We start from the raw sequence: 57,671 nt of genomic DNA on the forward strand, positions 1-57,671 counted from the left end.
CAAAACCTTGAGCCTGAAGTATATTTTAAACTTGTAAAAGAATATGAAGACTTAAGAGGTTAGTTTTTCAACATGCTTTCTAATGAAATCTTTATCGTAGTCTTTTGAGCCATTGTTAATTTCAGCATCAATTAAACTGCTAATTTTAGAATAACATTCTTCTAGATTGTCATTAATAATTACGTAATCATAATTAATCCAATGCAAAACATCTCTACTAAATTCTTTCATGCGTTCTTCTACTATTAGTTTATCTTTCATGTCTCTATTTGACAGTCTTTCAAAGAGTATCTCTTTACTAGGAGGTAAAATAAAAAAAGTAATTAATTTATAATTTAATTTTTTATTCTTGATTTGATCAGCTCCTTGCCAATCAATATCAAATATTACATTTTCACTTTTTTCTAATTTTTCAATAACTGGTGTTCTAGTTGTTCCATAAAGATGATTAAATACTTTTGCATACTCTAAAAATTCTTCATTTTTTATTAAATTTTCGAATTTATCATGATCAACAAAGTAGTAATCCTTGTCTGCAATTTCGTTTAGTCTAGGTTTTCTTGTGGTATGAGAAACTGAAATATGAAAATTTTTATTTTTAGAGAGGAGTTTTACTAAGGTTGTTTTACCTGCCCCAGATGGGGATGATAAAATTACCATTATCCCATCTTTTTTTATGGACATTTAATTTCTAGTTTGCTTTTCCTGCTATAAAGTTAACAGCGTCACCTACAGTAAGAATTTTTTCAGCTTCACTATCTGAAATTTCTGAACCAAATTCCTCTTCAAAAGCCATTACTAACTCAACTGTATCTAAACTATCTGCTCCAAGGTCATCTATGAAGCTTGAATCGTCCAACACTTTAGCTTCATCAATACCTAAGTGATCTGCTACAATTTTTTTAACTTTGCTTGAAATATCTTCTGACATAATGTTCCTTTTTGTTATATTTCGTTAATAGTTCAAAAAGTAGTTTTGTCAACCCAAATACATACCACCATTAACATGTAATGTTTCTCCATTAATATAGTCTGACTGATCTGAACTTAAGAAATTAACAGCATTAGCAATATCTTCGGGTTTACCTAGTCTATTAGATGGAATTTTAGCAATTATTGTTTCTTTAAATTTTTCATCTATTTGGTCTGTCATAGCAGTACTAATAAAGCCTGGGGATATGCAATTAACATTAATATTTTTTTTTGCATATTCAATTGCTAAGCTTTTTGACATTGCAACTATACCTGCTTTAGATGCAGTATAGTTTGCTTGTCCAACATTACCAGTATGCCCAACAACAGAGGTTATATTGATAATTTTTCCAGATTTATTTTTAAGCATTTTTTTAATCGAATATTTACACATTAGAAATGTAGAAGTTAAATTAATATTTATAACTTTTGACCACTCTTCTAAGCTCATTCTAATAGTTAAATTATCTTTTGTAATGCCTGCATTATTAACAATGCAATCTAAAGATCCACCTAGTTCTTTGGTAGCATTTTCTATAAATTCCTCGATTTTATCATGTTGAGAAATATCAAATTTAAGAATTTTTATATTATTAAATTTTTCTTTTAACTCTTCTAGTTTTTCAATTCTTGTACCCGTAGCTAAAATATTTGCACCATTTTGGTTTAGCTTCTCAACTATTGAATTACCAATTCCACCTGAAGCACCTGTGACTATAATATTTTTATCTTTTAAACTACTCATTGATATTAATTAACTTTATATCCTCTTCTGTATTTATTGCACTAACTTTAACATTTTTGTCAATTCTCTTTATTAATCCAGATAAAACTTTGCCTGGTCCTATTTCAATAAACTCTGTAACGCCCTTCTCAATCATTAATAAAACACTCTCACGCCAACGAACACTACTTTCAATTTGCTTAACTAGTAATTCTTTTAGTTCATTTGAATTAGATATTTCTTTTCCTGTTACATTTGAAATAAGGATGTTTTTAGGTTCATTAAAATTTAATTTTTCTATTTCTTCTTTCATCACAAGTGTTGCATTATTCATCAATTTACAATGAAACGGAGCACTAACTGGTAATTTAATATTTTTAATATTTGAAGCTTTCAAATCAACCATAATTTTCTCCAGGTCTTCAATTTTTCCACTCAAAACGATCTGACCTACAGAATTGTCATTTGCAATAAAGCATTCGTATTTATCTTTATTCTCATCAATAATTTTTTTTATTAGTTCAATTTCAGAACCCAAAACTGCAACCATTCCACCCACTCCTTTTGGAACAGAGTTTTGCATCGCACTACCTCTAATTTTTAATATCTTTAAAGTATCTGAAAATGACAATGACCCAGCTGCGGTCAATGCAGAGTACTCTCCTAAAGAATGTCCTGCATAAAATTTTGCTTTATCTAAATCTATTTTAAACTCTTCTTTGATTAACTTAAATATTGAATAACTGAGCAAAAATATTGCTGGTTGTGTATTTTCAGTTAAGTCTAATTCTTCCTTGGGACCATTTAAGATAAGGCTTGATAGTGAGAAACCAAGAGTATCATCTGCTTCCTTGAATAGATCTTGAACTAAGCTATATTTAGCATGTAGGTCTTTACCCATTCCTACTAATTGTGAGCCTTGACCTGGAAAAATAACAGAAAACATTTAAATATCTAAAGTTTATTATGGTTTTAAGTGTTGTAATTCAATAATTATAATAGTATATCCTCACTTTTTATTAAAGAACAATTATGAATTTATACGAACACACAATAGTTGCTAGACAAGATACTAGCCCAGCGCAAGTTAAGCAATTAACTGAAAAATATTCTAAAATAGTTGAAAAAAATGAAGGAGAAATAGTACAAACTGAAGATTGGGGTTTGTTAAATTTAGCTTACATTATTAAAAAGAATAAAAAAGGCATCTATATGCACTTTAAGATTAAAGGTCCTGGAAAAATTATTGATGAATTAGAAAAAAATGAAGCAATTGATAAAAATCTTCTAAGATATATGACGGTTAAAGTTAAAAAATTTAATTTAGAGGCTAAATATTTTTCAAAGAAAGATGAATACGAAAAAAAAGAATATAAAAAAGAATATAATAGAGACTAATTATGCCATCAAAAAAAAGAGCAGGAAATAAAAAAAAAGGTAGTCAAAGTAACTTTGCAAAACTAAGTATTTTTCAACCTAATAAATACAAATTTAAGAAAACTTGTCCTTTATCTGCTAAGGGTGCTCCAGAAGTTGATTATAAAAACATAAGATTGTTAAAAAAATATATGTCTGAAAATGGTAAAATTTTACCATCAAGAATTACGAATGTTTCACAAAAAAAACAAAGAGAGCTTTCTCTGTCTATTAAGAGAGCTAGAAATTTAGCGTTAATTTAAATGAAAGTTATACTTTTAGAAAACTTAAGAAGAATTGGATCTATTGGAGAAATCATAGATGTTAAAAGAGGGTTTGCTAGAAACTTCTTAATATCAAATAAAAAAGCTCTTTATGCTTCAAAAGAAAATATTGCAGAAGTTGAAAAGATTAAATCTGAGCTAAGTAAAAAAGATACTGAAAAGAAAAAAGAAGCTCAAAAAATCTCTGAACAAATTAACAATAAAGAGTACGAAATTAAAAAATTAAGTACTGAAAATAAAGAATTATATGGATCAGTTAAACCAACTGAAATTTCAAAACTGATATTAGAAAATGACAAACTAGATATTAAACCTTCAATGATACAACCAATAACTGAAATTAAATCAATTGGTAAATTTAAGGTTAAAATTATTCTACACTCTGAAGTAGATTCTGAAATTACTATCAACGTAGTTACAGCTGATACTATTCAATAATTATACAATTTTTTCCCCAGCATATATTTTTTATTTTTTTAAATCTTAATTAAGATAAGATTTCTTCATGGAGAATAACCTCAGTATAGTTAAAGATACTTTTAAAGAACTTCCAAACAATATTGAAGCAGAGCAGGCTGTAATTGGATCAATATTAGTTCAAAATGAAACGTTTGATGAAATAAATACTATTATTTCTAGTGTTAACTTTTATGACCCGATGCATCAAAGTATTTTTTCAGCAATTGAAAGCCTAATTTACAAAGGGATGCTTGCAAACCCCATAACTTTAAAAAATTATTTTGAAAATGAAAAGGACGAGTTAAATGTTCCTGAGTATTTAGTAAAAGTTACAAAATTTTCTACTCCTCCAAGACAAGCAATAGAATATTCAAGAATTATTTATGATATGTTCGTCAGACGAGAATTAATTAAAATATCTGAAAATACTATTGATGCTGCAAAACTAAATGCCCTTGATGTTAATGGGCAAAATATAATTGAAAATTCAGAAAGATTATTATTTGATCTTGCTGAAAAAGGTTCTTTCAATTCATCACTTATTAAATTTGATGAAGCGATGAAGCAAACTATTGAGATGGCTTCAGCTGCTTATCGAAATGATGAAGGGATCGTTGGTGTTCCTACTGGTCTAAGAGATTTAGATGATAGACTGGGTGGGCTTCATAATTCAGATTTAATTATTATTGCAGGTAGACCTTCAATGGGTAAAACTGCTTTAGCAACAAACATAGCTTTTAATGCTGCTCAAAAACTACAAGAAAGTGGAAAAAAATCTGCAGTAGCTTTCTTCTCACTAGAGATGTCTTCTGAGCAATTATCAACTAGAATTTTAGCAGAACAATCTAGAATTAAATCAAACGATATAAGACGTGGAAGAATTTCTGATGAGCAATTTGATAAATTTATTGAGACTTCAAAAAATATTTCTGAACTTCCTTTGTATATAGATGAAACGCCAGCTATCAGTATCGCTGCTATGAGCAACAGAGCAAGACGTATTAAAAGATTATTTGGTTTAGATTTGATTGTTGTAGATTACATTCAATTGATGAGAGGATCTGGAAATAATAGAGATGGTAGAGTTCAAGAAATTTCTGAAATTACACAAGGCCTTAAGGCAATGGCAAAAGAACTTAAACTTCCAGTGATAGCTCTATCACAGCTATCAAGAGCTGTAGAACAAAGAGATGATCATAAACCTCAGTTATCAGATTTAAGAGAATCTGGATCAATTGAACAAGATGCTGATGTTGTAATGTTTGTATATAGAGAGGCCTATTACTTAGAAAGAAAAGAACCTAGACCTGCAACTGTTGAGCACGCTGAATGGCAAGCAAAAATGAATGAAGTGTCAAATCTAGCAGAGCTTATTATTGGAAAACAAAGACACGGTCCAACGGGTAATGTTATGGTAGAATTTGAAGCAATGTTTACCAAATTTAAAGATACTCAAATTAACTAATATCCAATATATTAGCTGTGAATGCTGTCTCTATTTTATCAAAATATTGTTTTAAAGAATCCTAAATCAATTTTTATATTACTGTTAATTACTCTCTTAAGTTTTGGGTATTTTTCTAAAGATTTTAGACTAGATGCCTCATCTGATACTCTGTTAATCGAAGGGGATCCTGATCTTGAATATTTAAAAGAAGTCACTGAAAGATATGGCTCTAAAGAGTTTTTAATCTTAACTTATTCCCCCAATGAGGGAATGGTTACTGAATCTTCTATTAATAATCTTTTAAGTTTAAAATATAAAATCCAAAGTCTAGATTGGGTTCATAGCGTTATTACACTACTTGATATCCCTTTATTAAATAATTCAGAAGCGCCTCTTCAAGAAAGACTAGAAAGTTTTAAAACTTTAAAAGATGAAGGTGTCGATACTGAAAGAGGATTTAAAGAAATATTAAATAGTCCAGTTTTTAGAAATTTTGTAATAAGTGAAGATGGTAAAACAAGCGGCATAATTGTTTATATAAAAAAAGATGAACTAAAAGATATTGAAAATAAATCATCTCAAGAAATTGAAGAATATAAAGATACTTTAAAAAAGAAAAATCATGAAAATATCACCCAAATAAGAGAGGTTATTAAGTCCTATGGAGATGTTGGAAAAATATACTTAGGAGGTATTCCAATGATCACTGATGACATGATGTCATTTATTAAAAGTGATATTATTGTTTTTGGTCTAGGAGTTCTTTTATTTATTATTGCTACTCTGTGGTTTATATTTAGAAAACTAATTTGGATTATTGTTCCAATTAGTAGCTGCTTTTTTTCAGTTTTAATTATGACAGGTCTACTTGGTCTTTTAGGCTGGAAGGTTACTGTTATATCCTCAAACTTTATTGCTTTAATGTTAATTCTAACTATGGCAATGAATATTCATATGAGCACCCGGTTTCTACAATTAAGAGAAGATTTTCCGAATTTAGATAATTTAAAAATTATTATAATGACAACTAGCAAGATGTTTTGGCCTATTATTTATACAGTTCTTACAACTATATGTGCTTTTCTATCTTTAGTATTTAGTGGCATAAAACCTATTATTGATTTTGGGTGGATGATGACTTTAGGATTAATAACCTCTTTTATAATCACATTTACTTTACTCCCTACTCTACTGAGCTTTATGTCTAGCAATAAAGTAAAGATTAAAGAAGATACAGATTCTAAAATTACTTCTTTTTTTGGTAAAATTTCTATTAACAATAAAAGTATAATTTTTTTAGTAACAGGTTTGGTTATCGCCTTAAGTGTTGTTGGAATAAGTAAGCTTGAAGTTGAAAATAGTTTTATAAATTATTTTAATAAAAATACTGAGATTTATAAAGGTATGAAACTTATTGATGAAAAACTAGGTGGCACGACACCTTTAGAAGTTATATTAAAATTTCCTGAAAATATCATAGTAGAGACTAGCGAAGATGAAGAATTTGAAAGCTGGGATGATGAAGGCAGTAAAGATGATGAAAAATACTGGTTTACAAAAGACAAAATTGAAAAAATTCAAAATGTTCATAATTATTTAGATAATCTTCCTGCAGTTGGAAAGGTTTTATCATTTAGTTCAATTATTGAAGTTGCTACACAGTTAAACAATAACAAGCCCCTTGGAACATTAGAAATGGGTGTGCTTTATTCAAAAATTCCAGAAACTATAAAAAAAGATATTATAGATCCTTATATATCCATAAAAGATAATGAGGCTAGGATAAGCCTTAGAATTATTGATTCACAGGATGGTTTAAGAAGAAATGATTTAATAAACCAAATAAATTATGACCTTGAAAATGAATTAAAGCTTAGCAAAGAAGAGTTTAAACTAGCTGGTGTTTTAATTTTGTTTAATAATTTACTCCAAAGCCTTTTTAAATCTCAAATACTCACATTAGGTTTAGTAATGATTGGAATTTTTGCAATGTTTATGATTTTATTTAGAAATTTTAAACTATCTCTTATTGGTGTTGTTCCTAATTTTATTGCAGCTTTCTTTATTTTAGGAATTATTGGCCTGCTTGGAATACCCCTTGATATGATGACTATTACTATTGCTGCAATCACAATAGGGATCGCAGTAGATAATAGTATTCACTACATTTATAGGTTTAAAGAAGAGTTTTTAAAAATTAAAGACTATAATAAAACACTAAAAGTTTGTCATTCAACAGTGGGTGTTGCAATCCTTAATACTTCAATAACCATTGTCTTTGGTTTTTCAATTTTGGTTTTCTCTAAATTTATACCCACGATTTATTTTGGTGTATTTACTGGTTTAGCAATGTTACTTGCAATGATTTCAGTATTAACTTTACTGCCCTCTCTTATTTTAATAAGTAAACCATTCGGAAAATAATATTATTATGCTTGATGCTTTAAAAGATTTTTATCAAGCGGTGTCTTTAATAGATCTAATATTTCTAATCATTACAATTTTTTCAGTTATCAAGTGTTATAGTAAAGGTTTTGTTTTAAGTTTATTATCAGCTTCAAAATGGGTATTGGCTTATGTTGTAACTTTACTTCTTTTTCCAAAAGCTAAGCCTTATTTTAAAAATATAATTGATAGTGAATATGTTTTAGATATTGCGCTCGGCATAACTATCTTTATTTTAGTGATCTTTGTTATTCTTATTACAAATAAAGCCATTAGTAAGACGGTAAAATTTGTTGGTCTAGGAAGACTCGATTCCTTATTTGGGTTATTTTTTGGATTTATCCGAAGTTATGTAATCTGTATTTGTTTATTTTCAGCTGTAGATATTGTGTATAATTATAGTAAATGGCCAATTAATACTGATAAATCATACGCCTTCCCATATATTGAAAAAGGTAGTAATTATTTATTGAAAGAGTTTCCAAATGAAAAAAACTATCAAGATTCCAAAGAAAAAATTCAAGATTTATAATCCCAAATTAAAAGAAGAATGTGGTGTCTTTGGCGTAAGTAACAATAAAGATTCAGCTGCACTAACCGCTTTAGGATTGCATGCTCTACAACATAGAGGTCAAGAAGGTTGTGGAATAGTTACATTTGATGGAAAAAAATATTACTCTGAAAAAAGATTTGGTTTAGTTGGAGATAATTTTAATAAAGAGAAAGTGTTAAATAGTTTGCCTGGTAATTATGCTATAGGTCATAACAGATATAGTACAACTGGTGAAAACACTTTAAGAAATATACAGCCTTTTTTTGCAGATACAAATGCTGGAGGTATCGGTGTAGCTCATAATGGAAATTTAACTAATTCAATAACTCTTCGAAATAGATTGGTTCAAGATGGTGCAATATTTCATACTACATCTGACACAGAAACAATTGTTCAATTAATTGCTAAATCAAAAAGAAACAAAACAATTGATAAAGTTATAGATGCCATATTCCAAATACAAGGTGGTTACGCGCTTGTCATGCTAACACAAAATACTTTAATTGGTGTAAGAGATCCTCATGGCATCAGACCATTAGTGATTGGGAAAATCAAAGATAGCTATGTCTTTGCTTCTGAAACATGTGCGCTAGATATAATTGGTGCAAAATATATTAGAGATGTAGAAAATGGTGAGGTTGTTTATATAGAAAATAATGAACTAAAAAGCATTAAACCCTTCCCTGCTAGAGAAGTTCGTCCGTGTGTTTTTGAGTATATTTATTTTGCAAGACCAGACAGTTTACTAAATGGTAAATCTGCTTATGAACATAGAAAGCAATTTGGAATTGAACTTGCAAAAGAAAACAAAATCAAAGCAGATATTGTAGTTCCTGTACCAGACTCTGGTAATGCAGCAGCCCTTGGTTTTGCTCAACATTTAGGAATTAACTTTGAATTAGGTTTGATTAGAAATCATTATGTTGGTCGAACTTTTATTGAACCCAGTCAAAAAATTAGAAGTCTTGGTGTGAAATTAAAATTAAATGCAAATCAATCTACTATTAAAGATAAAATAATTATTTTAATAGATGACTCGCTTGTAAGAGGGACAACTTCTCATAAAATTGTAAAAATGTTATATGATGCAGGAGCCAAAGAAGTTCATGTAAAAATTGCCTGTCCAGAAATTAGGTTTCCTGATTTTTATGGTGTGGATACTCCTACTAAAAAAGAGTTACTTGCTGCAAATAAAACTAATGACGAAATTTGTGAATATATTGGTGCTAAATCATTAGATTTTTTATCTTTAGAAGGTGTTTATAGAGCAATGGGTTTTAACAAAAGAGATAATAATTATCCTCAATTAACAGATCATTATTTTACAGGTGAATATCCTGTTAAACCTATAGATGAATTAGGGGATGATAAAATTACTCAATTATCATTACTAAGCACCGCTTCGAACAACTAAAGCAATCAATACAAAACTTTCAAACAGAAGCATTAAACATAAAGACTTTAAAATAAACTTTAAATCCTTATATATAAATCAATGATCACTCATAAAGAACATATAATCAAATATTTTGAGTCTGGAATTAAAGATGTTAAAAATTTTAAAATTGGCATTGAGCATGAAAAATTTTTATTTGATGAAAAAACAAACAAAAGAGTAGATTACCCTACTATCCTAAAAATGTTTTTACTTCTAGGTGAATTTGGCTGGAAGCCAATAATGGAAAAAGAAAATATTATTGGATTACAAAAACAAGGAAAAAGTATTACTCTTGAGCCTGGAAATCAAATTGAGTTATCAGGTGATAAACTAAATAATATCCATGAAGCTTGCGCTGAATCTCATGATTATTTATTTGAGTTACAGCAAGTAACAAAAAAATTAAATTTAAAAATTGTTAGTGCTGGTTTTGATCCGATTTCATCCCTTAATGAAGTTCCTAATAATCCAAAACAAAGATATCAAGTAATGACTAAGGATATGCCTAATGGTGGTTCTTTAAGCTTAGATATGATGTATAGAACTTGTGGTACGCAACTTAACTTGGATTACGATTCTGAAAAAGATTTTATTAAGAAGTTTAAAATAATTAATTCTATAGTGCCAATATCTATCGCACTATTTGCAAATTCTTCAATAGTTGAAAAAAAAAATAGTGGTTTCAGTTCTTATCGTTCTAAAGTTTGGCAAGAAACATCGAGAGGAGGTTTACCTGAAGTTTTTTTTGATAATATGGATTTTGAAAAATATGCAGATTTTTCAATAAACTTTCCTTTATTATTTATTCAAAACGAAAAAGAATATTTATCAGGAAGCAATTATTCATTTTCAGATTTCATGAATGGAAAAATTAGAGAAATTAACAACCGACTTCCAACTGAAGATGATTTAACCACTCACCTAAGTACAATTTTTACAGAAAATAGACTTAAGAAATATATAGAGTTAAGATCAATGGACACTTGTGGTTGGGACTGTTTGTGTTCTGGACCTGCTTTTAATGCTGGAATATTATATGGAAATTTAGATGAGGCTTACGAATTGGTTTCTAAGTGGGATAAAAATAAAATAATTAATGCCTACCTAGAAGCACCTAAAAAAGGGTTTAACACTGAGTTAATGGGAAAAGACCTATTACATTGGGCGTCATTGCTGCTTGGGATTTCTAGAAAAGGATTATTAAACAGAGACATTTTGAGTAAATCTAATGATAATGAGGCTAAGTTTTTAAATCACTTAGATAAACTGATTGATAATAAGACAACAAACGCAGATCATATGATAGATAAATTTTCTAAGAATGAAAATTTAAACGATTTATATGACAAATAAGATAGTTGCAATTCAAGGTGATCATCCTTCAAAACTAAAGCCTCTAACGGATACTAGTATATTTCTTGCCATTGAAGCACAAAGGTTAAAATACAAAATTTTTTATTATGAACCTAAAGAGCTCTCAATTATTAACGATAAGGTCGTAGCGAATGGATTTTACGTAGAGTTTAATTATTCAAATAAACGTTTTTTTAAAATATTAAATCAACAAAAACTAGAGCTTACACAATGTAAGTATATTTTGATACGGCAAGATCCTCCTTTTAATTTAGAATATATTTCAACAACTTACATTTTAGATAAGATAAAAAATAAAGTTAAAATTATTAATAATCCAACCTCTATTAGAAATATCTCTGAAAAACTATATTCAACATCTTTTCAAAAATATATGCCAGATACAATTTTCACAAAAGATATAAAAGAAATTAATAAGTTTTTTTCTAAAAATAAAAAAATGATTATAAAACCTATTCATAGTTTTAGTGGCAATGATATTCACTTATTTCAAAATAAAATAAATACAAAATTGATTACAAATTTCATAAAAAAACATGGGCATATTATGTGTCAAAAGTTTTTACCTAAAATTAAGTTTGGAGATAAAAGAGTTTTTATAATTAATGGTAAAGTTTGCGGTGCGATCTCTAGAGTTCCAAAAAAAGGATCTTTTTTAAGCAACATGAGTAAAGGAGCCATACCTATCTCGGTTAAATTAACAAAATTAGAAAATAAAATTTCAAATATAATTGGTAAAGATCTTAAAAAAAATGACATCTATTTTTCTGGTATTGATTTTATCGACCAAAAACTAAATGGAGATATTAATGTAACTTCTCCTACAGGATTAAAATCTTTTTATGATCTTACAAGCATTAATCTTGCAAAAACATTTTGGAAAGGATTAAAAGCTTGAACAAATTATCCGACCAGCAAAAAGGATCTTTACTCGCATTTGTTGCAGTAATGTTTATTACTCCTGATAGTTTATTTATTAGACTTTCTAATGTTGATACTTGGGGGCTTGTTTTTTATCGAGGCCTTATTCCTTTCATTACTGTATTTTTAGGAATGTTATTAATTTATAAATTAAATTTCTTTAAAATGCTTTTTTCAAGTGGCTATCATGGCTTACTTTATATTGGTACTTTCTCTATAACCAATATTACCTTTGTTGTTTCAATACAAAATACCAATGTTGCAAACACATTAGTTATGATTGCAATGGCTCCTATGTTATCTGCAGTGCTTGGTGCAATATTTTTAAAAGAATTACCTGATAGAAAAACATGGATTACAATATTTGTAACTTTTACTGCTGCTATTTATATATTCTACGATTCAATACAATTAGGTAACTTTTTTGGAGATATATTAGGCTTAATAACTGCTTTAGGTTTAGCTGTTGGAGCGGTTACTATTAGATCCGCAAAGGATAAAAACTTAATTCCAGCTGCTGTTGTTGGAAAATTAATTGTAGCGATGTTTGCACTTCTGTTCATTGAAAGTTTTGCACTAGTTGATAGTGATCTAATTATTGTTCCTCTAATGTGTGTTATGTGTGTTGCTATACCTTTTGTGCTAGTGACTATAGCTCCAAGGTTCATACCAGCAGCTGAAGTGAACCTATTCTTCTTACTGGAGACTATAATTGGTCCTATTTGGGTATGGTTAATTATTAAGGAGCAACCTAGCCTTGAGACTATCCAAGGTGGTGCCGTTATCATTACAGCAATTGCCATTCACTCTTTTATTAAACTAAAGAATTCATAATTTAATCATAATAAAGACTTGATTTACATCTAGATCGCAAATAAGTACGGTCAGTTTTATGAATAAAGTTTTAAAGAACTCTTGGGCGCTATTTACTGGAATGGGTTTCATTATGATGGCTTATGGGTTCCAAGGTTCATTGCTTGGTGTAAGAGCTGTAGCAGAAGATTTTAGTTTAATATCTACAGGTTTTATGATGTCCGGTTATTTTGCTGGATATTTTATTGGTGCAAAATCTATTCCACATATTATTTCTAGAGTTGGACATATTAGAGTGTTTGCTGCATTTGCTTCAATTGCATCGCTTATTGTTTTGCTCCATTCCATTTTTATTCATCCATTTGTTTGGTTTTTATTAAGAGTTCTTACAGGAATAAGTATGGTCTCGATTTATACGGTAGCTGAAAGTTGGTTAAACGACAGAGCTAGTAATAAAAATAGAGGAAGTATTCTATCAATATACATGGTCATCTTATATGGTGCCATGGGCATTGGAATGTTTCTTTTAAACTTTAGTGACCCAATAAAATTTGAACCATTTATTTTGATTTCAGTACTTACTTCAGCAGCCTTGGTGCCAATTTTACTTACTAAAAAAAAACCACCTAATTTTAAAAAAGTTAAAGCTATGTCTTTAAAGGAAGTTTATAAAGCTTCTCCTTTTGGAATGGTGAGTTCATTTTTTTATGGAACCATACAGTCTGCTTTATTTACGTTACTTGCTGTTTATGCTGCATCAATGAATTTTTCAATTTTTGAAATTTCACTTGTAACTTTTTTATTAGCTATATCGGGTGCTATATCACAATGGCCCATAGGAAAAATTTCAGATTCTTTTGATAGAAGAAAAGTAATTATCTATTCAACTTTTGGAGCAGCTTTTTTTGCTTTTTGTGCAATAATTTCATCTGGACAAATGTATTTACCAGGTGATTTAGCAACTAACAGAACTTGGTTTTATATATCCTTAATATTATTTTCAGTATGTAGTCTTCCTATGTTTTCTCTAATTCTTGCTCACACAAATGACTTTATACCTAAGGAACAATTCGTTGCAGCTGGTGCTAGTTTACAATTTACGTTTGGTATGGGTGCAATGGGAGGACCTTTTTTGTGTTCTATCTTTATGAATATAGTTGGATTAAATGGGTTTTTTGTTTTTTTAATATTCTTTCACATGTTAATTGGAGCATTTGGTATCTATAGAAATTCTATAAGAGAAGTTGTTGATAATCCTGACTCGCAATTCGTTGCAATGCCCTCCTCTATCACACCTGTTGGAATTGAGTTAAGTCCAACAGTAGAACCTATTGATGAACCTCAAAAAACTGAAGACACTCAAACAACAACTAGCCTTTAAGCATACTGGCCAGCAACATATCCAGAAGACCAAGCCCATTGAAAATTATAACCACCTAAATGACCAGTAACATCTACTACTTCTCCAATAAAAAATAATCCAGGATGATTATTACACATCATTGTTTTAGAAGAAATTTCTTCAGTATCAATACCTCCTAAGGTAACCTCTGCAGTTCTATAACCCTCTGTTCCTGTTGGGTTTATCGCCCAAGCATTTATAGAATTACTCAAACTGGTTAATATTTTCTTTGATAGTTCACATATATTTCCATTAACTTTATTTTCATTGCAGATTATATGAGCTAATCGTTTAGGAAGAATTTCTGAAACTATAATGCTTATATCTTGTTTAGGGTTGGAGATTTTTCTATCATTTAGAAATTTATCTACATCTAGTTTTGGTGATAAGTTAACCTTGATATCATCTCCCAATTTCCAATAAGAAGAAATTTGTAATATAGATGGTCCACTTAAACCTCTATGGGTAAATAACATTCCTTCCTCAAAAAAAGTCTTTTTAAATGAAACAACTGCTTCAACAGATAACCCAGTAAGCTCCTTGCATATTGCTAGTATCTTTTCACTAAAAGTTAAAGGAACTAATGCAGGCAATGTTTCAATAACTTTTAAATTAAATTTTTGAGCAATATCATAACCAAATTTACTTGCTCCAATTTTTGGAATAGATAAACCACCTGTTGCAATAATTAATGACTGACAGAAGTATTTATCACTTCCAACAACTATAAAATATTTATCATCTTGTTTGTCTATATCATCAATAATTGTATCTTTTTTTAAAACTACTTTTGCCATCTCACACTCTAAAAGTAACATATCTATAATTTGTTGGGCGCTTTCATCACAAAAGAGCTGTCCTAATTTTTTTTCATGAAATTTAATATTATGTTTCTTTATTAAATCTATGAAATTATTTTGCGTGTATTGTTTTAAAGCTGATATTACAAATTTAGGATTGTTTGAAATAAACTTACTAGGATGAGTATGTATGTTGGTAAAATTACATCGTCCACCACCTGATATTCTAATTTTTTCTCCTATTTTTTTTGCATGATCGACTAAAAGTACTTTTCGTCCCCGTTTACCAGCTTCTATGGCACTCATCATGCCAGCGGCACCTGCACCTACTACAATAACATCAAATTGTTCTGTCATGGATTAATAATAAAGTTTAATAATGTGGGGGTTTTTTATCAATCATAACCATACCCGCTTCATCACTGCTCTCTAATTCGTTAATTCTTTTTTCAAGATTTGAAACTTGTTTTTTTAAAACTGATACTTCTTTTTGTTGAGAATACAATTCATCACTCATTTGCGATATTTCATTTTGAAGAAAGCTGATCTGTTCTTCTAATTTTTTGACTAAATCTTCCATATAATTACAACTTAAAAGAGTTTCAAAATAAATCAAATAGTCAATTATGAAAATTTTTGTTAAGGTCAATTCATTATATAATAAAAAATTATGCCTTCATTTGATGTAATCAGTAAAGTTAGTTACCCAGAGTTTGATAACGCTCTTGCAAACTGCCTTAGAGAAATTGGTAATCGATTTGACTTTAAAGGACTTCATATCTCAATTGAAAGAAAAGATAAGATTATCACCACCTTAGCTCCCGATGAGCTAAAATTGAAACAAGTTAATGAATTATTACAGGTTCATCTTATACGACGAAAAGTGGATCCAAGAGTAATATCAATTAAAAACTCAGAAAATGCTGCAGGTTCATCGATTAGACAGGTTAGTGAACTACAAGAAGGTATTAGCCAAGAAAATGCAAAAAAAATTATTGCTGAAATAAAAAAACTAAAGCTTAAAATTCAGATTAAAATTCAAGGAGAAGAGTTACGCGCTGAAGGAAAAAAAAGAGATGACCTTCAAGAAGCAATGTCAGCAATAAGTGCTATTGATATTGGTCTTCCTGTAGAATTTGTAAACTTTAGAGACTAAAAATCATAAAATAGCAATCATAGGTTGAACTCATTTTAGACAGTATTTAAAAAAAAATATAAATCTTATTGAGTATTCATGATTTATTTGATCAAATAATTTTTTTAAAAGAATGCCTTTAAGAAATAAAAAAAAAAGAAAATTAAATCTTCAAAAAATAAGTCTAGCTTAATAAAGTTAGCTTCTATTACCACCAATACTTTAAGTAATGCATATTCAAAATATAGAAAAAACTTAGAAAAGAAAAAAATCAAAGAAATTAAGCTAAAAAAACTTGAAGAAAAAAATGAGATTTTAAAAGAACAAAAAGAATTAAAAATTTTGAAAGAAAAACTTGAAAAAGAAAATAATAAATTAAATTTAAAAGATAAAGAATTAAAAATTAAAGAAGAGTCTATTAAAATAGAAAATAAAAGACTAATTAAAAAAGATGAAGATTTGGGTCAAATTGACAAAGATCTCAGAGTAAAAGAAAAAGAGCTTAAGCTTAAAGAAGAAGAGCAAAATAGAAAAGAATTAGATTTAAAAGTTAGAGAAGAAGAACAAAAAAACAAAGAATTAAAGGAAAGAAGAAAAAAAGAAAAATTTTTAAAAGAATTAAGAGAGCAAGAGGAATTAAAGAAAAAAATTGAAAATATTAAATTGAAAGAATGGGAAGAAAAGTTTGACCAAGAACAAAAATTAAAATTACAAGAAGAATTAATAAAAGAACAGAAGTTTAAAGAAAGAGAATTTGCAAAAAAAGAGATAGATAACAACCAAGACTCAGAGGTAACTACTTCAGCTTTAGAAAATTTTAAAATTGACAAAACCTCTCAAAACTAAACTTGGATAAAGAAAACGCAAGTAAACTCTGGAAAATGATACAGGAAGCTGGCGATTATTTACTAGGTCAGTTACCAAGCCATCCAAATCATCCTAAAGGAAGAAACCCCTACGCTCATGTTGCTCTATGTGTCAAAGAGAAGTTTGAGAACTCTTATAAAGATATACCTGACGAACAATTTGATGAAGTTGTTAAATATATTGAATTTTTAAAACAAAATCCTAGTTAGATTTTTTTAAGATCTCCAATAATTGATCCACATCACTCTCTTGAGTATTCCAGGCAGCAACTAATCTAACTGCTTGTCCATCAAGCTCATCTTCATTCATCTTGTAACCTTCAGAATTTAAATGCTCAATCATATTTCTTGGAAATTTTGCAAAAACTTCATTCGCTTCTGTTGGGTATGCTAGTTTAATACTATTATGTTTTGCTAATCCTTCACTTAATTTTTTTCCCATCTTATTTGCATGTCTTGCATTCCTTAACCAGATATCATTTGAAATATACGCATCAAGCTGAGCAGATACAAAACGCATCTTAGACAATAAATGTCCTGCTCTTTTCATTAAAAAAGCAATATTGCCAACTAGATCTTTATTAAAAAAAATAATTGCTTCAGCTGCAAGACAACCATTTTTGGTTGCTCCAAATGATAAAACATCAATGCCTGATTTCCAGGTCATTTCAGCAGGAGTACAATTTAATGCAGTTAAAGCATTTGCAAATCTTGCTCCATCCATATGCATATTTAAATTATGCTTATGCGTAATTTCAGAAATCTTTTTAATCTCATCTAATTGGTATACTTCTCCTGTTTCACAAACTTGAGTAATGCTTACTGAGGCAGGTTGAGTATGATGCACAATGCCTTTACCAGTAATAGACTGATCTAATTCTTCAGGTGTTATTTTTCCATTTATTCCATTTAAAGTAACTAATTTTCCTCCCCCTGTATAAAACTCAGGTGCCCCACATTCATCTGTATTAATATGAGAAAGTTTATGACAATAAATATTACCATATGATGGTGTCATTGTTGCTAAAGCTAATGCATTAGCAGCTGTTCCTGATGCAGTTGGAAAAACAATTACATCTTTTTCAAATAGTTCTGAAAACTTCTTTTGTAAATCAGCTGATATTTGGTCATTACCGTATGGAGTACTATCACCATCATTAGCTTTCAATACCGCATCTAACACCTCAGGACAAGCACCCGCTACATTATCAGAAGCAAATTTTATTCGCTCTCTTTTTGTTTTAACTGTTGCCATATTTATTGTTTTGGAAAATAATCTTTTAATTCACCTTCACGGTAAACATCTGCTGTACAACAATGAAGACCTCCACCAAATGCATATGCGTCTCTTAATTCAACAGGGATTACTTCCATTCCTAATTTATCTAATTGTTCTGCCTGATATACTTCACTTTTTTCAACACAAACAGTTTTTGGATCTAATACTAGAACGTTCATTGATAACCAAGTTGAAGAATAACATAATGGTGGTGGCTCATTATGTGCGGGTTGTGCGCTATCAATAATTTCCCATCCATTATTTTCAAATAATTTTCTTTGTTCTTTTGGCAATCTTCTTTGAGGATTATTAATGATTAATCCTTCTTTAATAGGAGTAAAGGTTGCATCGATATGAATTGGATAAGGATCACCTGGAAAATTAACAGCATGAACTCTATGATCTTTAAAATGTCTTTTAAGCCAATCAATTCCTTTAAGATTAGTAGTAAATCCATGCTGAACCACTAAATCTTTTCCAAATCTTAAAACATCTGCTGCATCAAATAATGGTTCTTCTTCAGTTGTTACAAAAAATTTATCTTCAGTCCACTCTAATCTTTTTTGAATACCAATTTTATCTGATAAATAATCTTTCCTATAATCTGCATCAGTTAACCTTGGTTTTGGTGCAGACTCGTGTCTCATATTAGGGTCATCATTATAATATTTCTGTAATAATGGTCGGTAACAAAGGTACTCGAACCATCTACATCTATAACTCATTGTCGCCTCTAAAATTTCACTACCCACAGTTAACAACACATCTCGTGGTGGCATGCAGCCAAACATTGTTTCCGCTTCCCAGTCAGGTGTAGATGTTTTTTGGCTAAAATCTATTGGGTCTGGTCTATCGACCTTGATACCTCTTTTTTCAAGCATGTTTGAAAAATTGTCTAAAAGTTCATTTGCCTTATCAACTGTATCTTTTGTTCTTGGTCCAAACTGGCCTCGCATATCACTGTCCTCTGGAACTTTTGCATCTAAAGCTGGCTCTGGTGCTGGAATACAAGTACCATCAGCTTTGCCAACAATTACATGTTTTAAAGGATCCCATTCATTCCAACTATTTACTACAGTTTTTTCACTCATAATTTATGATTTGATAATATTATGTTCTGGACCAAAAGGAAACTTAGTAATGTTTTCAGCATTATCTTTTCCTATAACCAAAATATCATGCTCTCTATATCCACCAGCACCTGGTTTACCCTCTGGTATCATGATCATTGGTTCCATAGAAACCACCATGTTTTCCTCTAATACGGTATCTATATCTTCACGTAATTCTAATCCTGCTTCTCTTCCATAAAAATGAGATAAGACACCAAATGAATGACCATAACCAAATGTTCGATAATGAAGATAACCAAGCTCAGCAAATAGTTCATTCAACTCATGACAAATATCAGAACATTTTACACCTGGTTTAATTAGCTCTAATCCTCTTTTATGAACTTTAACATTTGCTTCCCAAGCTTTTAAGGATGCATCATCAATTTTATCTAAAAAAAGAGTTCTCTCTAAAGCTGTGTAGTACCCTGAGATCATAGGGAAAGTATTTAAAGAAAGAATATCTCCTGATTTTAATTTTCTGTTGGTTTTTGGGTTATGAGCACCATCCGTATTAAGTCCCGACTGAAACCAAACCCAGGTATCCATATATTCAGCATCTGGATACGTTTTTGCAATTTCACGCTCCATTCTATCTCTACCGGCTATTGCAATTTCAAGCTCGCTTTCTCCAACCTTAATATTTTTGACAATCTCTTCGCCCCCAAGATCAGCAATTCTTGCACCATTTTTAATAATTTCTATTTCTTCGGCAGATTTAATCATTCTAAGTTGCATTAAATCTTTTGAAACATCACTGAAAACTGAAAAAGTAAAAATAGACGTAAGCTTTTCTTTAACATCTAAGGTTACATGATCATTTTCAATACCAATATTCTTAGGGGGTTCATCTCTTCCAATAATTGAAACAATTGCTTTTAAAAAATTATCTCTTTTCCAATCAGTATAAATAACATTATCACTATGAGATCTACGCCAAGGTTGACTAGCATCAATGTTTGCTGAAATTGTTGAAATTTTATTAGCCGTTACTACACAGCCATAAGGTCTACCAAAAGAACAATAAATAAATCCTGTATAGTAAGCAATGTTGTGCATTGAGGTTAAAATAATCATATCAAGATTATTTTTACTCATTGTGGTTCTTAATTTAGTTAATCGACTTTGATATTCTTGATCTGTAAAAGGTAGTTTAGCCTTTTCACCATTCTTTAGAGTAAAAAAATTTGGTCTTTCCATTTTTGATTAGTTTAGAGCAATAAATCGTCTATTAGTTTTAATTGTAAGACTATAATAAATGATAGACATAAAAAGAAAGAAGCCACCTATTATCGTATTAGTCGATGGGATCTCATTAATTCCTAAAATTGGAACCCATACCCAAAATATTCCACCTATAACTTCAGTTAGTGATAATAAAGTAAGTTCTGCAGCGGGGATTGCTTTTGATCCAATAGAATATAAAATTAAACCCATACAAACTAACGTTCCATGTATGGAAAATAATGCTCCGTTATAACTTGAAGACAAGAAAACCATATCATTAGATAAAATAACTATTGCAGCAACTACAAAGCAAAAAAGACCTGCAAAGGCTACTGTTGTAAATTTTGGTGTTTCTTTTTTCCATCTCAAAGTCACTGAAAAAACAGAAAACCCAATAGAAGAAGTCATTCCAAAAATAAGCCCTAATAAAGAATTTTTTTCAGTATTACCAATGGCTATGATTATTATTCCAACGGTTGCAATAAATATAGCTATCCAAACATTAAGTGAAATTTTTTCTTTTAAAAATAAGAAACCTAATAAAGCTGTAAAAAATGGCATTGCAGCTAAACAAAGTAAAGTAACAGCCGCACTAGTATTTGTTATTGAATAAATAAAGGTAATCATTGCAATACCTAATCCAGTTCCACCAATAACACCTGAAATTCCAATTTTTAAATAATTCTTATAAAAATCTTTTCCTTCTTCAAAAAAAAGATAAAGATTTAAAATCAAAAAAATTGTAAGACCCCGTGCAAAAATATATTGCCATGGAACTAAATTAGGTTGATCCATGTATCTTACAACCAAAGGTCCAAAGGACCATATAAGACCTGCTAATAAAACTACTGGAATTGCAATTTTTTCATTTTTTAGCTCAATCATAATTCGATACTTAATGCTTATTAATTGGCACTACAATAAAAATGAGATCTATTTAAAAATATTAATATTTGAACCAATTAGAGAATAGCAATCAATAAGTTCGTTCTTTTTAAAATTTGACTGACCATGTTTAAATAGGCCCCAAATATTAGACTCTACAAAAGATTTTATTCTATAAGATTCCTGACCTTTAAGTACCTTGATTTCTAAATTTCCATTATGAGTTGTAGTAAGCCTTGCTTTTATAAATCTAGTAAAATTTTTTTTCTTAAAGAAAGAATTTTTTAACTTAGCTTTAAAAGGTTTTTCCTCCTTAACTCCAAGAATGTTTAAAATATAGGGATATACAAAAAATCTAAAGCAGGCAGAAGAAGAAATAGGATTACCTGGAAGCCCAAAAAAAGCCTTTTCATTTCCTTTAAATTTAGCAAATAAAATTGGTTTACCCGGTCTAATGGCCACCCCTTTGAAAAAATTTGATAAATTAAATTTTTTTACTACAGAGGGGATAAAATCATGTTTACCTGCTGAAACAGCACCTGAGGTAATTATGATATCTATTTTTGATCTAAGATTTTTATCAATTTGTTTTTTAAAAAACTGTTCATCTTTATCTCTCAAAATTCCACCTTCTATATAATTAAACAAAAAATTATTAGATAAAGATTTTATATAATGACTATTTGAATTTCTAACCTTCCAATCAGCAATATCTACGTTATTTGAAATTTCATTTCCTGTGGAAAAAAATAAAATATTAAGCTTCTTTTTAACTTTAATACTTTTAATACCCAATGTTTTAAAGGCTAAGATATGTGATGGCTGAATAATGGTTCCTTTATTAATAACTAATTCCTTTTTTTTATAATCAGATCCCGCATGTCTTATATGTTGATTAGTTTTAATCTTTTCATTTATTACGATAGACTTTTTATTGTTAGTAAACACAATTTTTTCTATGGGAATAATGGTGTCAAAATATTTAGGAATTAGAGCACCCGTCATCACTTCAACAGCTTGAAATTTTTTTACTTTATTTAATTTAGGATTATCGCCTGCTGATATTGATTTTAAAATTTTAAATTCTTTAGGACTTTTTTTATTAATCGTAGATGTATCTTTAGAATTTATGGCAAACCCGTCAAATGCAGCATTAGTTCCTGCAGGATAATTCACAGGACAATAAATATCTTGAACATTAATTCTATTTAATGATTTTGATGTGTTTATAACTTCATCTTTAATGTTTATTTTTGATTTTATTAAAATATTTTTTGCTTTTTTGTAATCAATCATTTTTATCAAGATTTAAAATAGTTTGAGCAACTTCAAGGTCTTCTTTGGTATTTATATTAAAAAAAGGATCATAATTTTTTATTTTAATATCAATTGTACTCACACCAACTTTATTAGCCCATTCCTCAACTTTTCGATAATTATTTATTATTAAATCTTCTTCTAATTGTTCCATTAAATCAATTGACCATAAACCAAAAATATTATGTCTTTTTTCGTTAGATTTAATAAAATATAAACTGCTTTTACTTTGTTCAATTCTTGCTTTGTATTCTTCAATAATAATTGGATCAAAAAATGGAGTATCAGATGGAAAAGTTGCAATCCATTTGTATGATTTTTTATTTTCTTTTACCCACTTCATGGAACTTAGCACTCCTGCTAAAGGTCCTAGATCATTAAAACAATCTGGAATTACTGTGGTATTTTTTGCTTCTTCTATCTTCAATGGATTACTTGAGACAATCAATATTTCTTCAAATTTATTGCTAATTTTGAACAAAACATGCTCTAGCAATGTTTTGGATCCAAGTTTTACGCAATTTTTATCTTGCCCAAATCTTTTTGATTTTCCACCTGCTAGTACAACAGCTAAAATATTGTTATCATTCATAAATCAAAATATAAAACATTAATCTCTTAATTAAAGAATTATAATGGACCTAAGAATTCTCGAAATTGCATCTAACACAGCAAATCACAAAATTGTTAAAAATCATACCCATCACTCAAAAAATAAAAACCCCTTGTGTGGTGACGAAATGGAAATCAGATTAATTGTGAAAAATGATAAAATTAAGGATATGGGTTACCAGTGCCGTTCATGTGTATATTGTCAGGCATCAGTTAGTATGCTGTCTCAAAAGATTATTGATCAAAATATAAGTGATATTAAGTCTCTTATTATTTCAATTGAAGGTTTGTTTAATGAAACAGATATTAAAATTGAAAAAAAATGGAATGATTTCAAAGAAATTATGAATAAAGATAATATCTCAAGAAAAGAATGTCTTTTATTACCGTTTAAAACAATATCGAAGGCATTGAAGTTTTAATCATGATTAACATTACTAAAGAAAAACTTTTAAAAGCATCTATCGCAGGAGTTTTATCAACTATTACTATTGGGTTTCTTACGCTGCTCACATATAAAACTACAATGGGGTTATTTTTAGCGGCCTCTTTTGGTTCTTCAATGGTATTACTATACGGATTTCCTGAAAGCCCATTCGCTCAACCTAAAAATATATTCTTTGGTCATTTCATAACTGCACTAATAGGAATTTTGTTTGTAAACTATGTTGATCTACCAATATTTATAAATATTGCCTTAGCAGTTGGGTTCGGTATTTTTTTTATGATTGTGTTAGATGTTGTTCATCCACCAGCAGGTGGAAACCCTATTATGGTCATCATTGGAGGAGTTTCATTTGAATATTTAATAAATCCTATAATTTTTGGTTGTCTAATAATTTTAATTTTTGGAATAATCTTAAATAAATTTATTTTAAAAAAGAACTACCCCTTAAGTTAATCCAATGAACTCAAAATATAAAATACAAAAATATAAGTCTAATAATTTAAATAATGTAGAAGACTTAATCTCTATTGAAGAACCTTTAGAAATTTCAATCAAATTTAAAACTAAAGAAACTTGGATACAAAATATAATCTCTATAACAATGAGAACGCCAGGTAATGATGAAGACCTAGTTAGAGGTTTTCTTTTCAACGAAAAAATTATTGAAAAAAATGAATATATTGAGAAAATTGAGAGTGTTGGAGATTATGTAGGTGAATATAAACTTCAAAATAAAATTGTTGTCACATTAAACAATTCTGAAAACATAGATATTGATAAGATTAAAAGAAATTTTTTAACAAATTCATCTTGTGGTGTTTGTGGTAAAACCTCTTTAGATTCATTAGAGATTATCAAAAAAGATAAGGTCTTAAAATCTTTACCTAAAATCTCTAAAGAAATAATTATCAAATCTCCTTCTGTGCTAAGGGATAATCAATCAGAGTTTTCTAAGACAGGTGGCATTCATGCTAGTGGCCTATTTACAAGCGATGGTGGAATAGTGTGTATAAAAGAGGATGTTGGTCGACATAATGCTCTTGATAAATTAATTGGTTATTCATTAAATAAGGGATTATTAACCCCCTCTTCACAATTTATTACGTGCTCTGGAAGACTAAATTTTGAGTTGGTTCAAAAGGTTTTAATGACCAATATTGGTATTCTAATTGGGGTTGGTGCGCCAACAAGCCTAGCTATCGATTTAGCTAATAAGTTTGACATTACATTGATAGGTTTTGTAAAAGAAGATAGTTTTAATATTTATAGCAACGAAGACAGAGTGATAATTAAAGGTTAATAAGTGTCAAAAAATATAAGTAATTTATCCGGCAGAATAGGTTTAAAGAATAATCTGTTCGAAAAAATATCTGAACGATCATTAAAATCAAATAATGCTGATGGTATTAAGGAAATTGCAAAAGAATATAACATGGGTGTCTCAACTATTCATGGTGCAGAAAGTTTTTATGAATTTTTAAGACCCTCTCATAGAGAAAAAAAAGCTTTTGTTTGCAATGGAAGTGCTTGCATGTGTGCTGGTACTCAAGAGCCGCTTAAAAAAAAATTACAAGAAAAATTAGGTGACGATAAAGTTGGTGAAATGTTTTGCCTTGGTCACTGCTATGAAAATAATGCTTTTCATTATGATGGTGAGAATTATGCCGGAAACGATATTAATAAGATTGATCAAATAATTAAAGGTGAAGACATAGTTCAAGAAAAATTCTTTTCTAAAAGTTATGCCTCAACTAGTTTTTTAATGGATGACAAACTTTCTAATTTAGATCAATTTAAGGAACAATTAAAAAAATTTATTGCTACTGACAAACAAGAAATAACTAAATCCCTCCTAGACTCTAATTTAACTGGCAGAGGTGGTGCTGGTTTTCCTACTGGTATGAAATGGGATTTTTGTAGAAAAGCTCCTTCTGAAAAAAAATATGTTATATGTAATGCCGATGAAGGTGACTCAGGTGCTTTCTCTGATAGATATTTATTAGAAGATCAACCATTAAAAGTTTTATTTGGAATGGTTATTTGTGGTTATGTTATTGGTAGTGATGAAGGTGTTTTATATATAAGAGGAGAGTATCCAAAATCTATTGAAGCAATTAATGGTGCCATTAATTCTTTAAAAAAAGCAGGCTTACTTGGTGAAAATATTTTAGGAACTAAATTTTCTTTTGATTTAAATATTTGTATTGGACAAGGTGCTTATATTTGTGGAGAAGAAACAGCATTGATTGCATCAATTGAAGGCAGAAGAGCTGAAGTTGATGTAAGGCCACCCTTCCCCGTCACCGAAGGTCTTTACAAGAAACCAACTGTAGTAAATAATGTTGAAACATTAGCTGCAGCTACGGGTATACTTATTAATGGTGCTGATAAGTTTTCTGCAATTGGAAATAAAAAATCTGCTGGAACTAAATTAGTTTGCTTTGATAGTTTTTTCAATAATCCAGGTGTTTATGAAGTTGAAATGGGAACACCAATGAAAAAAGTTTTAAATGATATTGGTGGTGGTTTTAAAGAGCCCATTAAAGCGTTACAAATTGGAGGTCCATTAGGCGGTGTAATTCCTATTACCGAAGTTGAAAAATTAAATTTAGATTTTCAAGAATTTACTGCTGCTGGTTTCATGTTGGGCCATGCAAGTATAGTAAGTATTCCAAAAGATTTTCCAATGGTTGAATATATTCACCATTTATTTGAGTTTTCAGCAGAAGAGTCGTGTGGAAAATGCTTTCCCGGTAGACTTGGTTCTTACAGAGGTAAAGAAATGTTTGATCAAGCAAAGAATAAAACTGCTAAAATTCCATTAAAATTACTAAATGAGCTGCTTGTAACTATGCAAAAAGGCTGTTTATGTGCTTTGTGTGGTGCAATTCCTACACCTATCATGAATATATTAAAATATTTTGGTGATGAAATGAAGGATGATATGGTGAAAGATAATTAATGAGCTCAGAAAAAAGAAAAATCGCCTACATTGATGGAAAGCCATATGAAATTGGTCCAAACCATACTTCTGTTTTAAAATTTGTAGAAAGCTATCTTGGTGAAAAAAAGGTTCCGGCTTTATGTAACGATCCAAACTTAGCTCCATATGGTGCTTGTAGAGTTTGTTCGGTTGAGGTTGCTTTAATTAAAGATGGTCCGACTAAAGTTGTAGCCTCATGTCATACACCAGTTGGTGAAAACCAACATATTTTTACAAACAATGAAAATTTAACGGCTTTAAGAAAAAATATTGTTGAACTAGTTTTAACCGACCATCCAATGGAATGTGGAACTTGTGAGGTTAATAATAACTGTGAACTTCAAGATGTTGCTAATGATTTAGGTATATCAGATCATAGATATAATGTACCAAAACAACATAAAGGTATTCCAAGAGACACCTCTCATGATTACATGAGAATGAATTTAGATAACTGCATTAATTGTGGAAGATGTGTTCGTGCTTGTGATGAAATTCAAGGATCTTTTGTTTTAACAATGAGTGGCAGAGGATTTGAATCTAAAATTACAACTGATAATGATGCATTATTTGGTGACTCGTCTTGTGTATCTTGTGGTGCTTGTGCACACACATGTCCAACAGATGCTATCTCTGATGTTTTCCAATCAAAATCTGTTGCTGTAGATGAAAAAGTTAGAACTACTTGTTCTTACTGTGGTGTTGGATGTAATTTAGAAGCATCAATTAAAGATAATAAAGTTGTTGCGATATCAACTCCTAAAGAAAGTGAAGTTAACGCAGGTCACACTTGTATTAAAGGAAGATATGCATTTGGATTTTACGATCATCCAGACAGGTTAAAAACTCCTTTAATAAAAAGAAATGGGAAATTTGAAGAAGCTTCATGGGACGAAGCTTATGACTTTATTAAAAAAGAATTAAATAGAATTACAAAAGCTAATGGACCAGATGCAGTTGCTGGTATTTCTTCTGCAAGATGTACTAATGAAGAAAATTATGTATTTCAAAAAATGATTAGAGCAGCAATAGGAACTAACAACATTGATTGTTGTGCAAGAATTTGTCATTCACCTACGGCGTGGGGAATGCAACAAACATTTGGAACTGGAGCAGCTACAAATTCTACAGAAGATATTTATCACGCAGATTTATTTATGGTTATAGGAGCAAATCCAACAAATGCTCACCCAGTTACTGGTGCTAAAATTAAGCAACAAGTAATGAAGGGTAAAAAATTAATTGTATTAGATCCAATTACTACTGAGCTTGCTAAACTTGCTGATTATCATATTAAACTTAGACCAGGAACAAATGTAGCCATATTAAATATGATGTTGCATTATATATTAAAAGCAAACCTTTATGACAAAGACTTTGTCAGAGATAGAACTGAAGGTTTTGCAAATTTCATTAAAGAAATTGAGAGACAAGATATGGATCATCTAGCTAAGGTTGCTGGTGTTGATAAACAGTTAGTTAAAGAAGCTGCAATAGCTTATGCAACAGCTAAAAACTCTATGGAATTCCATGGTTTAGGAGTTACTGAACAAGAGCAAGGATCTAAAACGGTAATGTTAATTGCTGATCTTGCCATGATTACAGGAAATATTGGAAGAAAAGGTGTTGGTGTTAATCCACTAAGAGGACAAAATAATGTTCAAGGAGCTGCTGATATGGGATGTCAACCTCATCAAGGTGCAGGTTATTTTGAAGTAGCTGATGAAAAAGTTCAAAATTTCTACACTGAAAAATATGGAGTAGTACACCCAACAAAACAAGGATTAAAGATTCCAGAAATGTTTGATGGGGCAATTAATAAAGATGTTAAAGCAGTCTGGATTATTGGAGAAGACATAGTTCAAACAGATCCAAATAGTGCACATGTAGTTCAGGCAATGAACTCATTAGAATTATTAGTAGTTCAAGAAATTTTTATGAGTGAGACTGCAAAACTTGCAACAGTAGTATTGCCTGGAACAACTTTTTTAGAAAAAAATGGAACTTTTACTAATACCGAAAGAAGAATTCAAAGAGTTAACCAAGCCGTGCCTCCTCTACCTGGCACAAAGACAGATGGAATGATTGTAACAGATATGATGCAAAAATTAGGTTTTGACCAACCTACATATGATGCTGATCAAGTTCTAGCAGAGATAGCTGATATTGTTCCTTTCTTTAAAGGGGTAACAAGAGAAAGACTTGGTAAAATGGGATTACAATGGCCAGTTCAAGAGGATGGAACAGATACACAAATTTTACATAAAGAAACTTTTAAGCTTGGAAAAGGACGTCTTAAAAATTTTGATTGGAAAGAATCTACAGAAATTGAAACAAATAAAAAAGAATACCCATTAATTTTAACAACTAGTAGAGTTCTACAGCACTACAATGCTGCTACGATGACAAGACGTACAAGTAACATCAATATAGTTTCTGAAGATTTATTATTAGTTCATCCAAATGATGCCAACAAAAGAGAGTTAAATACAGGTGACATAGGAAGACTTTATTCTGGACGAGGAGAAGTTGCTCTAAAAGTAGAAGTTACAGATAAAGTTAAAGAAGGCATAGTATTTACAACATTCCATTTTCCAGAACACATGGTTAATATGGTAACGGGTCATGGTAAAGATGAAGAAACAATGTGCGCTGAATACAAAGTTTCAGCAGTAGAAGTTCAAAAAATCTCAAATCAATTTAAAACTGAAATTAAACCAAAAGAAAATCAAGCAGAAGTTAACTAATCGATAAAATGACAATTGGTTGGCATTTCGACAATAGTTATTCAAGATTACCAAAAACATTCAAAGAAGATATCAACCCTGTTGCAGTAAGTGCACCAGAAATATTAATATTAAATAAAGATCTAGCAAATAAATTAGATCTAGATTTTTCAGATGTTAATGATGAAGGTTTATCAAAAATTTTTTCAGGAAATATGTTACCTGAAGGATCTAACTCTATAGCGCAAGCCTACGCTGGTCACCAATTTGGTCATTTTACAATGCTTGGTGATGGAAGAGCCGTTTTAATTGGTGAACACTTAACCAAAAATAATGAACGATTTGATATACAATTCAAAGGTTCTGGTAGAACCCCATTCTCACGAAGTGGTGATGGTAGGGCTGTTTTAGGCCCAATGTTGAGAGAATATATAATAAGTGAAGCAATGCATTTTTTAAAAATACCTACTACTAGAAGTTTAGCGGTAGTTAAAACTGGTGAAGATGTGGTTAGGGAACAAATTTCACAAGGTGCAATTCTTACAAGGGTGGCCTTAGGCCATCTAAGAGTTGGAACATTTCAATACATTGCTGCAAAACAAAATATTAGTGATTTAGAAATCTTAATTAATTACACAATTGAAAAGTACTACCCCAATATAAAATCATCAAAGAATAAAGCATTAGACTTACTAAATGTTTTAATCGAAAAACAAACCCAACTTGTAATTGATTGGATGCGTGTTGGTTTTATTCATGGGGTTATGAATACTGACAATATGTCTATCTCTGGTGAAACAATAGATTATGGTCCTTGCGCCTTTATGGATGTTTATGATCCTAAAACAGTTTTTAGTTCAATAGATCAACTAGGAAGGTATGCCTATGAAAATCAACCAAAAATTACCAAATGGAATTTAACAAGGTTTGCTGAATGTCTAATTCCTCTTATTAGTGCCAATGAAGATGAAGCGATTAAATTAGCCACAGAAGCTTTAGATAAATTTGAACAAAATTATGAAACAAAATGGTTAAATATGATGAGAGATAAACTTGGGTTATATGGTGAAGATAAAGAAGATAAAAATTTAATTATGGAGTTATTAAATTGGATGTATGAAAAAAAAGCTGATTATACAAATACTTTTATTTTTTTGATGAATAAGACAATTAAGAATTCTGAAGTTTATGATAATGCGGACTTTGTTTTATGGAAAACTAAATGGATGAAAAGATTAGTAATGTTTGGTAACACTCATAATAAATCTATGGACTTAATGAGTTCTTCTAACCCAATGGTAATACCTCGTAATCACAAAATTGAAGAGGCTTTAACATTAGCTAATAATGGTGATTTAACCTTGTTTAATAAATTAATTGAAATTTTAAAAAATCCATATCAGGTTAATGAAAATGATTTAGAATTAATGTCCCCTGCTCCTCATAGTCATGTGAAGTATCAAACTTTTTGTGGAACTTAAATTATTTATAAAACGTAAGGTTCTGGTCTAGCATTATTATCAAGAACTCTTTCAACAGAAAAATCACTAATATCAATCGTTTGATAAGATCCTGTAGAAATTAATTCAGTTAATGCTCTTCCTATTCCAGGGGCTTGCATTAATCCTCTACCGGTAAAACCTGAAGCCATATATACATTTTCGTATTTAGGGTGTTTACCAACTACGGCATTATTGTCTAATTTATTACAATCATAATAACCAGCCCATCCACCAGTTAATTTTAATTCTTCAAAAGCAGGAATTCTTTGTGCTAATGCAGGCCATACTAATTCTTCAAAATCATTCCAAGCTGGTTCTAGATCAGTAGCATCAAATACTGAATTAGGTGAACCTGCTAAATACTCTCCACCCTCAGGTCTCCAGTAAACGCCCGTTGTTAAATCTCCTGTTAATGGCATTTCTTTAATATATTTAGGACATTTAACTCTAAAAACTGTGTGTTTTTGTGGAACTACCGGAATATCTTTTAATAATTCTTTAGTCCAACATCCTGCTGCCGATATAATTGTTTTAGCTTTGATATCAGAAATATTTTTTACTTCGCCTTTAATAAATTCAGCACCTAATTCAATTGCCTTACTTTTTAAGGCGCTATGAAACATGAAAGGATCAATCCATCCCTCACTTTGGTTGTCAGTATAAGTTGCTGTTTCAATACCTTCACTATTTATATAAGGAAATATTTTTGATAGTTCAGAACCTTTGATATTTTTAGTTCCAGCTTCACAAGCTTCATGATTTTTTAAGGCTTCATATTGTTCCTCAGCATGCTCTGGACCAAACATTAACAAGTATCCATTTGTAACCATGCTTGCTGTAGGATTTGGATTTTTTTCAGTTTTAAGTAATTCTGGTATTTGAAAAATAAATTCTCTAGCAAACTTTCCAAGTAATATGTTTTCTTTTTGAAAAAACTGTCTTCTAAATCCACCAAGGGACAATGGAAATGAAGCTGTTTTATAAGTTGGGTCTCTTTCTATAACTTTTACTTTTCTACCTTCTTTAGATAAAAAATAAGCTGTAGCAGTTCCAATTATTCCACCACCTACTATTACTACATCATCCATAATTTATTTTAATTTAATATGATTAAACTTATATTAAGAAGTAAAGCAAAGAGACACCAAAGTAAATAAGGAATCATTAAATAATAACTATACAAGTTGACACGCTTAAATCTAATTATGAGAATAATTATCAATAAGATTAAAATTACTAATACAATCATAGCTAAAACTATTTTATGAAAAACAAAAAAAACTATACTCCAAGTTGTATTAAAAATTAAATGAATGAAATAAAGGTAAATAGTGTTCATGTCTCTATTTTTACTATGCCAAAATTTCCAGATAGCAATTGTCATAAAAAAATAGAGTGTTGTCCAAACTGGTGCAAAAATCCAATCTGGTGGATTAAATGAAGGTTTGATGATTAAAGAATACCAAGGCTCTTTAAAACCTACAGTAGCTAAACCTCCTATTGCAGATGCAGAAAAAGTTACAAGAGCAAACAATAAAAAAGATAAGAATTTGTTTTTTAACATATTTCTATTATACAATAGAATATGGAAGATAAAAAAGTTATTTGGATAACAGGTGCAAGTAGTGGAATTGGTAAGGCTCTTGCAATCAAATTTGCAGAAAATGGGTGGATGGTTGCTGCATCTGCAAGACGAGAAAATTTATTAAATGAACTTAAAAAAATTAATCAAAATATATTTCCTTTTCCCCTGGATGTTACTGAAGTCGATGCATGTAAATTAGTCGCAAAAGACATAATCAAACAATTTAATAATATTGATATCTGTGTGTTCGGTACTGGCATGCATGATCCAAAATCCGAGAAAAAATTTAATTTAGACAAGATAAGAGAAATAATGGAAGTTAATTATTTTGGAACCATGAATTCAATTAATTCAATCTATGATTATTTTTCTGAGAAAAAAAATGGCCAAATATCTATAATTTCTTCTGTTGCGGGCTATAGAGGATTGCCTGCAGCTGGTGCATATTGTGCTTCAAAATCAGCACTTACCAGCTTTGCTGAAAGCTTAAACTTTGATATGAGAATGAAGAATGTGCGTGTTTCGTTAATCAGCCCTGGTTTCATAAAAACGCCTATGACTGATCAAAATGATTTTCCAATGCCCATGATCAAAACTCCAGAATTTGCTGCAGATGAAATTTATAAAGGATTAGTAATCAAAAAAAGTTTTGAAATACATTTCCCCAAAGCCTTTACCTATTTTTTAAAATTCCTTCAAATGCTACCTAGTAGTTTATATTTTAAACTAGTTGCTAGAGGTATGAAGAAGATTGATTATTAATTTTTTTTAAAGAAAACTGTCAATTCACCAACTTTAAATCCAAACTTTGTAAGTGTAGCTCGATTAATTGCAACATCTTCATCCTGTTTAAAAATCCAATCATCAAAAGAAACTTTAATATTCTTTCCTTTGAATGGGACCATTAAATCGTACTCAAATTTAAAAGCTGATCCATATTGATAACCTTTAGCTGTACCCACGACATCAGGTGCAGTACCTTCATAGTAATTTTGATCAATCTTTTTGATTTTCCATATACGATTTTGTTTTTCTCCGTCTGTCCAATAAAAATCTTCTTTAAGAGTTAAAATATCTCCCTCAAAACTACCTGTCATATCAGCTTTAAACTGTCTAGTAACTTTACCACTACGGTCTTGTAGTAGACCCCATGCTTTAACCGGACCATTAAAATATTGCTCTATAGTCATAGTTGGTTCTGTATTTTTGAAATCTGTTGGCTTCATAGAATTACTGTTTATACAACTTGCTGTAAAGAATAAAGCAAATATTAATACTGTTAATCTAATTATCTTTAAGTTTATCATGTAGCTCCTATAGTTATTTATTTTGTAGTGAAAATTGAATTAAGTCTATGTTTTTTGATTTAAAACCAGCTTCACAATATGAAAGGTAAAATTCCCACATTTTTTTAAATTTTAAATCAAAGCCTTGTTTTTTAATTAAGTCCCATTTTTTATTAAATATTTCTCTCCAAATAATCAAAGTCTCGGAGTAATGATTGGCATATGAATTATACTCACCAAATTTTAAACCATTAGTATCAACATAATTTTGTAATTCGCTTTTAGAAGGTAAAAAGCCACCAGGAAAGATATACTCTTGTATAAAATCTTTTTTATTTTTATATCTATTAAATAAACTATCATCGATAGTTATGGCTTGAATACCCACTGTACCTGATGGTGTTAAATTATTTTTAATCGTATTAAAATAACTATCTAAATAATTTTGACCTACGGCTTCTATCATTTCTATAGATGCAATATGATCATATTTCCCCTTTAAATCTCTGTAATCTTTTATTTCAATATTAACTTTTTCGTTAAGTCCACATCGATGAATTCTCTCTTTAGCAAATTCATATTGTTTTTTGGAAATAGTAATACAATCTAATTTAACATCATAATTAGTACCTAAATACTCAGCAAAACCACCCCAACCACAACCAATTTCTAAAATTTTATTACCACTTGAGGGTCTTATAAGATCAATTAGTTTTTGATATTTATTGTTCTGAGCTTCAAAAAGTTCTTGTTTGGGGCTTTCAAATATAGCACTGGAATAGGTTAAAGTTTTATCAAGCCATAATGAAAAAAAATCATTTCCTAAATCATAATGTTTGGCAATATTTTCTTTACTTCTATTTTTAGTATTTTTTATAATTTTATTTTTAATAAAATTGATAAAAGGCAAATCGAAGATTCCAGAAAATTTATAAATAGTTTTTATATTCTTTGCTGTTAACTCAATCAAATCAGAAAGATTATTTGTTATAAAAAGATCTTTCATATAAGATTCTCCTAAACCAATACTTCCACTTTTAATCAAATTATAATTGAGACTTTCATCTTTAATTTCTAAAAAAACTTTTAAATTTTCATCAGGGTTGCCAAACTTTAAAACTTCACCATTTACTTTTTTAATTTCAAGAAAACCATGCTTAATATTTTTTAATGCACTAAACACAATCAAATCTGAAATTTTGTAAATTAACATTAGTTTTCAATAGTAATATTATTTTTAATATTTAATTTTTTTTTTATAAATTTAATTCCTTTTGTCCATAATTTAAATGCCTCATAATGTATCGCTATAATGATTTTGAATGTCATTAATGGATGTTTTAAATAAGATTTAAATAGGTTTTTATTGGTCAATTCACTTTTAATACCATCTTGTGAAGCATATAATACTTTGCCAACTGGATCATTCAGATCAATTATTACAGATATTTTATTACCAGGTTTCAATAGTCTAAAAAAATAAATGCAATTCATTTCTATAAATGGAGATACATGAAATTTCTTCTTACACATATGTTGAATCAGATTTTGGTCTTTTTTAGTTTTAAAAACATAAACATGTTGCTCGCCAAATGTGTTTTTTACTTCATATAAAATAGATATTAGATCAAAATTTTTGTCGTAGACATAAAAAACACTTAATGGATTAAATACATATCCAAATATTCTTGGGTAACATAAAAGCTTAATATGAACATCGTTAGTTTCAATATTATTTTTTCTAAGATTATCTAAAACCCATTCCTTAAGAGAGCTGCCATCTCTTGCTCCATGGTCTTTATCAAAGAAACTAATAATATTTAGTTTATTGTATGAAAATATTTTTAAAGTTTTGTGTAGTAAATCTATTTCCGATAAATCTATAAGAAGTGAAAATACATTGTAATTAAAACTATGAATTTTGGGCTTAAATCTTTTATGAATTACATTTCCTGTATAAATATAAGAATTTTTAATCATTAAGTGTTTTTAGCATATCAATAGAAGATTTTATTCCATCCTCGTGAAAACCATAACCAAAATAACTACCACAAAATAAAATATGTTTTTTATTTTGAATTTTATGCAGGTTACTTTGATTGGTTAATGCTTCTGTATCGTAATAAGGGTGAGTAAATGCTACTTTTTTAAATATCTTATCATTTGGAATTTCTTTAAATGGATTAATTGTTAAAAAAATATTTCTATCTATCTTTAAATTTTGTAATTGATTTATCCAATATGTTACAGCTGTCTTTTCATTATTATTTGAGTCCATTGAAGAATTCCAAGCACACCATGCTTTTTTATTTTTAGGCATAATACTTTCATCAAAATGTATTACTGCAGTGTTTGCTCTATATTTAAATTTTCTTAATATTGACTTTTCGTCTAGTGTTGGATTATCAATTATCTTTAATGCTTCATCTGCATGGGTTGCTATTACAACTTTATCATATTCAAAGAACTCATTTTCCTCCCCATAAAAAATTTTAGCACCTAAATCATTTCTAGTGATTTTATTTATATTGTAATTCTTAAAATGTTCTCCACTAACTTGGCCTATTATCTTATCGACATAAGTTTTGCTTCGATTTGTAACCGTAAACCATTGAGGTCTATCTTTAATTTTAAACAGTCCATGATTCTTGAAAAAGCTTAGAAAAAAAGATAATGGCATTTGTTTCGCTTCATATGGAGGCATCGACCATATAGCAGATACCATTGGTATAATATGATAATTAATAAAATATTCTGAAATTTTTATTTCTGTTAAATACTCCCCTAATGTTATTGAGCTAATTTTTTTAATTTCTATTTTTTCACAGTTTTTATAAAAGCTTAAAATTTCAAAAAACATTTTTAAGAATTTTGGATTAAATAAATTTTTTTTATTAGAAAAAATTCCACCTAATCCTTTTCCACAATATTCTAATCCACTATTTTCTACAGTAACAGAAAATGACATATCACTTTTTTCAATCTCTATTTTATTTTCTAAAAAAAAATTAATTAAATTTGGATATGTTTGCTTATTAAAAACCATAAATCCAATATCTATTGGAATTTCTTTGTTAGGGTTGTAAGCAACCTTTATTGTATTTGCGTGACCCCCAAATTGATTTTCTTTTTCAAATAAATCAACTTTATGTTTTTTAGATAGGTAATAAGCAGCACTTAATCCTGATATACCAGCACCTACTACAGCAATTTTCATCGTAGTAAATATTTAAGCTGCTGTGTCTTCGTACTCTTCCATAGATGGACATGTGCAAAACAAGTTTTTATCTCCATAAACATTATCTACTCTACCAACTGGAGGCCAATATTTATTTGTTCTTAAAAACTCTGAAGGATAAGCGGCCTCTTCTCTTTCATACTTATGATCCCACTTATTGGATGTTAATTCAACGTGAGTATGTGGCGCATTCTTTAATGGGTTGTCAGTCTTGTCATATTCACCAGACTGAATTTTATCTATTTCTTGTTTTATCTTTATAAGAGTAGAACAAAACTTATCAATTTCACTCAAACTTTCGCTTTCTGTAGGTTCAATCATCATTGTACCAGCAACAGGCCAAGACATTGTTGGAGCATGATAGCCAAAATCAATCAATCGCTTTGCAATATCTTCTTCGGTGATCCCTGTTTCACTTTTTATCGTTCTAATATCAATGATACATTCATGAGCTACATTGCCACTTTTACCCTTATATAAAATTGGAAAAGAGTCTTTTAATTTATGGGCAATATAATTTGCATTTAGTATTGCAACTTGTGATGCTTTTCTTAGGCCTTCAGAACCCATCATCTTTATATACATCCATGAAATCGATAAGATACTTGAGCTACCCCAAGGAGCTGCAGATACCGCTCCCATTCCAGTCACTGGACCACAATCTTTTATCACAGAATGTTTTGGCAAAAATATTTCTAAATGTTTTTTACAGGCTATTGGTCCCATACCAGGTCCACCACCACCATGAGGTATACAAAATGTTTTATGCAAATTTATATGACAAACATCTGGTCCAAAATTTCCTGGTTTTGCAATACCTACTAATGCATTTAAGTTAGCTCCATCCATGTAAACTTGTCCGCCATGATTATGAATTAACTCACATATGTCAGTTATTTTTTCTTCAAATACACCATGTGTTGATGGGTAAGTGACCATAAGGGCAGCTAAATTTTCTGAATGTTCTTCAGCTTTATTTTTTAAATCTTCATAGTCTACGTTTCCATATTGATCACATTTAACAACAACTACTTTCATACCAACCATTTGAGCACTAGCCGGGTTTGTGCCATGCGCTGAACTTGGAATTAAACAAACATTACGATTTGTTTCACCATTTTTTTCATGAAATTTACGTATTACCATTAGACCAGCAAACTCTCCTTGAGCACCAGCATTTGGTTGCAATGAAACTCCAGAAAATCCAGTAATTGATCTCAGCCAGTTTTTCAAATCTGTAAATAATTCTCTATAACCATCCATTTGCTCTACAGGAGAAAAAGGATGTGGCTGTGAAAATTCTTTCCAGGTAACTGGTATCATTTCTGCAACTGCATTAAGTTTCATAGTGCACGAGCCTAAGGCAATCATAGATTTATTTAAAGCAATGTCAGAGTCTTCTAATTTTTTTAAATATCTAAGCATTTCTGTTTCTGAATGATAACTATTAAAAACTGGATGATCTAAATAAGTTGAAGTTCTTAATAGGTTTTTTGGAATATTAGATAAACTTTCATTCATAGACTCTTTAATTGTTTCTGAACAATTAAAGATTTTTAGTAACTGATTTGCTCTAAAAAGATTTTTTCTCTCATCAAAAGATACTGCTAACATTTCAGAATTCACTTTTCTGATGTTTACTCCTTGATCTAACGCATTTTTGTATATCTTCTCTGTTTTATCTAGAGTTTTTATTGTTACCGTATCAAAAAATTCATTTGAATAAAGTTCATAACCAGATTGCTTTAGTTTATCTGCAAAATTTTTAGTTAATTGAGAGACACTTTCTGCAATTTTTTTAATTCCTTGTGGACCATGATAGACAGCATAAGCTGCAGAAACTATTGCTAAAAGTGCCTGTGCAGTACAAATATTACTTGTAGCTTTGTCTCTTCTTATATGTTGCTCTCTTGTTTGAAGGGCAAGTCTATATGCTTTTTTCCCATGTCTATCTACTGACACACCTACTATTCTGCCTGGCATTGATCTTTTATATTCATCTTTTGTAGCAAAAAATGCTGCATGGGGACCACCATAACCCATTGGAATTCCGAAACGTTGTGAGCTACCGACAGCAATATCGGCACCTAACTCAGCAGGTGTTTTTAGTTTAGCAAGTGCTAACAAATCACATGCTAAAACTGCTTTTCCATTAAATTTATGTATTTTACTAATAGCCTCACTTGGGTCTTTAATATCTCCAAGAGTTCCTGGATATTGAATGATACCACATATAATATCTTCTTTAATATCTTTATCTTCGTCACCAACTATTATTTCTAGGCCTAAAGGTTCAGCTCTTGTTTTAATAACATCAATTGTTTGAGGATGACAATTTTTTGAAACAAAAACTTTTTTAGATTCAGACTTGGATATTCTATAACTCAATCCCATAGCTTCCGCTGCAGCTGTTCCTTCATCTAAAAGAGAGGCATTAGCGATATCCATTCCAGTAAAGTCAATTATCATTTGTTGAAAATTTAATAACATTTCCAATCTTCCTTGTGCTACTTCTGGCTGATAAGGGGTATAAGAAGTATACCATCCTGGATTTTCTAAAATATTTCTAAGTATTACATAGGGAGTATAAGTTCCATAATAACCCATTCCTATAAAGCTAGAATAAATCTTATTTTTTTTAGAAATATCTTTTAATTTTCTAAGTGCTTTATATTCAGAATTTGGATCACCAATATCTAAATCATCTTTAAGAAGAATTTTTTCTGGTACAGTATCTTTTATTAAATCATCAAGATTTTGGTATCCCAACTCTTTAAGCATAACATTTTGTTCATCAATAGATGGACCTATATGTCTTTGTATAAAATCTTTTTGAGCATTCTTTAACATTTAACTACCACTTTCTTTTGAAAATTTTTCGTATTCTTCTTTATTCATTAATGAATCCATTTCAGACTTATCAGTAATTTTTAATTTAAAAAACCATGCTTCATTTTCTGGATCAGAATTAACTTTTGCAGGATCGTCAACAATGGCTTGGTTATTTTCGATAATTTCTCCAGATACAGGAGTATAAATATCACTTGCAGCCTTTGTAGACTCTACAACTCCAGCATTGCCATCTTTAACTACTGAAGATCCTATTTCTGGTAACTCTACGAAAACAATATCTCCTAGCATTTCGGTTGCATGTTGTGTAATTCCTACAACAGCAGTGTCTCCATCTAACTTTATCCACTCGTGTTCTTTAGAATATTTTACTTCACTCATTTACTAGCTCCTTTCACATAACTTTTTTTATAAAATGGCAAATTACTTATAATTGCCGGATATTTTTTTCCTCTCACTTCTAAAAAAACCTTAGTATCAATTTTAGAAAATGAATTTTCTACATAACCCATTGCAACTGGGGCCTGAACACTCGGTCCAAAAGTTCCACTTGTAATTTCTCCAATATTTTTATCATCCTCACTAAATATTGAAGTTTTTTCACGGGCTATAATTCTTCCTTCTGGCTTAATACCTACGCGGATTTTACTTACTCCTTTCTCTATTTGAGATTTAATTTTTTCGCATCCAATAAATCCACCCTCAAGAATTCTATTTTTTGATATCGCCCATTTTAAATTTGCTTCTACTGGGCTTTTATTAATATCCATGTCATGACCATACAAACAAAGTCCCGCCTCCAGTCTCAAGGTATCTCTGGCACCTAATCCAATTAAATTAGCCCCTTCATCTATGAGTTTTTGCACAAACACTTCTGCGTTCTCATTTTTGATCGATATCTCAAATCCATCTTCACCGGTATACCCTGATCTTGTGATATAAACATCTTCTTTAAGATAATTAAACGTATCACCATTCATAAATTTTAGATCTGATACTCCATTGATTATCTTTTCTAGTATTTGGACTGCTTTAGGACCTTGAATTGCTATAAGCGATAGCTCTTCACTTAAAATCATTTCATACTTATCTTCTAACAATTTAGTTAAAAGTTTAAAATCTGTATTCTTACAAGCAGCATTTAATACAATGTTAAAACCACCTTCAACTTTTGTGATAATTAAATCATCATAAATTCCTGCTTCATCATTCATTAAAAAACTATATTTGGATTGATTTAATTTAGCCTTACTCAATTCAGCTGGAAAAATTTTTTCAAGATCTTTTGCCAACTTATCATCTCCTTTAATGAATAACTGACCCATATGGGACACATCAAAAATACCTGCATTTTCTCTTGTACTTTTGTGTTCCTCAATAATTCCTTTAGAATATTGAATTGGCATTTGATACCCAGCAAATGGAACAAACTTAGCTCCATGCTTTTGATGTAAACTGTAAAGTGCGGTTTTTAAAATATCCATATTAACTTACTGTACCCATCTGTATGTTTGCCTGAGAGTTTTATTCCGTCGGCGAGAACTTAATCTCTTTCCAGAGTTAATATGTTACGGTCCTTTTGCCTGAGAGATTCCTGGGTGGTTGCTCCTTCGGCGCTACGATTGTTTGTAGTCTCTCCCGTATATAAGAATAATCTACCAGATATGTAACAGAGTCAATTAATAATTTTTTCTTTTTTATTTGAAAAAAGTAGTGAGTAAAATTGCAATAATACAGCAAAAAGAATTACTCCTCCTCCGATTAAAGTAAATAAAGAAGGTCGTTCAGCTGCAAATAAAAAGGCCCACATTGGCCCCAACACAGATTCGGATAACATGATTATACCAACCATTGCAGATGGTGTACTACGTGCACCCATAGTTATAAATATAAAACCAAATCCTACTTGGAAAAAACCTGCTGTAAAACCTAAAAATATATCATGTGAAGAAATCATAAGCTTCTCAGATAATAAAAATCCAATAAAGCATGAACTCACACCAGCTATAAATTGAGCTGGCACCATGTCAACTGTAGGAAATTTTCTAACAATTATAATTAAGACTGCAAATGTAATTGGCATGCTAAAAGCCGCTAAGTTTCCAGACATCTCTCCCGGTGATAAAGAATTACCTACCATTAATAGGACACCCGTAATTGCTAAAATAATTGAAGCTAAGGTAATAGATGAAATTGTTTCTTTTAAAAAGAAATAACCAAATATTGCTAAAAAGAGTATTTGTGTCGAAATAATAAAATTAGTATTGGCAACAGTTGTATTATACATCGCAAAGACGTACCCACAAAAACCAAATGATAAAATAACTCCACCAATAAGTCCTGGTAAACCCGAATCGTAAAACGCTTTAAATAATTTTTTTTTATAAGTAATTATTAAAAAAAGTAAGACTGTAAGCGAAAAAAATAAAGATCTCCAAAATAATATTTGCCATAAGGTTGATCCTTCAAATGATTTAACAATCAAGCCTCCAAAACTTAAGCAGCAAGCTCCCATAAAAACTAATATAGGACCTGGAATTTTATTAATTACATTCATTTAAATATTTATTTGTATCTTCTGTGTATGCTTTAAATATATTCTGAGCTTCTTCAAGACTTACTTCCTTAAAATTTATAATAGTGCCTGGTGTTAATTGACCTACTCGATCTAAGTCTGCTGAAATAACAACACCTATTTTGGGATATCCACCTATAGTTCCGTGATCAGACAACATTACAATAGGGTTTCCATCAGCAGGTACTTGTATTACTCCTTTTACAAGACCTTCAGATTTTATATTAGAGCTAACAATGTTTTCTAACTTAGGACCACTTAGTCTAATACCCATTCTATCTGTTAATTTTGTAACTGAAAATTCTTTGTTAAAAAAATTATTTTGTGCCTCTTTTGAAAAATAATCAAAATTGGTACCTTTAATAACTCTAATTATATTATCTGGAACTTCTTTATAATCAATTTCTATTTCTTCAATTTTTTTAAAATCATAATTTTTTATAAAAATTTTATCTTTTATAGAATATTTTTTTCCATTATTTGGACCAACATTCGCCTTGGTATTTATAGAATAACTATTCCAAGTTTTGTTCAATTCTAAACCCCCACTAATTGATAAATATCCATAAGCAGTATTTTTTGTTGATATTAAATCAATTTGATCTTCGTCTTCTAAAATATAGTTTTTATAACAAACACCATTTTCAATGTTTGAATTTTTTCTAATTATCTTGAAAAGCACATCCCCAGTAACACTAAGATTAATTTTCCCATTTTTTAATTTTAGAAGTGGACCCTGATAAGCAAATTCAATAACAGCTTCATCTAAATTATTACCAACTAACTTATTGCTTAGCTTATAATTTCTTTGATCAATTGCCCCACTTACAGTAATACCCACATAATACATGTGATTTCTTCCTCTATCCTGAATCGTTGTGTTAACTCCTGATCTTATAATTTCAAAATATGAACTACTCATTCCAGTCTAGATACTCCTCCTTAGAAATTTGATAAAAGATCACTTTATTGCCTGGTTTAATTAAGGTTGGATCTAATAAATTTGATTTATCAAAAACCTTTTTTGGCGTGTTGCCGATAATATTCCAGCCACCAGGGCTTTCAAAAGTGTAAATATTTGTAAATTGTTCGGTTATGGCAACAGAGCCTTTTGGAACTTTTACTCTTGGCGTTTCCAATCTATCGCATCTGATACCTTTATTAATATCTCCTAGAAAAGGCATACCAGCAATAAATCCTGTCATGTAGCAAAAATATTCTTTACCAAAATATAGTTCTAATATTTTATCTTTATCTATATTCAATTTTTTAGTTAGCCTCAAAAAATCTAGTCCATACTCATCATCACAACAAACTGGTATTCTAATTTTTTGATTATTATCTTTAATATCTCTACTAATAGTTAAACCTTCTATAAAATTTTTAATTTTTTTATAGTTGGTTATAGATAAATCAAAATTAATGATTAATTTATTATAAGAGGGTGTTAAATTAATTATTCCTTCAATTTTTTTATCTTTTATTAATTTTGATATATGGTGAAAATAATCTATGACATTTCCATTTATTTTTTCATTAACTTCTGAGCCAAAATCACAATATACTGCTGCATCACCAAGATTTGATATATTTTTAACCATGCCATGTTATACTAGAGAGTAAAGAGTATGGAAATTAATATCAATTGTGATTTAGGAGAAAAATCTAAGTTTCATTCTATCGAGAATGATCCAGAATTACTCAATATTGTAAATTCTGCCAACATTGCATGTGGTTACCATGCAGGTGATGAACAAACAATGGAGATGGTTATTCAAATTTCAAAAAAAAATGGTGTTAGTTTGGGTGCCCATCCATCATTTAAAGATCCTGAAAACTTTGGAAGAAAAAGAATGAATTTAAGCTCCTTAGAAATAAAAAAACTAATTTTTGACCAATATGAAATATTACAAAAAATTGCTCAAAAATATAATGAAAATGTTACTCATATTAAACCCCATGGGGCTCTTAATAACATGGCTTGTGAAGACCTGGAATTAGCTACAACTCTAGCAGTGGCAATAAAAGAGCTTAATAAGGATATTATTTATCTGGTACCAACGGGTTCGCAAATGGAAGTTGCTGCTAAGAAAAATGGTTTGAAAATAGCTTGTGAAATTTTTGCAGATAGAAATTATGAAGATAATGGAAATTTAATTTTTAGAAGTAAACCAAACGCTTTAATCACTGACCCTGAATTAGCAAAAAACCATGTATTGAGCATGGTTAAAAATCAGGCAATAAATTGTCTCAGTGGTAAACAGATACCTTGTGAGATTGACTCGGTTTGTATACATGGTGATAATGCAAGCTCATTGGCAACTGCAAAATCTATCAGAGATAATTTAGTTGATAATGGCTTAGAACTAAAACCTTTAAATAAAATGGATAAATTTAATTAAAATATGAAAAAACTTATTTATACTTTACTAATAATTATAGCTCTCACTAATAATTCATTTGCAGCAGGAAGTAGCAGTGATAGCGATTCTACTCCTAAAGCTTCAGACTACACAAAAGCAAAAAATTTGATTAACTCAGCTAAGAAATATGAAAAAAAAGGAAAAACTGACAAAGCACAAGAAAGATATGCTAAAGCACAAAAGCTTCTTTTAAAATCTAATGATGAAAAACCACTGCAGGCAGATACTTTAAATTATTTAGGTTTTACTACTAGAAAACTTGGAGATTTTGAAGGAGGTGAAAAATTTTACTTACAAGGCCTAGAAATTGAACCTAATCATAATGGAATAAATGAGTACCTTGGTGAGCTTTATGTAGTTACAAACCGAATAGATATGGCTAAAGAAAGGTTAGAAGTTTTAAAATCTTGTAATTGTGAAGAATATGAGGAACTAAAAGAAATTATCGACGGATCAAAGAAGTCTAAATATTAAAACATTGAATTAAAATAATTATTTAATATTATAAAAAAATCTTGATCGAAGAATTCATAATTTTAACTCAAATCATATTTATAGATATCATCTTAGCAGCTGATAATGCTATTATTATTGGATTAATTGCTGCTAACTTTGTACCAAAAAATAGAAAGCAAATAATTCTCTGGGGTGTTGCTGGAGCTTTAGTTTTTAAAATTATTTTTGCTCTTTTTGCTACTTACTTATTTGAATTTTATTATATTAAAATTTTAGGCGGACTACTTCTAATTTGGATTGTTAATGATTTAAGAAAAGATTTAGTTGAAATGAAGAATAAGATTAAATCACCAGTAAAAAAATCAACAGAACCTTCATTTGTAAAAAGTATTTATAAAGTTTTATTTGCAGATATTACAATAAGTTTTGATAACGTTATTGGGGTAGTTGGTGCTGCAAAAGGTCATTTTGGCTTCATGATATTTGGTCTTGTTTTATCTGTGGTATTGACTGGAGCATTAGCTACTTATTTAGCTAATTATATTCAAAAAAACTTATGGATAGCCTATGTAGGGCTTGGTTTTATTTTAATAGTAGCACTTCAGTTAATTATTGGTGGATTAAATGATTATGGTGTCTTATCGATTAATGAAACTTTTAAACAATATTTCTAATTAACTTCAAAAATTTTTCCAAACCCAACAACTGGATCTTTATTTCCAATTAAGTTTAAAGTGTCCCAAATTAATGTTTGATTACTTGATAAAACTATCTTGTTCAATTTTTTTTCAAGTTGATCTATTATTGATAAGACTGGCAATGCAGTGCAAGACACAAATAATGCATCACTATCTTCTAGATCTATTTTGGATAAAACTTCAAATAAATAGTCTTCATCAACTTTTCCAATATCTAAATCAGATGCAATATCAAAATAAGTTAAAGAATTAACGCATACGTTTTCTTTTTCAAAGTAACTAACTACAGAGTCGTTTATTGTCTTTGTATAAGGTGTAAAGATAGAGATTTTATTAATACCCATTACATTTAAAGCTTTAATTGCAGAAGTTATAGGAGTTGTCACTTTTGCTTCAGGCTTAGCTAAATTTACTTTATCTTTTATCACATCATACCCAGCAGCAACTGTCCCTGACGTACAACCATATGCAACACAATCTATTTTTTGATCTGGTAAAATATCTTTCGTAACATCGGTAATGTCATCAGCCATTTTAGCTAATGTTTCATTGGTTAGAGGGTTATAACAATGAATCCGGTTAACATAGAGATCTATATCTCTTCCATAGATCACGTTATTAAAATCCTTTTCAATTCTAAAATCACTACCCAGCGTTATAAGACCAATTCTTGGGTTCGATTTTGAAATGTATTTTGGCTCAACCTTGTTTAATTTCATAAATTATCTGTAATATTTGGATTAAATATATATTGAATAAAGAGTCTAGTTAAAATAAAGTTTCAAAAAAGCGTACATAACTCGTCGTTACTAAAGTTTAAACACTAAAGAATACGAAAGTGGGATCAGTCGTCTTTAAATTTAACTATTTAAGGGGGTTTGAATGAAATTTGGATATTTTTGTAACACTACTAACTGGAACCATAAACCATACGATCAATTATTAAATGAAACCCAAGAAATCACTACTTACTGTGATGAAAATAATTGGGACTCTATTTGGTATACCGAACATCACTTTAATCATGAAGGAATGGAATCTTGTACAAATCCTTTAATGATGGGTGTGGATGCAGCCGCAAGAACTAAACAAATTAGAATTGGTCAAGCTTGCAATGTAATTACATTTCATAACCCTATCCGTCTTGCAGAAGACATTGCTTTACTAGACCAGTTGTCAGGTGGAAGAGTTGATGTTGGTATTGGTAGAGGAATATATGGAAGAGAAGCTATCAACATGAACAAAGAGGCTGATTTAAAAGATCAGGCAAAAAATTTTAGATTGTTTGATGAGTCATTAACCATAATGAAAAAAGCATGGACTGAAAAATTTTTTAGTCACCAAGGTGAATTTTATAACTACCCTACACCTGGATTTAATTGGCAACATGACATGAGTCCACCTAGTGAAGAATTTCTTGATACAAAAACTAATGAAATAAAAAAAATTAGTATAGTACCAAAACCAAAACAACTACCTCATCCACCTATATGGCAGGTTGTTGATGGTGCAAGATCAATTGAATGGGCAGCGCAAAATGGATTGAACACCATAATGTGGATACCAACTGTAAAAGCTTTAAAAACTAGATTTGAAATTTATAGAGATGCAAAATCAAAAACTGAAAATAGAGAAGTACCGCTTGGAGAAGGTATATCTTTAGTTAGAGATATGTTTGTTGCAGAAACTATGGAAGAAGCTGAAAAATTAGCTGGCGAACATATTATTAATTACATGAAGTGGGTTTGTCATTGGAGAGGTTTGGGTAATCATATGGATCCAGGAGAAGAATTGCCAGAAACAAATCACAAATTAGATTTGCTTAATTATGACTTTCTACATAAAAGAAATTTATTATTTGGAACACCGGAGTATGTTGTTAATAAAATAAATGAATTAAAGTCTGAATTAAATTTACAAAACCTTCAAGTTTGGTCTAATTTTCCTGGAATAGATCATGAAGCTTGCATGAGAAGTATAAAGTTGTTTAATGATGAGGTTATACCAAAGATTAATTTAGACAATTCAAGTATAGAAAAGGCAAGTTAATGAAATTAGAGCTTAGAAAGTTTACAAAATTTGTAGATAAGACTTTTATTGAAGGCGGTAAAGAAGCTAAAGAACCAGTTTTAATGGTTTCTGTTGCTGCTGTATTTAAAAATCCATGGAGTGGAAAAGGTTTTGTTGATGATCTTAAACCAATCATTTTAGATTTAGCACCTAAGTTAGGTGATATTTTAGTTCCAGAGCTTATAAAAGAGATTGGCTCACCTGAAAAAATTTTAGCATATGGAAAAGCTGGTACGGTCGGGCTTGATGGTGAAATTGAGCATGCATCCTCATTTATTCATACATTAAGATTTGGTAATAAATTTAGAGATGCTGTTGGGGGGACATCTTATTTGAGTTTTACCAATACCAGAGGTCCAGCTGGATCAAAAATGTCTATTCCAATGATGCATAAAACAGATTCAGGTCTAAGGCCTTATTATTTAACTCATGAATTCACAATTCATGATGCTCCTTTTGATGATGAAATTGTTATAGCAATTGGTGGAGCCTCCACAGGTAGAGCTCATGCTAGAACGGGTGATCGTTATCAAGACATGAAAGAAATGGGAATAGATCCCAAATAAATTAATGTTTCAAAATTTTGATCCCAATCAAAATTATTATTTATTTAATGATAAAGATACAATTCCTGTAGTTTTTATTCATGGAGTTGGACTTGATCAGCGGATGTGGGAACCCCAAATTGAAGCTTTTAAAGAATATTCAATAATTACATATGATTTATTGGGGCATGGAAAAACTATTCTTAATAAAGAAGATGTAACATTAGATGATTTTTCAAATCAACTAAAATCGATATTAGAATATTTAAAAGTGGATAAGATTAATCTTGTCGGTTTTTCTTTAGGCTCTTTAATTGCACTAAATTTTGCCTCTAAATTTCAAGACAAGCTAAACAGCCTTGTTGTAATGGGTACAACATATAAAAGAACTTCAGAACAAAGGTCCTTAGTTATAGAAAGATTTGAACAGGCTAAATTAAACAAACCTATTTCAAAACAAGCCCTAAAAAGATGGTTTACTGATCAATACTTAAATGACCATCCAGAAACTTATAATCAATTTATAAAAATTTTGACAAAAAATAAAAAAAATCATTTAAACTTTTTAAAAGCTTACAAGTTATTTGCTTATCATGAGGATAATAAAGATATAATTAAAAATATTAAAACTAGGACCCTTGTGATGACAGGTTCAAATGACTCAGGATCTACTGTCGAGATGTCAAAATCCTTATCTAATGATTTAATAAACTCAAGTTTTATTGAGATAAATAATGGAAAACATCTTTGTAGTATAGAGTGCGCAGATGATGTTAATATCAATCTTAAAAATTTTATTAATAAATAAATGACAAAAATTCAAAACTTTAAAATGTATATAAATGGACTGTGGGTTAATTCAGAGTCTGAAAAAACAATAGAAACTGTAAATCCAGAAAACAACGAAGTTTGGGCAACTGTCCCTGAAGCTAACGAAAAGGACGTAGATAAAGCAGTTAAGGCCGCACAAAATGCTTTTGAACAATCTTGGTCAAATTTACACCCAAGAGAAAGAGCTAAATACTTAAGATCTCTTGCAGATCAATTAAGACAAAATGCTGAACATCTTGGTACAATAGAAACAATTGATACAGGAAAAATTTTTAGAGAAACAAAAACACAAGCTAACTATATTGCTGAATATTATGATTATTTTGCAGGACTAGCCGATAAAGTTGAAGGAACAGTTGTCCCAATTGATAAACCAGACATGCAAGTAACAACTACTAGAATACCTATTGGTGTTGTTGCTGCAATAATTCCTTGGAACTCCCAAATGTTATTAACTGCAGTAAAACTAGCACCCGCATTAGCAATGGGTAATACAGTTGTAATAAAAGCTTCTGAACTAGCGCCTGTAACATTATTAGAGTTTGCAAAACTAGTTGAAAAATCAGGTATACCCAAAGGGGTTGTAAATATAATTACTGGTCTAGGTGAGCCGTGTGGCAAAGCTCTAACTACACATGACCTTGTAGAAAGAATTGCTTTTACAGGTGGTCCTGAAACTGCAAAACATATTGTTAAAAATTCTGCAGAAAATTTATCTCAAGTAAGCTTAGAACTTGGGGGAAAAAGTCCTGTTGTCGTATTCGATGATGCCGAGCAAGAGAACGCACTAAATGGAATTACTGCTGGTATCTTTGGTGCAAGCGGTCAAAGCTGTATTGCAGGATCACGACTTTACATACAATCTAAAATTTATGATGACTTTTTAAATAAGCTAATAGCCAAAGCAGAAAAAATAAAATTAGGAGCTCCTATGGATAAAGAAACTCAAATGGGACCTTTAAATAGCTATAAACAACTAGAAAATATAGAAAAAAATATCAAAGCAACAGTTGAGCAAGGTGGAAAAATTAGATGCGGTGGAAAAAGGTCTAATATATCTAGTAAAGCTTATTATTTTCCAGCTACAATTATTGAGTGTGAAAATCATAATTTGCCTACAGCAGAAAATGAATTATTTGGTCCAGTTTTATCTGTTATGAAATTTGAATCAGAAGAGGATGTGATTAAATTAATGAATGATAATAAATATGGCTTATCTTCTGGAGTTTATACCTCTAACTTTGGAAGAGGTTTGAGAGTATCAAAAGCAATTAGAGCTGGAATTACTTTTGTAAATACCTACAGGTTAATTTCACCCATGGCTCCGTTTGGAGGAATTAAAGATAGTGGATATGGAAAAGAAGCAGGAATTGAGTCAATTAAGGAATACACAAGAATAAAAACCACATGGTTAAATTCATCGGATAAACCAATGACTGATCCATTTACAATGGGTTAATTTTTTGACTATCAGACATTATTTTTTAGTTTTATTCATCATGTTTCTTTTTGGAAGTTCTTATCCAATTAATAAACTTGCATTAAATACATCCCTCACTCCTGTATTGGCAGCCTCATTGAGAATGTTTATACTTTTTGTTTGCCTTGTTCCTTTTTGTAAATTTAAAATCCCAAACAAAAAATACTATCTACCTTTAGTAGGTTTTTCTTTATCAATGGGCTTTGGTGTTTTTATTTTTTTAAATTTATCTCTACAAAAAGCAACTATGGTTGCTCCTATAATTATTGGAGCTCAACTGGCAATACCTTTTGCAGTTCTTGCAAGCTCTTTGTTTTTAGGTGAAAAAGTAACTCCTAAAATGTGGGGATTAATATTTATTTCTTTTTTTGGAATTTTTTTAATTGGTTATGATCCAAATTTAAAAAGTGAAATTTTTGCAATTTTTCTTTGTGCAATTTCTGCTTTTTTCTATGGTGTGGCGAATGTGTTTTCTAGATATATTAAAGACATAGATGTGAAATTAACAAACACAGTTATGGGCTTTACTGGTTTTATACTGCTTTTTCTTTTTTCCATTTTTTTTGAGGGAAACACAGTTTATCAATTACTAAATATTGATTTTTATACTTGGCTTTTATTACTCCATAATGGGGTGATGGTTTCTGTAATTGCACACACCTCATTATTTTATTTATATAAATTTTATTCAGTAAAGAAAATTATGCCCTTTTATTCTTTATTTCCTGTATTTGGCTTAATCCTAACGTTCTTTATATTCGGAGAAATTCCAACACTACTTAGTGTAATTGGCGGTTTAATTATAATATTTTCTGTATATAGGCTTCAAAAAATTAGATAATTCTTCTATTGAAAATTCATTTAAATAGTCTTTAATTTGATTTTTATAAATTGTTAACAATCAAAGAGGAAAATAATGAAAAAACTATTTATTGCTGCATTTATATTCGTTTCTACTTTTACAACGAATACATTCGCAGAAGTTAAAATGGGGATCATTTTAGGATTTACTGGTCCTATTGAATCTCTAACACCAGCTATGGCTGCATCTGCAGAGCTTGCATTTAAAGAAGCTTCTGATTCAGGTTCACTATTAGGTGGAGAAACTATTTCAGTAGTAAGAGCAGATTCAACTTGTGTTGATTCAGCAGCAGCAACAGCAGCAGCAGAAGGTGTTATTGCACAAGGTGTTGCAGCAATTATGGGTGCTGACTGTTCAGGTGTAACTGGTGCTATCGCATCTAATGTAGCTGTACCAAATGGTGTAGTAATGATTTCACCTTCAGCAACTTCTCCAGGACTTACAGCTTTAGATGATAAAGGCTTCTTTTTTAGAACAGCCCCATCTGATGCTAGAGGTGGTCAGATTTTAGCTGATATTACTAAAGACAGAAAAATCAAAAGTGTAGCAATTACTTACACTAACAATGACTATGGAAAAGGTTTGGCTGATGTTTATGAAGCGGCTGTAAAAGCTCATGGTATTAAAGTAACAACTGTATCTGCACACGAAGATGGTAAAGCAGATTACTCATCTGAAGTAGCAACTTTAGCTTCAGCAGGTGGTGATGCCGTAGCAGTAATTGGTTACCTAGACCAAGGAGGAAAAGGAATTATTCAAGGTTCTTTAGACTCTGGCGCATTTGATAAATTTATTTTATCTGATGGTATGATCGGTGACTCGTTAACTGAAGCTTTTGGAAAAGATTTAAATAAATCTTTTGGCTCAATACCTGGTTCAATGAATAAAAAAACAGCAGGTACTTTTGCCTCTGTTGCTAAAGCAGCAGGAATTGATTCTTCTGGACCATACACTGGTGAATCTTATGATGCAGCAGCTTTAATCGTTCTTGCGATGCAAGCAGGTGGATCAGCAGATAGAGCTTCTATAGCAAAAAATGTAATGGACGTTGCTAATGCCCCTGGTACTAAGATTTACCCAGGTGAACTTAAAAAAGGTTTAGACTTACTAGCTAAAGGTAAAAAAGTTGACTACGAAGGTGCAACTGGTGTTACTTTTACTAACGTAGGTGAAGCCGAAGGTTCTTTCCTAGAAAAAGAAATCAAAGGCGGAAAATTCAAAAATAAAAAGCAAAGATAATTAAAATCTTAGTTTTAAAACCCTCAGCAGTGAAAATTGCTGGGGGTTTTTTTTATTTAAAAATTACTAAAAATCCTAAAAAGACCAAATATCGAAATTAATATAAGAAAATAAAAAACAACTTTTCTATAAGTTTCCTCTTTGCTTTTAACGAAAAATTTATCACCAATATAAACACCTATTGGTAAAATAATAATCAGTGGAATAGTTCTATAAATAGTTGTCAGATCTACAATTCCTGCAAAAAAACTAAGAGTAAATGCATAAATATCTGTTAAAAAGAATAAGGCTGCTAATGAACCTCTAATTACTGCTGGTTGAATACTTGTAACTAATAAAAAAAGTGCCACAGGCATTCCACCTAATGTGGTTAATCCATTTAATGTTCCAGAGACTATTCCAGTAATAAGCTTTCCATAATTATTATTAATTTTTTTATTCTCATATCCTTTCATTAATAAAAATGAAAAAAATATAACTAATGTGCAAACTGACAGGTGCGTTATATCTGAAGATAAATATTTTAATAAATAAAGCCCAATAGGTGACCCAATGAGTATTCCTATCAATAATTTTAAAACAAAATTCCAGTCTATTTTGTTCCATATATATGGAACCATAAAAATACTAATAATAACTTCAAGTATTAGAATAATTGGGACTATCTCTATTGCTGGAAGAATAAAAGAAAAGCCAGAAATACATGTTGCAGAAAAGCCAAAGCCATTAAAACCTCTTATAATAGATGCAATAAATACGGTAAATATTATAAAATAGATTTCAATTAAACTCAGTTGAAGATTAGATAAAAAATCCACTCTATTTTCTTTCTTTAAAGTCTGCTCTTAATGTTGATAAAACAATTATTACTAAATATATTATACAAACTAAATTCATTGTTTTCCAACTTGTTAAGGTTAAAAAAAATCCAGCCGATAAGCTTGCTACTGCCTGAATAGAATAAACAATTAAATCATTAAAGCCTTGTGCCTTAAATTTTTCATCCTCTCTATAAGATAAAACTAGTAAACTTGTTCCAGATATAAATAAAAAGTTCCAACCAAATCCTAAAAATATTAATGCAATTAAATAATTAATAAAATTTTGCTCAAATAAACTAGTCAAAATAGTTATTAAAAATAAAAAGACACCAGCATACATTATTTTACTGTGTCCAAATTTTTTTATCAAATTACCTGTTATCAATGAAGGTAAAAACATAGCTGCGATATGAAGTTGAATTACAAAACCTGTTTTAGTTAAGCTTATTTTTTCCATTACATGCATACTTATTGGTGTGGCTGTCATTAAAAATGACATCACTGCATAAGCAAATGCAGATGCTACTAAAGCCTGCAAAAACCTTGGTTGAGAAATTAACTCCAAATAACTACGTTTAATTTTCTTGTTAACATGATTGGGTTTATGTCCATCTTCATAAAATAATAGAAAAATTGTTGAAGTAAGAGTTAAAGCAGCAAGCGCAATATAAGATCCGGCATATAAATGTTCGGCTATAAAACCTTTTGTTATATTAGCAACATTTGGTCCTATAAACGCTGAACCTATTCCTGCTAATAATATTATTGAAATAGCTTTTGGTGCCATATCCTTTTTAACAGTCTCAACTGCTGCAAAACGATATTGATGACTAAAGGCTACTCCTGCACCAAGTAAAAAACATGAAAAATTAAAAAGGATAAAACTTTCAATAATTATTGAGTAAGCCGCTAGAACAGATGATAAGGAACTCACTACAGAAGCAAACATAAAGCCTGCTCTTCGACCAATTATGCTCATAACCTTTGCTGCAAAGATTGCAAAAATTGCAATACCCACAATTGATAAAGCCATCGGTAAAGTTGATAAAGATTTTACTGGACTAAATTGAGAGCCAATTATTCCACTTAAGAAAACTGTTACAGGTGCTGCTGTAAAAGCAAAAATTTGGCTTAAAATCAGCAACCATAAATTTTTATTCATTAAAAAAAATATTTATCACCAATGTACATAGCCCAAGCTATTGCAGCTCCGAGTATAATATATTTCATAATATCTTTATTTTATTTCGATTTTTTCAGGAAGTATACCTTTAGGTCTATACCTCATGATCAGCAGAAGCCCCATCCCCATCATTAAATATCTAAAGTATGGAACGCTTTCAGTTAAATGAATTTTTAATGAATGTGTATCTGCTAAACCTGCTGTAAATAGATTAATTAAGAATAATGCAATTGGCGCTGCCTCGATCCATAGAAACCAGACTGCAAAACCTCCTAAAATTGCTCCAAAATTATTCCCACTTCCTCCAACAATAACCATAACCCAGATTAAAAAAGTATATCTCATAGGTTGGTAACTACCTGGAGTAAATAAACCATCTTGAGTAACTAACATAGCGCCAGCAATTCCAACTATAGCTGAGCCTAAAATAAAGATTAATAAATGTTGCTTGACGACATTTTTTCCCATTGCATTAGCAGCTTCTTCATTGTCTCTTATAGCACGCATCATTCTTCCCCATGGAGAGTAGAGGGCTTTTTGAGTTACTATTAACAGGACTATAACAACAATTAAAAATAAACCTGAATAACAAAGTTTTACAAAAACTGATGATCCTTCAATTACTAATTGATTAAGAGCAGCTTGTTTATCGGTAATACTAGAGATTAAATCTAATTTCCCAGAATTAAATTTTGTAACTAAATTTATAAACCATTCTTTAGTTTGCAGTTCAATTTCATAAGGTACTGGTCGATCTAGTCCAATTACATTTTTAACGCCTCTTGTTAACCAATCTTCATGCTTGATTATGGCTATAACTATTTCTGATATTAATAGTGTGGCAATAGCTAAATAATCTGCACGTAAACCTAACGCAACTTTACCAACTATAAATGCTAGACCTGCTGCAAAAAATGCACCTATGATCCAAGAAAACATAATTGGCAATCCTAATCCACCAAGAAATCCTGTTGTTGCTGGGTTAACATTTTCAATAGCCTCGATACTTGTCTCTGATGTAACTCTTATAATAATAATTCCAGCAATAATGATTGTAGCAATACCATAAGTTCTAATTTTAGATTTTTCAAAATTTTTTAATACAAAACGTATTGCAAGGACCATTGCAACTATTAACCATAAAGACATTAGAATACTAAAACCTCCCGCAACCCATGCTTCTTGTACAGGTTCAACAGAAATTAAAACTGCAGCTAATCCACCTAATGCCGCATAACCCATTAGACCAAAATTGATTAACCCTGCATACCCCCATTGAATATTTGCCCCCATAGTCATTACTGCAGAAATTAAACACATGTTAAAAATTGATAGAGCTACATTCCAAGATTGAAATATTCCAACTAAAATAATAAGCCCCAACATGATTGCATAAGCTATAATTACATTTAAATGCTTTCTCACAGTACCTTCCCTTTGAATATTCCATTTGGTCTATAAAGTAAGACAATCACCAGTATAGAAAATGAGACAGCAAATTTATAATCTGTTGATAATAACTGAACTAGGGTTTCTGGCTCCATACTTGCTGGCAAAACATACATAAAGAATTTTTTATAGGCATAAGTTAGGAATATTTCTGAAAATGCTATGACATATCCTCCTAAAAATGCTCCAAAGGGGTTTCCAATACCTCCAACAATTGCTGCAGCAAAAATTGGCAGCATGTTATTAAAGTAGGTAAATGGTTTAAAACTTTTGTCTAATCCATATAAAGCTCCACCAATTGTCGCTAAAATACCTGCAATAATCCAAGTAATCATAACTACTCTTTTTGGATCAATTCCAGACAATAAAGCTAAATCCTCGTTATCAGAATAAGCACGCATACTTTTTCCTGTCTTAGTTTTGTTTAAAAACCAAAATAAAATAGAAACCAATACAATTGTTACAAATATAGTTAATACCTGACTAGATTTAATTGCTAAACCTTCATTAAGTCCTGTCATTTCTTTAAACTCACCTGCTTTGATAATAAATTTTTCCCCATCAAAAAACCTCTGATCTGATGGACCAATTATAATTCTAACCACAGCTTGAGTTACAAACATTACACCAATACTAACCATTGCAAGTTGAACAGGAGGACTTTTACTTACTCTATAATATCTAAAAACAAATTTATCAACTAAGAGCATGTATCCAATTGTTAAAATAATTGCAAAAGGGATGGCAAGTAATGCTGTTGGTAAAACTCCTAAAGAAATTCCAAGTGATTGTAAATACCAAGTAAATAATATGGTGACCATCGTGCCAAAAGCCATCATGTCCCCAGTTGCAAAATTAGCAAACCTTAAAATTCCATAAATTAAAGTTACAAATATTGCACCTAATGCTAGTTGTGAGCCATACGTAAGTGCTGGCATAA

60 protein-coding genes and 1 riboswitch (2 of these 61 running past the window's edge) are annotated in these 57,671 nt (G+C 30.2%); of the genes, 31 read left to right on the forward strand and 29 right to left on the reverse strand.

Annotation, left to right across the window (positions count from 1 at the left end):
- A protein-coding gene (rsmA, locus tag AC5SMR_RS04705; protein ID WP_494576381.1) for a 16S rRNA (adenine(1518)-N(6)/adenine(1519)-N(6))-dimethyltransferase RsmA crosses the window boundary here: on the forward strand, positions 1–63 show its end. It extends 726 nt beyond the left edge of the window; only the last 63 of its 789 coding nucleotides appear in the window; its start codon lies off the left edge, out of view; its stop codon occupies positions 61–63.
- Here rsmA and gmk read toward each other — a convergent pair.
- Genes gmk through fabD form a run of 4 tightly spaced genes read right to left on the reverse strand, consistent with a single transcriptional unit; the run spans position 52 to position 2,642 of the window.
- Entirely contained in the window at positions 52–684 is a 633-nt protein-coding gene (gene gmk / locus AC5SMR_RS04710) for a guanylate kinase (RefSeq protein WP_271486705.1), read from the reverse strand. The two genes, rsmA and gmk, sit on opposite strands and share 12 nt — an antisense overlap.
- A gap of 7 nt (positions 685–691) precedes the next feature.
- On the reverse strand, positions 692–931 hold the full coding sequence (locus AC5SMR_RS04715; protein WP_006997205.1) for an acyl carrier protein: 240 nt from the start codon (positions 929–931) through the stop codon (positions 692–694).
- Positions 932–979: 48 nt separating this feature from the next.
- Positions 980–1,717 carry a 3-oxoacyl-[acyl-carrier-protein] reductase gene (gene fabG / locus AC5SMR_RS04720; RefSeq protein ID WP_011281882.1) on the reverse strand — a complete coding sequence of 246 codons (738 nt, stop codon included), beginning with the start codon at positions 1,715–1,717 and terminating at the stop codon, positions 980–982.
- Positions 1,710–2,642: an ACP S-malonyltransferase gene (fabD, locus tag AC5SMR_RS04725; RefSeq protein ID WP_494576383.1), complete on the reverse strand. Its 933-nt coding sequence runs from the start codon at positions 2,640–2,642 to the stop codon at positions 1,710–1,712. Before fabD ends, fabG begins: the two co-directional genes overlap by 8 nt.
- 86 nt (positions 2,643–2,728) lie before the next feature.
- On the opposite strand from fabD, the gene rpsF reads away from it, so the two are divergent.
- The 11 genes from rpsF (at position 2,729) to AC5SMR_RS04780 (ending at position 14,227) form a co-directional block, all read left to right on the forward strand.
- Positions 2,729–3,094: a 30S ribosomal protein S6 gene (gene rpsF / locus AC5SMR_RS04730; RefSeq protein WP_006997208.1), complete on the forward strand. Its 366-nt coding sequence runs from the start codon at positions 2,729–2,731 to the stop codon at positions 3,092–3,094.
- A 2-nt stretch (positions 3,095–3,096) separates the two neighbouring features.
- Positions 3,097–3,375: a 30S ribosomal protein S18 gene (rpsR, locus tag AC5SMR_RS04735; protein ID WP_006997209.1), complete on the forward strand. Its 279-nt coding sequence runs from the start codon at positions 3,097–3,099 to the stop codon at positions 3,373–3,375.
- Positions 3,376–3,834: a 50S ribosomal protein L9 gene (gene rplI, locus AC5SMR_RS04740; RefSeq protein ID WP_006997210.1), complete on the forward strand. Its 459-nt coding sequence runs from the start codon at positions 3,376–3,378 to the stop codon at positions 3,832–3,834.
- A gap of 67 nt (positions 3,835–3,901) precedes the next feature.
- Positions 3,902–5,320 carry a replicative DNA helicase gene (locus AC5SMR_RS04745; RefSeq protein ID WP_494576385.1) on the forward strand — a complete coding sequence of 473 codons (1,419 nt, stop codon included), beginning with the start codon at positions 3,902–3,904 and terminating at the stop codon, positions 5,318–5,320.
- A gap of 21 nt (positions 5,321–5,341) precedes the next feature.
- Positions 5,342–7,726 (forward strand): efflux RND transporter permease subunit, encoded by a 2,385-nt coding sequence (locus tag AC5SMR_RS04750; protein ID WP_494576387.1) that lies wholly within the window; start codon positions 5,342–5,344, stop codon positions 7,724–7,726.
- 7 nt (positions 7,727–7,733) lie between these two features.
- Positions 7,734–8,279 carry a CvpA family protein gene (locus AC5SMR_RS04755; protein WP_271564321.1) on the forward strand — a complete coding sequence of 182 codons (546 nt, stop codon included), beginning with the start codon at positions 7,734–7,736 and terminating at the stop codon, positions 8,277–8,279.
- Positions 8,233–9,714 (forward strand): amidophosphoribosyltransferase, encoded by a 1,482-nt coding sequence (purF, locus tag AC5SMR_RS04760; RefSeq protein WP_494576389.1) that lies wholly within the window; start codon positions 8,233–8,235, stop codon positions 9,712–9,714. Before AC5SMR_RS04755 ends, purF begins: the two co-directional genes overlap by 47 nt.
- 81 nt (positions 9,715–9,795) lie before the next feature.
- Positions 9,796–11,091, forward strand: coding sequence for a glutamate--cysteine ligase (locus AC5SMR_RS04765; RefSeq protein WP_494576391.1), 1,296 nt, complete (start codon positions 9,796–9,798; stop codon positions 11,089–11,091).
- A complete protein-coding gene (gene gshB / locus AC5SMR_RS04770; protein ID WP_494576393.1) occupies positions 11,081–12,010 on the forward strand; it encodes a glutathione synthase in 930 nt (309 codons plus the stop codon). Before AC5SMR_RS04765 ends, gshB begins: the two co-directional genes overlap by 11 nt.
- A complete protein-coding gene (locus AC5SMR_RS04775) occupies positions 12,007–12,867 on the forward strand; it encodes a DMT family transporter (protein WP_494576395.1) in 861 nt (286 codons plus the stop codon). The genes gshB and AC5SMR_RS04775 overlap by 4 nt, the downstream gene beginning before the upstream one ends.
- A gap of 58 nt (positions 12,868–12,925) precedes the next feature.
- The gene (locus AC5SMR_RS04780; protein ID WP_494576397.1) at positions 12,926–14,227 is read left to right on the forward strand and encodes an MFS transporter; all 1,302 of its coding nucleotides are present in this window, start codon (positions 12,926–12,928) and stop codon (positions 14,225–14,227) included.
- On the opposite strand, the gene AC5SMR_RS04785 is transcribed toward AC5SMR_RS04780, so the two are convergent.
- Together AC5SMR_RS04785 and AC5SMR_RS04790 are read right to left on the reverse strand one after the other, a co-directional pair.
- Positions 14,224–15,405: a BaiN/RdsA family NAD(P)/FAD-dependent oxidoreductase gene (locus AC5SMR_RS04785; protein ID WP_494576399.1), complete on the reverse strand. Its 1,182-nt coding sequence runs from the start codon at positions 15,403–15,405 to the stop codon at positions 14,224–14,226. The two genes, AC5SMR_RS04780 and AC5SMR_RS04785, sit on opposite strands and share 4 nt — an antisense overlap.
- 16 nt (positions 15,406–15,421) lie before the next feature.
- Positions 15,422–15,628, reverse strand: coding sequence for a SlyX family protein (locus AC5SMR_RS04790; protein ID WP_271564174.1), 207 nt, complete (start codon positions 15,626–15,628; stop codon positions 15,422–15,424).
- 90 nt (positions 15,629–15,718) lie between these two features.
- Here AC5SMR_RS04790 and AC5SMR_RS04795 point away from each other — a divergent pair, with 90 nt between their 5' ends.
- The 3 genes from AC5SMR_RS04795 to AC5SMR_RS04805 all read left to right on the forward strand — a co-directional run bounded on the left by AC5SMR_RS04795 (position 15,719) and on the right by AC5SMR_RS04805 (position 17,259).
- A complete protein-coding gene (locus tag AC5SMR_RS04795; protein ID WP_494576402.1) occupies positions 15,719–16,204 on the forward strand; it encodes a YajQ family cyclic di-GMP-binding protein in 486 nt (161 codons plus the stop codon).
- A 321-nt stretch (positions 16,205–16,525) separates the two neighbouring features.
- Positions 16,526–17,029, forward strand: a complete 504-nt coding sequence (locus AC5SMR_RS04800) for a hypothetical protein (protein ID WP_494576404.1) — start codon at positions 16,526–16,528, stop codon at positions 17,027–17,029.
- A 2-nt stretch (positions 17,030–17,031) separates the two neighbouring features.
- The gene (locus tag AC5SMR_RS04805; protein WP_484013872.1) at positions 17,032–17,259 is read left to right on the forward strand and encodes a hypothetical protein; all 228 of its coding nucleotides are present in this window, start codon (positions 17,032–17,034) and stop codon (positions 17,257–17,259) included.
- Here AC5SMR_RS04805 and AC5SMR_RS04810 read toward each other — a convergent pair.
- Genes AC5SMR_RS04810 through AC5SMR_RS04835 form a run of 6 tightly spaced genes read right to left on the reverse strand, consistent with a single transcriptional unit; the run spans position 17,252 to position 23,461 of the window.
- Positions 17,252–18,304, reverse strand: coding sequence for a threonine aldolase family protein (locus tag AC5SMR_RS04810; protein WP_494576406.1), 1,053 nt, complete (start codon positions 18,302–18,304; stop codon positions 17,252–17,254). The genes AC5SMR_RS04805 and AC5SMR_RS04810 overlap by 8 nt on opposite strands.
- A 2-nt stretch (positions 18,305–18,306) precedes the next feature.
- Positions 18,307–19,419 carry a serine/threonine protein kinase gene (locus tag AC5SMR_RS04815; RefSeq protein ID WP_006997224.1) on the reverse strand — a complete coding sequence of 371 codons (1,113 nt, stop codon included), beginning with the start codon at positions 19,417–19,419 and terminating at the stop codon, positions 18,307–18,309.
- Between the two features lie 3 nt (positions 19,420–19,422).
- Positions 19,423–20,640 carry an aminopeptidase P family protein gene (locus tag AC5SMR_RS04820; RefSeq protein ID WP_006997225.1) on the reverse strand — a complete coding sequence of 406 codons (1,218 nt, stop codon included), beginning with the start codon at positions 20,638–20,640 and terminating at the stop codon, positions 19,423–19,425.
- A 6-nt stretch (positions 20,641–20,646) separates the two neighbouring features.
- A complete protein-coding gene (locus AC5SMR_RS04825; RefSeq protein ID WP_494576408.1) occupies positions 20,647–21,552 on the reverse strand; it encodes a DMT family transporter in 906 nt (301 codons plus the stop codon).
- A gap of 48 nt (positions 21,553–21,600) precedes the next feature.
- Entirely contained in the window at positions 21,601–22,848 is a 1,248-nt protein-coding gene (locus AC5SMR_RS04830; RefSeq protein ID WP_494576410.1) for a molybdopterin molybdotransferase MoeA, read from the reverse strand.
- Complete coding sequence (locus tag AC5SMR_RS04835; protein ID WP_494576413.1) at positions 22,841–23,461, reverse strand: molybdenum cofactor guanylyltransferase; 621 nt, start codon at positions 23,459–23,461, stop codon at positions 22,841–22,843. Before AC5SMR_RS04835 ends, AC5SMR_RS04830 begins: the two co-directional genes overlap by 8 nt.
- A 43-nt stretch (positions 23,462–23,504) precedes the next feature.
- On the opposite strand from AC5SMR_RS04835, the gene AC5SMR_RS04840 reads away from it, so the two are divergent.
- Genes AC5SMR_RS04840 through AC5SMR_RS04865 form a run of 6 tightly spaced genes read left to right on the forward strand, consistent with a single transcriptional unit; the run spans position 23,505 to position 31,119 of the window.
- Positions 23,505–23,903, forward strand: a complete 399-nt coding sequence (locus AC5SMR_RS04840) for an iron-sulfur cluster assembly scaffold protein (protein WP_006997229.1) — start codon at positions 23,505–23,507, stop codon at positions 23,901–23,903.
- Positions 23,904–23,905: 2 nt separating this feature from the next.
- The gene (locus AC5SMR_RS04845; protein ID WP_494576415.1) at positions 23,906–24,382 is read left to right on the forward strand and encodes an HPP family protein; all 477 of its coding nucleotides are present in this window, start codon (positions 23,906–23,908) and stop codon (positions 24,380–24,382) included.
- A 4-nt stretch (positions 24,383–24,386) separates the two neighbouring features.
- Entirely contained in the window at positions 24,387–25,229 is an 843-nt protein-coding gene (gene fdhD / locus AC5SMR_RS04850; RefSeq protein WP_271616767.1) for a formate dehydrogenase accessory sulfurtransferase FdhD, read from the forward strand.
- A gap of 3 nt (positions 25,230–25,232) precedes the next feature.
- Positions 25,233–26,891: an NADH-ubiquinone oxidoreductase-F iron-sulfur binding region domain-containing protein gene (locus AC5SMR_RS04855; RefSeq protein ID WP_494576417.1), complete on the forward strand. Its 1,659-nt coding sequence runs from the start codon at positions 25,233–25,235 to the stop codon at positions 26,889–26,891.
- A complete protein-coding gene (fdhF, locus tag AC5SMR_RS04860) occupies positions 26,891–29,659 on the forward strand; it encodes a formate dehydrogenase subunit alpha (RefSeq protein WP_271480215.1) in 2,769 nt (922 codons plus the stop codon). Before AC5SMR_RS04855 ends, fdhF begins: the two co-directional genes overlap by 1 nt.
- Positions 29,660–29,667: 8 nt before the next feature.
- Positions 29,668–31,119, forward strand: a complete 1,452-nt coding sequence (locus AC5SMR_RS04865) for a protein adenylyltransferase SelO (protein ID WP_494576420.1) — start codon at positions 29,668–29,670, stop codon at positions 31,117–31,119.
- Between the two features lie 5 nt (positions 31,120–31,124).
- Here AC5SMR_RS04865 and AC5SMR_RS04870 read toward each other — a convergent pair whose 3' ends face one another.
- Together AC5SMR_RS04870 and AC5SMR_RS04875 are read right to left on the reverse strand one after the other, a co-directional pair.
- Positions 31,125–32,228 (reverse strand): NAD(P)/FAD-dependent oxidoreductase, encoded by a 1,104-nt coding sequence (locus tag AC5SMR_RS04870; protein ID WP_011281860.1) that lies wholly within the window; start codon positions 32,226–32,228, stop codon positions 31,125–31,127.
- 8 nt (positions 32,229–32,236) lie between these two features.
- The gene (locus AC5SMR_RS04875) at positions 32,237–32,704 is read right to left on the reverse strand and encodes a TspO/MBR family protein (RefSeq protein WP_011281859.1); all 468 of its coding nucleotides are present in this window, start codon (positions 32,702–32,704) and stop codon (positions 32,237–32,239) included.
- A gap of 21 nt (positions 32,705–32,725) precedes the next feature.
- On the opposite strand from AC5SMR_RS04875, the gene AC5SMR_RS04880 reads away from it, so the two are divergent.
- Entirely contained in the window at positions 32,726–33,487 is a 762-nt protein-coding gene (locus tag AC5SMR_RS04880; protein ID WP_011281858.1) for an SDR family NAD(P)-dependent oxidoreductase, read from the forward strand.
- Here AC5SMR_RS04880 and AC5SMR_RS04885 read toward each other — a convergent pair.
- The 10 genes from AC5SMR_RS04885 to AC5SMR_RS04930 all read right to left on the reverse strand — a co-directional run bounded on the left by AC5SMR_RS04885 (position 33,484) and on the right by AC5SMR_RS04930 (position 44,275).
- Entirely contained in the window at positions 33,484–34,032 is a 549-nt protein-coding gene (locus AC5SMR_RS04885) for a DUF3833 domain-containing protein (RefSeq protein WP_494576423.1), read from the reverse strand. The genes AC5SMR_RS04880 and AC5SMR_RS04885 overlap by 4 nt on opposite strands.
- Before the next feature lie 13 nt (positions 34,033–34,045).
- A complete protein-coding gene (locus tag AC5SMR_RS04890) occupies positions 34,046–35,224 on the reverse strand; it encodes a class I SAM-dependent methyltransferase (protein WP_494576425.1) in 1,179 nt (392 codons plus the stop codon).
- Positions 35,224–35,991 (reverse strand): DUF1365 domain-containing protein, encoded by a 768-nt coding sequence (locus tag AC5SMR_RS04895; RefSeq protein WP_494576427.1) that lies wholly within the window; start codon positions 35,989–35,991, stop codon positions 35,224–35,226. Before AC5SMR_RS04895 ends, AC5SMR_RS04890 begins: the two co-directional genes overlap by 1 nt.
- Entirely contained in the window at positions 35,984–37,228 is a 1,245-nt protein-coding gene (locus tag AC5SMR_RS04900) for an NAD(P)/FAD-dependent oxidoreductase (RefSeq protein WP_494576429.1), read from the reverse strand. The genes AC5SMR_RS04895 and AC5SMR_RS04900 overlap by 8 nt, the downstream gene beginning before the upstream one ends.
- 12 nt (positions 37,229–37,240) lie before the next feature.
- Complete coding sequence (gene gcvP, locus AC5SMR_RS04905; protein ID WP_494576431.1) at positions 37,241–40,099, reverse strand: aminomethyl-transferring glycine dehydrogenase; 2,859 nt, start codon at positions 40,097–40,099, stop codon at positions 37,241–37,243.
- On the reverse strand, positions 40,100–40,480 hold the full coding sequence (gene gcvH / locus AC5SMR_RS04910; RefSeq protein ID WP_006997244.1) for a glycine cleavage system protein GcvH: 381 nt from the start codon (positions 40,478–40,480) through the stop codon (positions 40,100–40,102).
- Entirely contained in the window at positions 40,477–41,583 is a 1,107-nt protein-coding gene (gene gcvT, locus AC5SMR_RS04915) for a glycine cleavage system aminomethyltransferase GcvT (RefSeq protein WP_027306688.1), read from the reverse strand. Before gcvT ends, gcvH begins: the two co-directional genes overlap by 4 nt.
- A gap of 77 nt (positions 41,584–41,660) precedes the next feature.
- Positions 41,661–41,750, reverse strand: a riboswitch (glycine riboswitch).
- 24 nt (positions 41,751–41,774) lie between these two features.
- Entirely contained in the window at positions 41,775–42,656 is an 882-nt protein-coding gene (locus AC5SMR_RS04920) for a DMT family transporter (protein WP_494576433.1), read from the reverse strand.
- Positions 42,643–43,596 carry a 5-oxoprolinase subunit C family protein gene (locus AC5SMR_RS04925; RefSeq protein ID WP_494576435.1) on the reverse strand — a complete coding sequence of 318 codons (954 nt, stop codon included), beginning with the start codon at positions 43,594–43,596 and terminating at the stop codon, positions 42,643–42,645. Before AC5SMR_RS04925 ends, AC5SMR_RS04920 begins: the two co-directional genes overlap by 14 nt.
- Entirely contained in the window at positions 43,589–44,275 is a 687-nt protein-coding gene (locus tag AC5SMR_RS04930; protein WP_494576437.1) for a 5-oxoprolinase subunit B family protein, read from the reverse strand. Before AC5SMR_RS04930 ends, AC5SMR_RS04925 begins: the two co-directional genes overlap by 8 nt.
- A gap of 27 nt (positions 44,276–44,302) precedes the next feature.
- Between AC5SMR_RS04930 and AC5SMR_RS04935 the strand changes: the two genes are divergently transcribed.
- The 3 genes from AC5SMR_RS04935 to AC5SMR_RS04945 are packed head-to-tail and all read left to right on the forward strand — an operon-like array spanning position 44,303 to position 46,227.
- Positions 44,303–45,076: a 5-oxoprolinase subunit PxpA gene (locus AC5SMR_RS04935; RefSeq protein ID WP_494576439.1), complete on the forward strand. Its 774-nt coding sequence runs from the start codon at positions 44,303–44,305 to the stop codon at positions 45,074–45,076.
- A 3-nt stretch (positions 45,077–45,079) separates the two neighbouring features.
- Entirely contained in the window at positions 45,080–45,571 is a 492-nt protein-coding gene (locus AC5SMR_RS04940; protein WP_494576441.1) for a tetratricopeptide repeat protein, read from the forward strand.
- A gap of 41 nt (positions 45,572–45,612) precedes the next feature.
- Positions 45,613–46,227 (forward strand): YjbE family putative metal transport protein, encoded by a 615-nt coding sequence (locus AC5SMR_RS04945; RefSeq protein WP_006997251.1) that lies wholly within the window; start codon positions 45,613–45,615, stop codon positions 46,225–46,227.
- Here AC5SMR_RS04945 and AC5SMR_RS04950 read toward each other — a convergent pair.
- Positions 46,224–46,970 carry a maleate cis-trans isomerase family protein gene (locus AC5SMR_RS04950; RefSeq protein WP_494576443.1) on the reverse strand — a complete coding sequence of 249 codons (747 nt, stop codon included), beginning with the start codon at positions 46,968–46,970 and terminating at the stop codon, positions 46,224–46,226. The genes AC5SMR_RS04945 and AC5SMR_RS04950 overlap by 4 nt on opposite strands.
- Positions 46,971–47,133: 163 nt before the next feature.
- Between AC5SMR_RS04950 and AC5SMR_RS04955 the strand changes: the two genes are divergently transcribed.
- From AC5SMR_RS04955 to AC5SMR_RS04980, 6 genes are all read left to right on the forward strand, one after another.
- The gene (locus AC5SMR_RS04955) at positions 47,134–48,300 is read left to right on the forward strand and encodes an LLM class flavin-dependent oxidoreductase (RefSeq protein WP_494576445.1); all 1,167 of its coding nucleotides are present in this window, start codon (positions 47,134–47,136) and stop codon (positions 48,298–48,300) included.
- Positions 48,300–48,887, forward strand: a complete 588-nt coding sequence (locus tag AC5SMR_RS04960) for an amino acid synthesis family protein (RefSeq protein ID WP_494576447.1) — start codon at positions 48,300–48,302, stop codon at positions 48,885–48,887. Before AC5SMR_RS04955 ends, AC5SMR_RS04960 begins: the two co-directional genes overlap by 1 nt.
- Positions 48,888–48,891: 4 nt before the next feature.
- Positions 48,892–49,674, forward strand: coding sequence for an alpha/beta fold hydrolase (locus AC5SMR_RS04965; protein ID WP_494576449.1), 783 nt, complete (start codon positions 48,892–48,894; stop codon positions 49,672–49,674).
- Positions 49,675–51,156 carry an aldehyde dehydrogenase gene (locus AC5SMR_RS04970; protein ID WP_494576451.1) on the forward strand — a complete coding sequence of 494 codons (1,482 nt, stop codon included), beginning with the start codon at positions 49,675–49,677 and terminating at the stop codon, positions 51,154–51,156.
- Positions 51,157–51,160: 4 nt separating this feature from the next.
- Positions 51,161–52,018, forward strand: coding sequence for a DMT family transporter (locus tag AC5SMR_RS04975; protein WP_494576453.1), 858 nt, complete (start codon positions 51,161–51,163; stop codon positions 52,016–52,018).
- 75 nt (positions 52,019–52,093) lie between these two features.
- A complete protein-coding gene (locus AC5SMR_RS04980) occupies positions 52,094–53,278 on the forward strand; it encodes an ABC transporter substrate-binding protein (protein ID WP_006997938.1) in 1,185 nt (394 codons plus the stop codon).
- Between the two features lie 56 nt (positions 53,279–53,334).
- Here the strand turns inward: AC5SMR_RS04980 and AC5SMR_RS04985 are convergent, their stop codons facing one another.
- The 4 genes from AC5SMR_RS04985 to AC5SMR_RS05000 form a co-directional block, all read right to left on the reverse strand.
- Positions 53,335–54,096, reverse strand: a complete 762-nt coding sequence (locus AC5SMR_RS04985; protein WP_494576455.1) for a sulfite exporter TauE/SafE family protein — start codon at positions 54,094–54,096, stop codon at positions 53,335–53,337.
- 1 nt (position 54,097) lies between these two features.
- Entirely contained in the window at positions 54,098–55,261 is a 1,164-nt protein-coding gene (locus tag AC5SMR_RS04990; RefSeq protein ID WP_494576457.1) for an MFS transporter, read from the reverse strand.
- Between the two features lie 75 nt (positions 55,262–55,336).
- A complete protein-coding gene (locus AC5SMR_RS04995) occupies positions 55,337–56,668 on the reverse strand; it encodes a branched-chain amino acid ABC transporter permease (protein WP_494577403.1) in 1,332 nt (443 codons plus the stop codon).
- Between the two features lie 35 nt (positions 56,669–56,703).
- Positions 56,704–57,671, reverse strand: the 3' portion of a protein-coding gene (locus AC5SMR_RS05000) for a branched-chain amino acid ABC transporter permease (RefSeq protein WP_494576459.1). Its footprint extends 43 nt past the window's final position; only the last 968 of its 1,011 coding nucleotides appear in the window; its start codon lies beyond the right edge, outside the window; its stop codon occupies positions 56,704–56,706.

Source organism: Candidatus Pelagibacter sp. PS_28, assembly GCF_059417885.1.

What these genes read in the sequence shown, in the direction of transcription:
- AC5SMR_RS04810 (WP_494576406.1), bottom strand. Translation starts at nt 18,304, where the DNA reads ATGGCAACAGTTAAAACAAAAAGAGAGCGAATAAAATTTGCTTCTGAT.
- AC5SMR_RS04875 (WP_011281859.1), bottom strand. Translation starts at nt 32,704, where the DNA reads ATGTTAAAAAACAAATTCTTATCTTTTTTATTGTTTGCTCTTGTAACT.
- AC5SMR_RS04895 (WP_494576427.1), bottom strand. Translation starts at nt 35,991, where the DNA reads ATGATTAAAAATTCTTATATTTATACAGGAAATGTAATTCATAAAAGA.
- fabD (WP_494576383.1), bottom strand. Translation starts at nt 2,642, where the DNA reads ATGTTTTCTGTTATTTTTCCAGGTCAAGGCTCACAATTAGTAGGAATG.
- AC5SMR_RS04935 (WP_494576439.1), top strand. Translation starts at nt 44,303, where the DNA reads ATGGAAATTAATATCAATTGTGATTTAGGAGAAAAATCTAAGTTTCAT.
- AC5SMR_RS04920 (WP_494576433.1), bottom strand. Translation starts at nt 42,656, where the DNA reads ATGAATGTAATTAATAAAATTCCAGGTCCTATATTAGTTTTTATGGGA.
- AC5SMR_RS04835 (WP_494576413.1), bottom strand. Translation starts at nt 23,461, where the DNA reads ATGAATGATAACAATATTTTAGCTGTTGTACTAGCAGGTGGAAAATCA.
- gmk (WP_271486705.1), bottom strand. Translation starts at nt 684, where the DNA reads ATGTCCATAAAAAAAGATGGGATAATGGTAATTTTATCATCCCCATCT.
- rpsR (WP_006997209.1), top strand. Translation starts at nt 3,097, where the DNA reads ATGCCATCAAAAAAAAGAGCAGGAAATAAAAAAAAAGGTAGTCAAAGT.
- gshB (WP_494576393.1), top strand. Translation starts at nt 11,081, where the DNA reads ATGACAAATAAGATAGTTGCAATTCAAGGTGATCATCCTTCAAAACTA.
- AC5SMR_RS04825 (WP_494576408.1), bottom strand. Translation starts at nt 21,552, where the DNA reads ATGATTGAGCTAAAAAATGAAAAAATTGCAATTCCAGTAGTTTTATTA.
- gcvT (WP_027306688.1), bottom strand. Translation starts at nt 41,583, where the DNA reads ATGGATATTTTAAAAACCGCACTTTACAGTTTACATCAAAAGCATGGA.
- AC5SMR_RS04765 (WP_494576391.1), top strand. Translation starts at nt 9,796, where the DNA reads ATGATCACTCATAAAGAACATATAATCAAATATTTTGAGTCTGGAATT.
- AC5SMR_RS04940 (WP_494576441.1), top strand. Translation starts at nt 45,080, where the DNA reads ATGAAAAAACTTATTTATACTTTACTAATAATTATAGCTCTCACTAAT.
- AC5SMR_RS04980 (WP_006997938.1), top strand. Translation starts at nt 52,094, where the DNA reads ATGAAAAAACTATTTATTGCTGCATTTATATTCGTTTCTACTTTTACA.
- AC5SMR_RS04750 (WP_494576387.1), top strand. Translation starts at nt 5,342, where the DNA reads ATGCTGTCTCTATTTTATCAAAATATTGTTTTAAAGAATCCTAAATCA.
- AC5SMR_RS04830 (WP_494576410.1), bottom strand. Translation starts at nt 22,848, where the DNA reads ATGATTGATTACAAAAAAGCAAAAAATATTTTAATAAAATCAAAAATA.
- AC5SMR_RS04780 (WP_494576397.1), top strand. Translation starts at nt 12,926, where the DNA reads ATGAATAAAGTTTTAAAGAACTCTTGGGCGCTATTTACTGGAATGGGT.
- AC5SMR_RS04990 (WP_494576457.1), bottom strand. Translation starts at nt 55,261, where the DNA reads ATGAATAAAAATTTATGGTTGCTGATTTTAAGCCAAATTTTTGCTTTT.
- AC5SMR_RS04815 (WP_006997224.1), bottom strand. Translation starts at nt 19,419, where the DNA reads ATGAGTGAAAAAACTGTAGTAAATAGTTGGAATGAATGGGATCCTTTA.
- AC5SMR_RS04870 (WP_011281860.1), bottom strand. Translation starts at nt 32,228, where the DNA reads ATGGATGATGTAGTAATAGTAGGTGGTGGAATAATTGGAACTGCTACA.
- AC5SMR_RS04955 (WP_494576445.1), top strand. Translation starts at nt 47,134, where the DNA reads ATGAAATTTGGATATTTTTGTAACACTACTAACTGGAACCATAAACCA.
- fabG (WP_011281882.1), bottom strand. Translation starts at nt 1,717, where the DNA reads ATGAGTAGTTTAAAAGATAAAAATATTATAGTCACAGGTGCTTCAGGT.
- AC5SMR_RS04715 (WP_006997205.1), bottom strand. Translation starts at nt 931, where the DNA reads ATGTCAGAAGATATTTCAAGCAAAGTTAAAAAAATTGTAGCAGATCAC.
- AC5SMR_RS04840 (WP_006997229.1), top strand. Translation starts at nt 23,505, where the DNA reads ATGGACCTAAGAATTCTCGAAATTGCATCTAACACAGCAAATCACAAA.
- AC5SMR_RS04960 (WP_494576447.1), top strand. Translation starts at nt 48,300, where the DNA reads ATGAAATTAGAGCTTAGAAAGTTTACAAAATTTGTAGATAAGACTTTT.
- fdhD (WP_271616767.1), top strand. Translation starts at nt 24,387, where the DNA reads ATGAACTCAAAATATAAAATACAAAAATATAAGTCTAATAATTTAAAT.
- gcvH (WP_006997244.1), bottom strand. Translation starts at nt 40,480, where the DNA reads ATGAGTGAAGTAAAATATTCTAAAGAACACGAGTGGATAAAGTTAGAT.
- gcvP (WP_494576431.1), bottom strand. Translation starts at nt 40,099, where the DNA reads ATGTTAAAGAATGCTCAAAAAGATTTTATACAAAGACATATAGGTCCA.
- AC5SMR_RS04785 (WP_494576399.1), bottom strand. Translation starts at nt 15,405, where the DNA reads ATGACAGAACAATTTGATGTTATTGTAGTAGGTGCAGGTGCCGCTGGC.
- AC5SMR_RS04900 (WP_494576429.1), bottom strand. Translation starts at nt 37,228, where the DNA reads ATGAAAATTGCTGTAGTAGGTGCTGGTATATCAGGATTAAGTGCTGCT.
- AC5SMR_RS04925 (WP_494576435.1), bottom strand. Translation starts at nt 43,596, where the DNA reads ATGAGTAGTTCATATTTTGAAATTATAAGATCAGGAGTTAACACAACG.
- AC5SMR_RS04820 (WP_006997225.1), bottom strand. Translation starts at nt 20,640, where the DNA reads ATGGAAAGACCAAATTTTTTTACTCTAAAGAATGGTGAAAAGGCTAAA.
- AC5SMR_RS04950 (WP_494576443.1), bottom strand. Translation starts at nt 46,970, where the DNA reads ATGAAATTAAACAAGGTTGAGCCAAAATACATTTCAAAATCGAACCCA.
- AC5SMR_RS04845 (WP_494576415.1), top strand. Translation starts at nt 23,906, where the DNA reads ATGATTAACATTACTAAAGAAAAACTTTTAAAAGCATCTATCGCAGGA.
- AC5SMR_RS04790 (WP_271564174.1), bottom strand. Translation starts at nt 15,628, where the DNA reads ATGGAAGATTTAGTCAAAAAATTAGAAGAACAGATCAGCTTTCTTCAA.
- AC5SMR_RS04755 (WP_271564321.1), top strand. Translation starts at nt 7,734, where the DNA reads ATGCTTGATGCTTTAAAAGATTTTTATCAAGCGGTGTCTTTAATAGAT.
- AC5SMR_RS04880 (WP_011281858.1), top strand. Translation starts at nt 32,726, where the DNA reads ATGGAAGATAAAAAAGTTATTTGGATAACAGGTGCAAGTAGTGGAATT.
- AC5SMR_RS04965 (WP_494576449.1), top strand. Translation starts at nt 48,892, where the DNA reads ATGTTTCAAAATTTTGATCCCAATCAAAATTATTATTTATTTAATGAT.
- rplI (WP_006997210.1), top strand. Translation starts at nt 3,376, where the DNA reads ATGAAAGTTATACTTTTAGAAAACTTAAGAAGAATTGGATCTATTGGA.
- AC5SMR_RS04995 (WP_494577403.1), bottom strand. Translation starts at nt 56,668, where the DNA reads ATGTTGGGGCTTATTATTTTAGTTGGAATATTTCAATCTTGGAATGTA.
- AC5SMR_RS04745 (WP_494576385.1), top strand. Translation starts at nt 3,902, where the DNA reads ATGGAGAATAACCTCAGTATAGTTAAAGATACTTTTAAAGAACTTCCA.
- AC5SMR_RS04890 (WP_494576425.1), bottom strand. Translation starts at nt 35,224, where the DNA reads ATGTTAATTTACAAAATTTCAGATTTGATTGTGTTTAGTGCATTAAAA.
- AC5SMR_RS04885 (WP_494576423.1), bottom strand. Translation starts at nt 34,032, where the DNA reads ATGATAAACTTAAAGATAATTAGATTAACAGTATTAATATTTGCTTTA.
- AC5SMR_RS04970 (WP_494576451.1), top strand. Translation starts at nt 49,675, where the DNA reads ATGACAAAAATTCAAAACTTTAAAATGTATATAAATGGACTGTGGGTT.
- rpsF (WP_006997208.1), top strand. Translation starts at nt 2,729, where the DNA reads ATGAATTTATACGAACACACAATAGTTGCTAGACAAGATACTAGCCCA.
- AC5SMR_RS04795 (WP_494576402.1), top strand. Translation starts at nt 15,719, where the DNA reads ATGCCTTCATTTGATGTAATCAGTAAAGTTAGTTACCCAGAGTTTGAT.
- AC5SMR_RS04930 (WP_494576437.1), bottom strand. Translation starts at nt 44,275, where the DNA reads ATGGTTAAAAATATATCAAATCTTGGTGATGCAGCAGTATATTGTGAT.
- purF (WP_494576389.1), top strand. Translation starts at nt 8,233, where the DNA reads ATGAAAAAAACTATCAAGATTCCAAAGAAAAAATTCAAGATTTATAAT.
- AC5SMR_RS04865 (WP_494576420.1), top strand. Translation starts at nt 29,668, where the DNA reads ATGACAATTGGTTGGCATTTCGACAATAGTTATTCAAGATTACCAAAA.
- fdhF (WP_271480215.1), top strand. Translation starts at nt 26,891, where the DNA reads ATGAGCTCAGAAAAAAGAAAAATCGCCTACATTGATGGAAAGCCATAT.